Annotated in this window: 43 protein-coding genes; 27 read left to right on the forward strand and 16 right to left on the reverse strand. The window is 47.7% G+C overall.

Annotated elements, in window-relative coordinates:
• A partial coding sequence (locus QZZ36_RS06450) for a SpaA isopeptide-forming pilin-related protein (RefSeq protein WP_295078648.1) occupies nt 1-5954 on the reverse strand: 5954 nt, incomplete at its 3' end.
• Between the two features lie 504 nt (nt 5955-6458).
• Here QZZ36_RS06450 and QZZ36_RS06455 point away from each other — a divergent pair.
• The 14 genes from QZZ36_RS06455 to QZZ36_RS06520 all read left to right on the forward strand — a co-directional run bounded on the left by QZZ36_RS06455 (nt 6459) and on the right by QZZ36_RS06520 (nt 17917).
• Nucleotides 6459-7661, forward strand: coding sequence for an ECF transporter S component (locus QZZ36_RS06455; protein ID WP_295078651.1), 1203 nt, complete (start codon nt 6459-6461; stop codon nt 7659-7661).
• Between the two features lie 328 nt (nt 7662-7989).
• Nucleotides 7990-8907 (forward strand): acyltransferase domain-containing protein, encoded by a 918-nt coding sequence (locus QZZ36_RS06460; RefSeq protein WP_295078654.1) that lies wholly within the window; start codon nt 7990-7992, stop codon nt 8905-8907.
• Between the two features lie 67 nt (nt 8908-8974).
• On the forward strand, nt 8975-9277 hold the full coding sequence (locus QZZ36_RS06465; protein ID WP_295078657.1) for a phosphopantetheine-binding protein: 303 nt from the start codon (nt 8975-8977) through the stop codon (nt 9275-9277).
• A gap of 11 nt (nt 9278-9288) precedes the next feature.
• Nucleotides 9289-10005 (forward strand): enoyl-CoA hydratase/isomerase family protein, encoded by a 717-nt coding sequence (locus tag QZZ36_RS06470; RefSeq protein ID WP_295078660.1) that lies wholly within the window; start codon nt 9289-9291, stop codon nt 10003-10005.
• Entirely contained in the window at nt 10002-10415 is a 414-nt protein-coding gene (locus tag QZZ36_RS06475; protein ID WP_295078663.1) for a thioesterase family protein, read from the forward strand. Before QZZ36_RS06470 ends, QZZ36_RS06475 begins: the two co-directional genes overlap by 4 nt.
• On the forward strand, nt 10399-10818 hold the full coding sequence (locus QZZ36_RS06480; protein WP_295078665.1) for a hypothetical protein: 420 nt from the start codon (nt 10399-10401) through the stop codon (nt 10816-10818). Before QZZ36_RS06475 ends, QZZ36_RS06480 begins: the two co-directional genes overlap by 17 nt.
• Nucleotides 10811-11521 (forward strand): enoyl-CoA hydratase/isomerase family protein, encoded by a 711-nt coding sequence (locus tag QZZ36_RS06485; protein ID WP_295078668.1) that lies wholly within the window; start codon nt 10811-10813, stop codon nt 11519-11521. Before QZZ36_RS06480 ends, QZZ36_RS06485 begins: the two co-directional genes overlap by 8 nt.
• A complete protein-coding gene (locus QZZ36_RS06490) occupies nt 11518-12639 on the forward strand; it encodes a 3-hydroxyacyl-CoA dehydrogenase NAD-binding domain-containing protein (protein ID WP_295078671.1) in 1122 nt (373 codons plus the stop codon). The genes QZZ36_RS06485 and QZZ36_RS06490 overlap by 4 nt, the downstream gene beginning before the upstream one ends.
• Nucleotides 12640-12664: 25 nt before the next feature.
• Entirely contained in the window at nt 12665-13876 is a 1212-nt protein-coding gene (locus QZZ36_RS06495) for a beta-ketoacyl-[acyl-carrier-protein] synthase family protein (RefSeq protein WP_295078674.1), read from the forward strand.
• Nucleotides 13877-13902: 26 nt separating this feature from the next.
• Nucleotides 13903-14259, forward strand: a complete 357-nt coding sequence (locus tag QZZ36_RS06500; protein ID WP_295078677.1) for a hypothetical protein — start codon at nt 13903-13905, stop codon at nt 14257-14259.
• Between the two features lie 24 nt (nt 14260-14283).
• Nucleotides 14284-15405 carry an alpha/beta hydrolase gene (locus QZZ36_RS06505; RefSeq protein ID WP_295078680.1) on the forward strand — a complete coding sequence of 374 codons (1122 nt, stop codon included), beginning with the start codon at nt 14284-14286 and terminating at the stop codon, nt 15403-15405.
• A 1-nt stretch (nt 15406) separates the two neighbouring features.
• On the forward strand, nt 15407-16969 hold the full coding sequence (locus QZZ36_RS06510) for a class I adenylate-forming enzyme family protein (RefSeq protein ID WP_295078683.1): 1563 nt from the start codon (nt 15407-15409) through the stop codon (nt 16967-16969).
• The gene (locus QZZ36_RS06515; protein ID WP_295078686.1) at nt 16966-17217 is read left to right on the forward strand and encodes an acyl carrier protein; all 252 of its coding nucleotides are present in this window, start codon (nt 16966-16968) and stop codon (nt 17215-17217) included. The genes QZZ36_RS06510 and QZZ36_RS06515 overlap by 4 nt, the downstream gene beginning before the upstream one ends.
• A 1-nt stretch (nt 17218) precedes the next feature.
• Nucleotides 17219-17917 carry an alpha/beta fold hydrolase gene (locus tag QZZ36_RS06520; RefSeq protein ID WP_295078689.1) on the forward strand — a complete coding sequence of 233 codons (699 nt, stop codon included), beginning with the start codon at nt 17219-17221 and terminating at the stop codon, nt 17915-17917.
• A 56-nt stretch (nt 17918-17973) separates the two neighbouring features.
• Here QZZ36_RS06520 and QZZ36_RS06525 read toward each other — a convergent pair whose 3' ends face one another.
• From QZZ36_RS06525 to QZZ36_RS06540, 4 genes are all read right to left on the reverse strand, one after another.
• Nucleotides 17974-19158, reverse strand: a complete 1185-nt coding sequence (locus tag QZZ36_RS06525; RefSeq protein WP_295078692.1) for an ABC transporter permease — start codon at nt 19156-19158, stop codon at nt 17974-17976.
• Nucleotides 19145-20278 carry an ABC transporter permease gene (locus tag QZZ36_RS06530; RefSeq protein ID WP_295078695.1) on the reverse strand — a complete coding sequence of 378 codons (1134 nt, stop codon included), beginning with the start codon at nt 20276-20278 and terminating at the stop codon, nt 19145-19147. Before QZZ36_RS06530 ends, QZZ36_RS06525 begins: the two co-directional genes overlap by 14 nt.
• 2 nt (nt 20279-20280) lie before the next feature.
• Complete coding sequence (locus QZZ36_RS06535; protein WP_295078698.1) at nt 20281-21231, reverse strand: ABC transporter ATP-binding protein; 951 nt, start codon at nt 21229-21231, stop codon at nt 20281-20283.
• A 158-nt stretch (nt 21232-21389) separates the two neighbouring features.
• Nucleotides 21390-22565, reverse strand: coding sequence for a hypothetical protein (locus QZZ36_RS06540; RefSeq protein WP_295078701.1), 1176 nt, complete (start codon nt 22563-22565; stop codon nt 21390-21392).
• A 194-nt stretch (nt 22566-22759) separates the two neighbouring features.
• Here QZZ36_RS06540 and QZZ36_RS06545 point away from each other — a divergent pair, with 194 nt between their 5' ends.
• On the forward strand, nt 22760-23635 hold the full coding sequence (locus QZZ36_RS06545) for an alpha/beta hydrolase (RefSeq protein ID WP_295078704.1): 876 nt from the start codon (nt 22760-22762) through the stop codon (nt 23633-23635).
• Between the two features lie 66 nt (nt 23636-23701).
• Here QZZ36_RS06545 and QZZ36_RS06550 read toward each other — a convergent pair whose 3' ends face one another.
• Nucleotides 23702-24517, reverse strand: a complete 816-nt coding sequence (locus QZZ36_RS06550) for a response regulator (protein ID WP_295078707.1) — start codon at nt 24515-24517, stop codon at nt 23702-23704.
• Complete coding sequence (locus tag QZZ36_RS06555; RefSeq protein ID WP_295078711.1) at nt 24498-25814, reverse strand: histidine kinase; 1317 nt, start codon at nt 25812-25814, stop codon at nt 24498-24500. Before QZZ36_RS06555 ends, QZZ36_RS06550 begins: the two co-directional genes overlap by 20 nt.
• Before the next feature lie 687 nt (nt 25815-26501).
• Between QZZ36_RS06555 and QZZ36_RS06560 the strand changes: the two genes are divergently transcribed.
• The 3 genes from QZZ36_RS06560 to QZZ36_RS06570 all read left to right on the forward strand — a co-directional run bounded on the left by QZZ36_RS06560 (nt 26502) and on the right by QZZ36_RS06570 (nt 31215).
• Nucleotides 26502-29324: a dockerin type I domain-containing protein gene (locus tag QZZ36_RS06560; RefSeq protein WP_295078713.1), complete on the forward strand. Its 2823-nt coding sequence runs from the start codon at nt 26502-26504 to the stop codon at nt 29322-29324.
• 171 nt (nt 29325-29495) lie between these two features.
• Nucleotides 29496-30572: a histidine kinase gene (locus tag QZZ36_RS06565; RefSeq protein ID WP_295078715.1), complete on the forward strand. Its 1077-nt coding sequence runs from the start codon at nt 29496-29498 to the stop codon at nt 30570-30572.
• A 16-nt stretch (nt 30573-30588) separates the two neighbouring features.
• On the forward strand, nt 30589-31215 hold the full coding sequence (locus tag QZZ36_RS06570; protein WP_295078717.1) for a response regulator transcription factor: 627 nt from the start codon (nt 30589-30591) through the stop codon (nt 31213-31215).
• A gap of 127 nt (nt 31216-31342) precedes the next feature.
• On the opposite strand, the gene QZZ36_RS06575 is transcribed toward QZZ36_RS06570, so the two are convergent.
• Complete coding sequence (locus tag QZZ36_RS06575) at nt 31343-34732, reverse strand: CotH kinase family protein (protein ID WP_295078719.1); 3390 nt, start codon at nt 34730-34732, stop codon at nt 31343-31345.
• 464 nt (nt 34733-35196) lie between these two features.
• Between QZZ36_RS06575 and QZZ36_RS06580 the strand changes: the two genes are divergently transcribed.
• From QZZ36_RS06580 to QZZ36_RS06590, 3 genes are all read left to right on the forward strand, one after another.
• Entirely contained in the window at nt 35197-35751 is a 555-nt protein-coding gene (locus tag QZZ36_RS06580; protein ID WP_295078722.1) for a sigma-70 family RNA polymerase sigma factor, read from the forward strand.
• The gene (locus QZZ36_RS06585; protein WP_295078725.1) at nt 35738-37204 is read left to right on the forward strand and encodes a hypothetical protein; all 1467 of its coding nucleotides are present in this window, start codon (nt 35738-35740) and stop codon (nt 37202-37204) included. Before QZZ36_RS06580 ends, QZZ36_RS06585 begins: the two co-directional genes overlap by 14 nt.
• Nucleotides 37205-37417: 213 nt before the next feature.
• Nucleotides 37418-37564, forward strand: coding sequence for a hypothetical protein (locus QZZ36_RS06590; protein WP_295078727.1), 147 nt, complete (start codon nt 37418-37420; stop codon nt 37562-37564).
• A gap of 637 nt (nt 37565-38201) precedes the next feature.
• Here QZZ36_RS06590 and QZZ36_RS06595 read toward each other — a convergent pair.
• Both QZZ36_RS06595 and QZZ36_RS06600 read right to left on the reverse strand, forming a co-directional pair.
• Nucleotides 38202-38603, reverse strand: coding sequence for a hypothetical protein (locus tag QZZ36_RS06595; protein WP_295078730.1), 402 nt, complete (start codon nt 38601-38603; stop codon nt 38202-38204).
• A gap of 37 nt (nt 38604-38640) precedes the next feature.
• Nucleotides 38641-40143, reverse strand: a complete 1503-nt coding sequence (locus QZZ36_RS06600; RefSeq protein ID WP_295078733.1) for a DNA methylase — start codon at nt 40141-40143, stop codon at nt 38641-38643.
• 406 nt (nt 40144-40549) lie between these two features.
• On the opposite strand from QZZ36_RS06600, the gene QZZ36_RS06605 reads away from it, so the two are divergent.
• The 5 genes from QZZ36_RS06605 (at nt 40550) to QZZ36_RS06625 (ending at nt 47733) form a co-directional block, all read left to right on the forward strand.
• Nucleotides 40550-42154: a hypothetical protein gene (locus QZZ36_RS06605; RefSeq protein WP_295078736.1), complete on the forward strand. Its 1605-nt coding sequence runs from the start codon at nt 40550-40552 to the stop codon at nt 42152-42154.
• 154 nt (nt 42155-42308) lie between these two features.
• Nucleotides 42309-42908: a response regulator transcription factor gene (locus tag QZZ36_RS06610; RefSeq protein WP_295078739.1), complete on the forward strand. Its 600-nt coding sequence runs from the start codon at nt 42309-42311 to the stop codon at nt 42906-42908.
• The gene (locus tag QZZ36_RS06615; RefSeq protein WP_295078742.1) at nt 42893-44113 is read left to right on the forward strand and encodes a HAMP domain-containing sensor histidine kinase; all 1221 of its coding nucleotides are present in this window, start codon (nt 42893-42895) and stop codon (nt 44111-44113) included. The genes QZZ36_RS06610 and QZZ36_RS06615 overlap by 16 nt, the downstream gene beginning before the upstream one ends.
• 146 nt (nt 44114-44259) lie before the next feature.
• Entirely contained in the window at nt 44260-44934 is a 675-nt protein-coding gene (locus tag QZZ36_RS06620; protein WP_295078745.1) for an ABC transporter ATP-binding protein, read from the forward strand.
• A gap of 12 nt (nt 44935-44946) precedes the next feature.
• On the forward strand, nt 44947-47733 hold the full coding sequence (locus QZZ36_RS06625) for an ABC transporter permease (protein WP_295078748.1): 2787 nt from the start codon (nt 44947-44949) through the stop codon (nt 47731-47733).
• A 304-nt stretch (nt 47734-48037) separates the two neighbouring features.
• On the opposite strand, the gene QZZ36_RS06630 is transcribed toward QZZ36_RS06625, so the two are convergent.
• Nucleotides 48038-48529: a GNAT family N-acetyltransferase gene (locus QZZ36_RS06630; protein WP_295078751.1), complete on the reverse strand. Its 492-nt coding sequence runs from the start codon at nt 48527-48529 to the stop codon at nt 48038-48040.
• Between the two features lie 134 nt (nt 48530-48663).
• Here QZZ36_RS06630 and QZZ36_RS06635 point away from each other — a divergent pair, with 134 nt between their 5' ends.
• Entirely contained in the window at nt 48664-49089 is a 426-nt protein-coding gene (locus QZZ36_RS06635; RefSeq protein ID WP_295078755.1) for a hypothetical protein, read from the forward strand.
• 44 nt (nt 49090-49133) lie between these two features.
• On the opposite strand, the gene QZZ36_RS06640 is transcribed toward QZZ36_RS06635, so the two are convergent.
• From QZZ36_RS06640 to QZZ36_RS06660, 5 genes are all read right to left on the reverse strand, one after another.
• Nucleotides 49134-49970: a class C sortase gene (locus QZZ36_RS06640; protein ID WP_295078758.1), complete on the reverse strand. Its 837-nt coding sequence runs from the start codon at nt 49968-49970 to the stop codon at nt 49134-49136.
• A 96-nt stretch (nt 49971-50066) separates the two neighbouring features.
• Nucleotides 50067-51794: an isopeptide-forming domain-containing fimbrial protein gene (locus QZZ36_RS06645; protein WP_295078761.1), complete on the reverse strand. Its 1728-nt coding sequence runs from the start codon at nt 51792-51794 to the stop codon at nt 50067-50069.
• Nucleotides 51795-51861: 67 nt separating this feature from the next.
• Nucleotides 51862-56346: a carbohydrate binding domain-containing protein gene (locus QZZ36_RS06650; protein ID WP_295078764.1), complete on the reverse strand. Its 4485-nt coding sequence runs from the start codon at nt 56344-56346 to the stop codon at nt 51862-51864.
• Between the two features lie 26 nt (nt 56347-56372).
• Nucleotides 56373-56945: a signal peptidase I gene (gene lepB / locus QZZ36_RS06655; protein ID WP_295078767.1), complete on the reverse strand. Its 573-nt coding sequence runs from the start codon at nt 56943-56945 to the stop codon at nt 56373-56375.
• On the reverse strand, nt 56935-57312 hold the full coding sequence (locus tag QZZ36_RS06660; protein WP_295078770.1) for a DivIVA domain-containing protein: 378 nt from the start codon (nt 57310-57312) through the stop codon (nt 56935-56937). The genes lepB and QZZ36_RS06660 overlap by 11 nt, the downstream gene beginning before the upstream one ends.
• Nucleotides 57313-57671 lie beyond the last annotated feature (359 nt).

Here is a 57671-nt window from a genome sequence, read left to right on the forward strand (position 1 = left end):
GACTTCTTGTCAAGTGTGATAGTATTCTTTGTATCCTCTACTACAAGGTGACCGTCTTCATCAACGTAAGCCTTGCCGTCTGTTACGGTGCTTACATCTGTAACCTTGCCGTCCTTGATAGTAAATGTGAACTTTGTTACTGTTGTGTAGCCGTCGGGAGCGGCAGTTTCTTCGAGACTGTACTTGCCGTCCTTCAAACCTGTAAACTGGTTGCTGTTGCCTGTGAATGTTGTCTTTGTTACCTCACCGAGAGCTGTACCGCCGTCGATCTTTACGCCTGCCAGTGTCTTGCCCTCTTCCTCAACTGCAAGTACGAATGTTGCCTTGCCTGCTGATTCCGGAATAGGCTCTGCACCGAGAGACTTCTTATCGATAACGATACCGGACTGTGCGTCCTCTACAACAAGGTGACCGTCTTCGTCAACGTAAGCCTTGCCGTCTGTTACAGTGCTTACATTCTTGACCTTGCCGTTCTCTACTGTGAATGTGAACTTAGTTACTGTTGTATAGCCTTCGGGAGCTGCAGTTTCTTCAAGACTGTACTTGCCGTCCTTCAGACCCTCGAATTTTGTATTGTTGCCCTTGAACTCAGTCTTTGTGACTGCGCCGAGAGCTGTGCCGCCGTTTACCTTTACGCCTTCAAGTGTCTTGCCCTCTTCCTCAACTGCGAGTACGAAGGAAGCCTTGCCTGCTGATTCCGGTATAGGTGCTGCACCGAGAGACTTCTTGTCAAGTGTGATTGTGGACTTGTTATCCTCTACAACAAGGTGTCCGTCTTCGTCAACGTAAGCCTTGCCGTCTGTTACAGTGCTTACATTCTTGACCTTGCCGTTCTCTACTGTGAATGTGAACTTTGTTACTGTTGTGAAGCCGTCAGGAGCAACAGTCTCTTCGAGACTGTACTTGCCGTCCTTCAGACCTGTGAACTTAGCGCTGTTGCCCTCGAATGTAACAGACTTGTCGTCAGCTGTAAGTGTCTGAGCCTTTGAGCCTTCACCTACAACTACGCCCTCAAGGTTCTTGCCCTCGTCTTCGGCTGCAAGAACGAATGTTGCCTTGCCTGCCGATTCCGGAATTGGCTCTGCGCCAAGCGCCTTCTTGTCGAGAGTTACAACAGTCTGTCTGTCCTCGACTACAAGGTGACCCTTATCGTCAACATAAGCCTTTCCGTCTGTAACAGTGCTTACGTCTGTTACCTTGCCGTCCTTGACTGTGAATGTGAACTTTGTAACTGTAGTATAACCGTCGGGAGCTACTGTCTCTTCGAGGCTGTACTTGCCGTCCTTGAGATATTCAAGCTTAGCGTTGTTGCCGTCGATCTTAACTGACTTTGTGCCCTTTGCTGTAGCGTCACCGCCGTTTACCTTTACTCCTTCAAGAGTATTGTCCTCGTCCTCAGCTGTGAGTACGAATGTTGCCTTGCCGGCTGACTCCGGAACAGGCTCTGCGCCCAGTGCCAGCTTGTCGAGACTGATGATAGGAGCGTCCTTGACTGTGATCTTCTTTCCGTCCTCGGACTTCTCCGTAACGCCGTCAGTAACTGTGCTTACATCAGTTACCAGACCGTTCTTTATTGTGAATGTGAACTCGGAAATAGTCGAGTATCCTGCGGGAGCTGTGTCCTCCTTCAGTGAATACTTACCGTCTCTGAGGTATTCGAGCTTAGTGCTGCTGCCTGCAAATGTAGCAGACTTAACATCGCCGAGTGCTGAACCGCCGTTGATCTTGACGCCGCTGAGTGAACCGTCAGTATCCTTGGCTGTGAGTGTGAACTCTGCCTCGCCGTCTGTTATCATCTTGCCGCCGAGGTCTGTCTTGTCTATTGAGATCGTAGGAGCGTCCTCAACTACTATATGACCGTCCTCGTCGATGTATGTTCTGCCTGTTGTTACAGCAGATACATTTGTTACCTTGCCGCCCTTTACAGTAAATGTAAAGTCGCTCACTACTGAATAGCCGAGAGGAGCTGTATCTTCTCTGAGAGTATAGGTACCGTCCTTCAGACCTGTGAATGTAACTGTATTTCCGTCGAAGGGCTCTGTTGATGTTACAGTGCCGAGAGCTTCTCCGCCGTTTATGCTTACGCCGCTGAGATCAAGATCCTCGTCCTCTGCGGTAAGTGTGAACTTAACCTTTCCTGCGGACTCTGGTATCTCAGTCGCTCCGAGTGCCTTCTTGTCGAGAATGATAGTATTCTGCTTTGTGTTAAGGAGGCTCTCGCTCGTTCTTGTGCTGACTACGTTCTTGTCAGCGTCTGTCTCAACGATAACGCCGTCCTTTATAACAAAGGTCTTTGCAGCTTCCTTTTCGTAGCCCTGAGGAGCCTTTGTTTCTTCGAGGACATACTCACCGTCGTAAAGTCCCTCGAAGGTCTTGGGATTTGCGTCCTTTGAGTTCCACTCTGCCGACTCGCCTTCGCCGAGAGCGTCGCCTGTCTTCTTGGCAGGGATAGTCTTTCCTGAGCCCTTCTTGAATGTGAGCTTCATATCAGCACCTGCTGTTGTGCCTGCAGGAGTTTTGTTGCCCTCAGTGTCAAAGAACTTGGAGATCTCGATCTTGGAGATATCGTCGAGTATTATGAGCTGCTTGCCGTCATCGGAAAGCTTGTACTTGCCTGTTGTCTTTGCATCTGTAACAGTGACCTTGCCGTCCTTAACAGTGAATCCAAACTCGGATTCTACCTTTGTGTATCCGTTTGGTGAAGCTGTTTCCTTGAGGATATAATCGTCATTGTCAAGACCGATGATATCTATGGAGCCGCCTGTGAACTCACAAGCCTTTCCGTCGTTTGTGAGCTTCAGTACCTTTTCGTGTGATACCTCAGGAACGAGTTCTGTCTCATCAACGTCTACAGTGAAGATGTTTCCGTCCTCAAATTCGATCGTATAAGTACCGCTGCTGATTCCCTTGATCTCAAGAGAGGTTCCGGAAACGGTTCCCTTATATTCATATGTGTTCTTGGAAGATGAAGAAGCTGCCTTTCCGTCAACAGTTACATTCTTGAATGTATTGCCGCGGACAGTATACTTCTGACCTGCCTTGAGTTCCTTTATGGTAACTCCGCTTGTATTGTTGAGTGCGTCATGTGACTTGCTTACCTTTGATGAAAGGTCAACACTGTCATCGCCTGTTGTGAGGACTCCGAGAGCAGAACCGTCCTTCTTTGTGAGAACGAACTCCGCATTGTCAACGATAACCGAGCCCATATCGCCCTTGCTTATCTTGACTGTGTCCTTATTGTTTACAAATTCGATAACGTCCTTGTCGGCAGAAAGGATACCGTCTGTTCTCTTTACTGTAAACGTCTTTACAGTATCCTTTACGTAGCCTGCGGGAGCCGTGAGCTCCTCAACCGTATATGTACCCTCGGCAAGACCTGTGAATACGACCTCTGAGCCGATTGAATACCATTCAAATGATTTGCCGTCGGAAGCAAGATTCTCTATCTCGTTTCCCTTGAACTTGTATGGATAGAAGCTGCTTCCGGACTTGCTGCTCCAGCCCTTTCCGTCTGAAGTGAAGTACTGTGAGTCATGAGCCTTTACATTCTTCATGCTCTCACCGGAAGTGCCCTTGAGTCTGAGGTAAGCGCCCTGAACTGCCTTACCGTTTCCGTCTACCTTCTTGACTGAAACCGCGTAAGCCTCATCGGTCATGCTGATCTCCGTGCTCTTGTCGCCTGTTGACTTTGCAACAGCGCCTGTATCTGCTGTTACAACAGAAGCCTTGCCGTCGTCGATCCTGATATCAGTTGCCTTTATGGGCTGGAAGCCTGCCGGAGCGACCTCGGTAAGTGTATAAAGTCCGTTTGGAAGTCCCTCGAACTCTATTGCCTTGTCTGTGCTTGTCCATGTGATGTATGAATCGCTGTACTTTACTTTGCTGTCAGCGTTGCTGTCCTGATCGGACTTGACGCCGCTGTTGAGCTTGGCGCCTTCAGTATCCTTTGCGGTGAGCTTGAACTCAGCGCCTGCAAGGAATTCCTTTGCGTGAGCTGTAGTGACATTTCCGTCCTCGCCCTCGCTGGCGTTTACAACATCGCTGTACTTCAGGAATTTTACCTTTGAAGCAGCGGTGCCGCCTGTATTGAGGATACCGATAACTCTGTTTCCTCCTGAAACTCCGTTGTCGGTATAGGATACCTTGTATCCGTCGGGAACATCATCTTCTATAGCGTAATAGAAATATGTGTGGCCGTCGGGATCGTTCTTGTCAAGGTCATCCCATGTAGCAGTCCAGTCGTTGTCGCTGCTGAGAGTCTTGGTCTCGTATTCCTTATAGCCGAGAGCCGGACCGCTGATATCTGAAATGAAACCGCCGTCTACTGTTATTTCATATTTTGTGTCGTTACCTTTTTTAAATGTATAGGTACCGTCGGGAAGCTTTGAAAGCACTTCATCTGTATCCGCAGTGAAAATAACGGTTTCTTCTCCGAAGCCGAAACGTGAAGTAACAGTCTGTGCGCTCAGGTCGGAATTGACGCTTTTAAGTGCCGAGCCTTCCTGATATGTAAGCGGAGAAGTTGTTTTTCCCGCTTCATTTACAGTTTCAATGAAATCGATGTACTTGTTTAAAGTAGATGCTTCATCCGTTACATAACGGAGTCCTGCCTTTTTGGAACGGTAAAGAATGACATCTATCTCGTCATCCTCGTGCTTGTCCTCGCCGTCGCTCCATGTCTTCTTTGCTGAAACCTTTATCTTCTGGTTTTCGCTTACAGGGTTCATGAAAGGAGCCATATGAGTCTGATTGGTAAGGGTTATCTTATCTGCGATGATAGTACCGCTCATATTGTTGGGTACCACTTCGCAGTCAGGAGCGAGAACGCATCCCCACGGTTCGAGCTTTTCACCGTAATTGTAGAGGATCTTTGTTCCCTCGGAATTTGCGTTGAAGAAGTTGTAGATAATATTGGTTCCGCTGAGAGCGCTCTCTTCGGAATTAACGAGTTTGTATGTCGGATCGTAAGCCGACTCGTAAGTCCATTCCGGAGTCCATACAAGCTCGGACTTGCCCTGAAGGTCAATATTTACTAAAAGGGTCTGGTTTCCGAAGAACTGACCGTCCTTGAAGTTAATGCCTTCGACCTTTATGCGGCTGTAATCCGCAAGCTTGTCAGCGGTAAAGTTGAGCACGTTGGTACCTTCCTCGTTGAGAGTAAGCGTACCTATGTATGGTGCCTGGTTTTCCGGATCGTCTGAATAATCAGGGTTTTCGACGAACTTCAGGTCCGCATATGAATCACTGAACTGAGAATAGTTTTCGGATCTCTTCTCGTAATTTACCTTTTCAGCCTCGAAATCGATAAGGTTCTTGCCCGTATGAGCCAGATAGCAGCTGTCCTTGAACTCGCCGCCCGGCTGGAGCTTAACGAAAAAGTCGTCAGACTGCGGAAGATCGACTCTGACATATGCGTAACCGCTTGCGTTAAGAGGATATTCAAACGTACTTTTGTCGTTTACGATGTAGCCTACGCCGAATATATACTCGCCCTTGCTGACGTAAAGCTCGCAGTTCTCAGGGAAGAAGAAATCGCTCATCTTGCCGAGCGAGAATTCCTTTGAACCCTCCTGCTTGGCTTTTTCTTCGTATCCGCCGCCCTCTTTGAACGTGAACGAATCTCTTACTACGTTAAGGATCCTTCCTGTGCCTTCGGTATTGAGCTGTCCGTGATTTGATCCGACTATGTAGTTTGGTGTAGCGATGTTTCCGTTGATGTGTGAGCTGTCGTTGGTAGTTTCAATGGTATCAAATGCGAACAAATGGAAATCGCCGGCTATACCCAGCGGGTTATTCCTGAACCACTGCGTCTCTTCGTAAGGAGTGTTGATGACAGGAAGCCCGTCAGCGGCGGCGTTAGCCTGCATACCAACAAATGACGGCACAACATATGTCATTGCCAGAACTCCGGAAGTAACGCTGCTTATCAGGCGTTTACCCAAAGATTTCTTCATTATCGATCCATCCTTCCTTTTTTTATTTTTCTACAATTCCCCGTAATGTACCGTTCCGCCTGTGCGCAGGATGATATGTTTACAGTATTTTGCACTTTATATTATAACACGCTCATATACAAATTGCAATATTTTAACTTTAACTAATATTTAAAAATATTTAAGTCGCTTTTGTGCATTTTGTAAGAGATTTCCGCTTTTTTTTGAACTTCAACAGCAAGTTAAACAATGCGCCGCAACTGCCGGTCAACTGGCAGTACCAATTTCGGTTGACTCTCACAAAGACTTCGGCTAAAAACCATTCACGACCGGATTCTACACTTCGTATTATCAGATTTTTGTATGGATATATATAAATCGCATTTATCAATTATGAATGTTTTGAAATGGGTTTGTGTATCAAATTTCGGCAAATATGCTATTTACAATCTACCTAAAACATGATATCATAATGATTGTATTATATCCCCGAAACGGGGAGTAGTAACAAGGAGGAAATTAAATATGAAAGCGAATTCCAAAATTCGTTCGATGGTGCTTCTGGGCCTTCTGACTGCTGTTGTAGCGCTCTTTTCGCTCACGCCAATAGGCTCTATACCTATCGGACCATTGTCCATCACCCTTAATATCATACCCATTGCCATCGCTGCCATCGCCCTCGGACCTGTAGGCGGACTTATCATGGGAACGGTATTCGGACTCTTCAGTTTCATGCAGTGCTTCGGCATCGGAGTCCTCAGCGGAATGGGTGCCGCAACACTTGAAATAAGCCCCCTGCTCACATTCGTACAGCGAGTTATACCGCGTGCGCTTGACGGTCTGCTGGTCGGACTTATCTTCTCTTCACTTTCAAAAATCAATTCAAAAAAAGCTCTTTCCATTATTTCCGGCATCGTTTCCGGTATAGTTCTTATCGGACTTTTCCTTTCAGTCATGCTGCTCATATGCCATGACGAAAACGGCAAATACAAGATGTCGGAAGGTATGTATAACTTCATGACATCGGGACTTCCCGTCGCTCTCACGCTCACCGGAGTATTCGCTGTCGGCTTCGCTGTGATGTTCTGGTTCGTCAGAAAGAAGGATCTCTCGAAGGTGCAGCAGTCATGCGGAATCGCAGGCTTCTCCGCCGCGATACTCAATACCATCTTCTTTATGGGAGCTTTGGTACTGCTCTTCAACCACACTTCATTCGGTCTTGACAGCAAGTACACCTTCAGGGTGAACAACGGTATCGTCACAGAGGTATCCGAGGACAAAGCCCACCCGGTTGAAATATCTACCGACGGCAAGGGCGTAGTCATTGACAACGCGCTCATCTTCTCACTTGACGATCCTGCTTCAGTATCATCAGCAGTTCCTACCGCTGACAAGGTAAAATACAAGTTCATAGCAAACGGTAAGAACGCAAAATTCTCGGAGGTATTCTGCAATGGCGAAAAGCTCAGCGGAAAAAAGTATTCTTTCAGCACTCCGAAGGTCAACTTCAAAGGCATCAGCGACGGAAAATATACGATTAAGGTTTACAAGGAATTCAACTACATCGACAAGCTCAGAAGCGGTAAGAGCATACTGCTCTTCATAATCACAGCTGTCGGAATCAACGCACTGTTCGAAATGGTTATATCAACAATATTCACAACACTTATCGGCACTGCTCTCTTCAAGGCAAAGCTGATAAAGACACCGGAAAATCTCAAGGATTAATGCGCAAAAGCCTTTTCCCCAATCGGAAAAGGCTTTTTTTCTGACCCGGCAGCGGCACGGACGCTCTGTTTACGCCGTTTTGCAGGAGTCCTGCATACTACCAGATACGCCTTTGATTTCATAACAGAATCATAGGAAATTTATCTTACAAAATCACATTTTGTTCATTACAGATAGTATAATAGCTCTAATTTATAAAAAAATATAATTGGATTGATACTTTTTTATCACTTTTTTAGAAATCGCTTTTTATAGCGATTTATCCTATTGACACTGCGCCTGATAGGTGTTAAGATGTATTTATAAACAAAAGCGAGGAGCAAGTTAAATGTGCAAAAAAGCATTCCTTTTCCACGGAATCGGATCAAAGCCTGAAAAGATCATAGCAAATCTCACTCCGGAGTTAAAGGAAAAATACGAGTCATACCTGCAGGAAGCGCTGATACACTGCGGACTTCCGGCAGATACAGGCAACCTCTCAGGTCATGAGGCAAGGGCTGCCGAATGGCTCGTTCCTTTTATATGCGACAGGGTCGTATATGAGTACCTTACAGGAAAAGGAATAATACCTGATATCGGCGCAGGCTACAGTTCAGGTATAGTCAGCGCAAGTGCCTGCTTCGGTTCAATAAAACATACCGACGCTCATGATATCGTTATGACTCATCTCTCCATGTTCCGGAAGCTCGAAGAGAATAACGTGAAGCTCAATATGGGTATCGTCGTGGGCTTCCCCTACGACGAACTGAAAGAACTTCTCAGCCGCAGTTTCAGTCCCGATGACCTTGTTATCGGAAGCGGAAATTCCGGCTTTCATGTTATGATAAGCGGCAAGGCAGATGCTGTTGAAAAAGCGATCGGGGTATGTACCGACGAGGGTGCACTCAAAGCCTTCACCATGAACACCGGCACCGCTTTCCATCATCCGATCATGGAAAAATATTCCGCCGAATACTTAGAACTCTGCAGGGATCTGGACTACAAAAAACCGGAGCATCCCCTGATGTCCGTATTCGATCAGACTGTGCTGAGTACAGCCGATGATATACGCAGGGAAAACCTTTACAATGTCTGCACTCCCATGCGCTGGGATCTGGCACTGAAAAAGCTGGAGGAGCTCGGCGTAAGAGAGTTTTTCGATATAAGCGCTAACGGCGCTATCAAAAAGTTTTCAAGAGTAAGCAGAAAATGCAGTATATATACCCTTGAGGATATACTCAGCGGTAACTGCCCCGCTCTTGCATAATGCCGTCAGAGCCGTATACAACGGCTTTGAAATAAAAAAATATTAAAATTTTGGAGGTTGCTTTTTTATGAGGGAAATAACAGAGGAGATCAGGGAAGAAATCAAGGACATGATCTTTGACTATTACGCCGATGAGTGCGAGATCGACAGGTCAGAGATCACTATGGAATCAAACCCGAATGAGGACTTCGGAAGCGATTCACTTATGTTCGTTGAGCTTATCGAAATGACAGCTGACAAGTACGATCTTGACATCAAGCTTCAGAGCATCGGTAAGTATATGCTCAAGACTCCTATGAACACTATGGCAGACGTTGTTGATATGTTCTGTAAGATATATCAGTACGGCAACGATGTTGTTAATCAGTGAGGCAGCAAACGGTGTATTCTAATTTATCAGAGCTTCATGCCGAAGATAATATCGCCGTTCTCACAATAAACAACGGTCCGAAGAATCTGCTCTCAGAACCCGAATTCATAGACCGCAGAGAGCTCCTTAGCTGGCTGGATAAGAATCCGCAGACAGGAGCTCTTGTCATTAAAGGAGAGGGCAGACATTTCTCACACGGCGCTGACGTTTCACTGTTCGGTACTTCCGAAATCCCGGTACTCTCGGAAAAGCTTGAAAAAGCCCGTGAGCTTCTCAGGACCATCGAGGAGCTTCCCATCGTTACGGCAGCTGCCATCAACGGGGGCTGCTTCGGCGGTGGACTTGAAGTCGCTCTCAGCTGTCAGTTCCGAATCGCTTCGCCGAAGGCTCTCCTCGGACTTACCGAGATAATGCACGGCGTTGTTCCGGGTATGGGCGGTATGGAACGACTTTACAGACTGCTCGGCAGGGAAAAGGCTCTTCAGATGATATTGCAGGGCGAAATGATAAGCGCTTCGGACGCTCTCTCAATGGGACTTGTTACAAAAATAACAGAGCAGAAGGACGCCTTCGAGGAGACCATGAGCTTCGTGAAAGAGCTCATCTCAGGCAAGTCCATGGCTCAGATAAACGGTATAACAGGCACGTTGAACCGTGCTTCACACGGTGAAAACGATCCTTCAAAGGGCTGCTTTGAAGCTGCTCTTGCGGAGGCATTAAAGAAATGAACAAAAGTACATATCACCTTACTGTGCGCGGCTGCGAGCTTGACTCGTTCGGCCACGTCAATAATGCCGTATACCTTCAGTACGCTGAAACGGCAGTATGGAACTTCTTCAGACAGAGCGATCATCTTGACGAGCTGTTTGAAAGCGGACTGTTCCCCGTAATACTTGAAAGCACTCAGCGGTATATACATGAACTGAGGCTTTTCGACGAAGTGAGGATAGAATCCGAATTCCATACATCAGGCGGCATCATAAATTATAAACATAATATATTCAACGAGGGAACAGGTCAGATAGCCTGCAGGATAAGCGGAAAGATCGCATTTGTGGATAAAGACCGCATGATATGCAGCGTCCCCGATGAATTGATGGAATATCTGGAGAATAACAAAGATGATAATAAAAACTGACGAATTCGTCACAGAGGTGAGCGGTATCGCTTCACTCGACGAACTCACTGAAGCAGAGCTGGGCACTCCCTGTTTGCTGATAGTACACGTCAACGGCAGCATCTATGCCGGCAATTTCAATAAAACTTCTGAGTTTTTTGTAAACGCTCCTTTTGTTACCGCTCTTGCGGACAATGAGCCCGACAGCAGTATATCAGGATTTTTTGATATGGTAATACCCGCAGAGAATACCGGTGAATTTACTGCAAAGCTCTTCAAGGACAAGACAAGATTTCAGGCAGAGCAGATCAATACCTGCTTCATAGCTGCAAGAAAGGGCAGTCAGTCTGATATACTCGACTGTGAATCAAAAGCGTTCTACCGCCTTCTTGCAGACAAGACAGGAGGCAGCTCAGATGAATGATACTATCAATATCACGCTCACAGAAGAAAACGGCGTCCTCAGTTTCGTTATGGACGCTCCCAGCAACAATATCATGTCATCGGCATTCCTCGACAAGTACGAAGCCGTTATGGAGGAGGTCGCTGAAAGAGCGGCGGACGGCGGTATAAAGGGCATGATAATCAGAGGCGGCGGACGCCATTTCAGCGTAGGCGCCGACGTGGACGCTCTTTTTGAGCGTTCTCAGAAAGAGAGCTACACCGACGAGGACGGTATCCTTCCTGCCTCTCACGTAAAACAGAAATCGCGCTTCACCTTCCTGCGCAGTCTTCCCTTCCCTGTTGTCAGCGTGGTAACAGGTTTCTGCATCGGCTCCGGCAGCGAGATAGCTGTCAACAGCCACTACAGGGTTATCGAGAAGAACGCAAGGATAGGTCAGCCCGAATCGACCTTCGGCATACTCCCGGCACTTGGCGGCGTCGCACGAAATATCGAGATATGCGGCACTAAAAACGCATACGAACTGGTAATGTCGGGCGAGCTTATCCCCGCCGAAAAAGCCTACGCGATCGGATATGCTGATATATTCGCAGAAAAGAAACAGGGAGTTCCGGAAGCTCTCGCTCTCATTGAATACATCTCAGCAAACTATGATACCTTCTCGCCTGCACGCTTCAGGGAATACATAACTGCCTACAAGCAGAGCAGGGAGGCTAACGCATGAACATTGGCATTATCGGCTACGGAAAAATGGGAAAGGATATCTTCTCCCTTTTTTTTGACAGGCTTCCGGACGCACATTTCACAGTTCTTGACCTGACGGGCGCTGAGGAGAATACAGACGCTCTGCTGAAAACTCTCGGCAAGAGCCTGAAGAGAAAAAAGCTGACCGAAGAACAGTATGAGTTCAAAAAAAGCTCCTTTCTCTTCACAGACAGTATCTCTGATATGAAGGACTGCGATATAATAATAGAGGCTGTATTCGAGGATCTGAAGGTCAAACAGGACATATTCCGTCAGCTTGCGGGAACAGTTTCCGAAAGCTGTCTCCTTCTGACGAATACATCTTCACTGAAAATATCAGACGTTTTCGACGGCGTTCCACACAGGGAACGCTGCTTCGGTCTGCACTTCTTCTATCCCGTAAAGCTCTCAGGCTTTGTGGAGCTCAACGTGATCCCGGATTCCTCTGAGGAAAACATTGCCAAGGCAAAGGCTCTCGTAACCGCGGGAGGTAAGAAACCCATCATATTTGAAGGCAGCTACCACATATACCTCAATCAGCTCCTTTCATGCATGATAGGTCACGCGATCATAATGAAAGAACGCTTGGACGTTTCCGTAAATGAAATGAACAACGCCCTGGCTCCGTTTTTCTCGATCGCAGCGCCGTTCGATATACTTGACAGCGTCGGACTCGGACTTATGGGCAGGGATCCCGAAAGTTTCCGTATCACACGCAGCCGTCCGCTCCATATAAAGAACTACGAGACAATGAAGTCATGGACCGAAAACGGCTGCCCTCAGGCTCCTCTGACATTTCTCGGCTATATGGCTGAAAAAGAGACTGATACCGGAAATGTATGCGAAAACGCTGAACTGGATATGACCGCATTCCTGCTCAATGAAACAGTGAATGCTCTTGAAGAATACAGCGGAGACAAAAATACACTCTTTGAGGCGATCTGCGATACACTCGGTCTCGCGGAAGCGCCCTCGTTCTACTACAAGAAATTCGGCACAGAAATGATCTTCTCCGCACTGGACAAATATGCAGAAGCTACCGGCTTCGCAGCTTACAACCACAAGGATAAATCTGTATGGGACAGATACTTCAAATAATTTTCCGATGAAAGGAAGAAATAATATGAAGAAAGTAGTTATCACAGGTCTTGGCTCGATCACTGCCATAGGTCTGAACACCAACGATTACTGGAATGCTCTCACCAACGGAGAATGCGGTATGGCTAAAATAACTCGCATCTCCTTAAAAGATCACGATACGACCGTTGCCGCTCAGGTAAGCGACGATTTTGAAGCGCTCGTTTCAAAACACTGGAAAAAACGTCAGCTCAATATAACCACAAAAAGTACAAGAATGTGTCTCGCAGCTGCAGGGGAAGCAATCGACGACTGCGGCGCAGACTTCACTGCACTCGATACAACAAGGATAGGAATAATCTTCGGTATAGCCGACAACTCATACAACGACAGCGAAAAAGAGGGACGAACAAATATCATACTCAAGCGTATGCCAAGCGAGATCCCCGCAATGCTTGCTCTTAAATACGGCATTAAGGGACCTTCATTCAATATCAGCACAGCCTGCGCTTCATCCGCTTATGCAGCGACCCTCGGAAAACAGCTCATACAGTCGGGCGCTTACGATATGATAATCACAGGCGGTATGTCAAATGTGGTATCACATATCATACTCAACGGCTTCAACCAGCTCCTTGCTATGTCGGTAAATCCCGACCCTGCTACAGCTTCACGCCCGTTCACCAAGAACCGTGACGGCTTCATCATGGGCGAAGGAAGCGGCGTAATCATACTCGAATCCGAGGAACACGCAAAGGCAAGAGGCGCCAAGATATACTGCGAGCTTGCAGGTGCAAGCATGACCTGTGAGGCATACAACCTGACAGCGCCCAAGACAGACGGCGAAGGTATGGCTGAGGCTATCAGTCTCGCTATCAGGGACGCAGGCATCTCGCCTGACGAGGTGGACTACATCAATGCTCACGGTACGTCCACAAGTCTCAACGATCTCTATGAAACAATGGCTGTAAAGAAGATATTCGGCAAAAAAGCCTATGATATCCCGATGTCATCCATCAAGGCCGCTATCGGACATACCCTTACAGCCTGCGGCGCTCTTGAGGGAATCGCCTGTGTAAAGGCTATCGAGTCAGGTATCCTCCCGCCGACTATCCACTACGATGAGCCGGATCCGGAGCTTGATCTCAACTATATCCCGAACAAGGCTTTAAAGAAAGATGTAAATGTTGCCATATCAAATTCATTCGGTTTCGGCGGACATAACTCAACTCTTGTCTTCAGGAAATATCAGGGCTGAGAAACAGCCGGGAAAGGGAACATGAAATGCCTATAACACAAATGAAGACTAATTACAGATTCAGCTCGCCTGCTCTTCGCACAGCCTTCATCGACGAAGCTGCAAGCGAGCTTTCAGAGATACTCCGAAAGCCGTTGCCGGCAATAATGGTAATGCTCGACGAGTGCTCAATGTACATGAACAGCTCGGAAGACACAGTTTTCTTTGCAGAGTTCAGATATATACTCCCTCAGGAGTATGCTGACAACAAGGCAGCCTTTCTGAAAGAGCTCGCCGACAGAATGCTCAGCATTATACAGAAGCACACCCATGCAGATCCCTACCGCGTTTATATGCAGTTCACAGAGATGACACGTGAGGGCGCATGGAAATATACAGGCTGAAACATGAGAAAGGAATAGATAAATATGAAATGGGCAATCAGAGATTTGCTTAACCCTGTAGTAACACGTTCTCTCCTCTACGGAGCAGATCCTTTTGACCTTGAGGCTATCCTCAAGAAGATCGACAATATAAAGGTCAGAAGCGGAAAGCAGATACAGGAAGTATGGATAAACGAGTGGCACGCCAAGATAGACCGCTATTCAGAGCTCCGCGACAAGGCTGAAAAGGAAGGAAACAGGATCTCTGCAAGAGAGTATGCAAAAATGGTGACACAGTGCCACTACGCCTGCTTTATGATAAACATCGAGGATCTGGAACACAAGACCGAGATATACAACGGACTTGAAGAAAGCTACAAGCGTTATATAAAGCTCTGTAAGAACAAGGTAGAATATGCCGAGATAGACACAAAGGAAGGAAAGCTCCCTGCTTATATACACTATCCGGACTCAGGCAGAAAAACAAATTATCCCGTAGCAGTTACCTACTCCGGTATCGGCAGCTGCAAGGAGGAGCTCGAAATGCTGGCTGCTCCCCTCAACGAAAGAGGTATAGCAGTTATCACTCCCGATATGCCCGGTGCGGGAGGAGCTATAATCCACAGGAACATCAAGTGCGGCGGAAAGCAGTTGGAGGCTGCTTTCAACGGCATAATCAGATTCGTTAAGAGCCATAAGAAGCTCGACGAGAAGAATATGGCTAATTTCGGACTCTGCATGGGCGGCGGCTACGCCTTCCGCGCAACTGTAAAGAATCCCAAGGCAAAGGTTTGCGTAAGTCTCTTCCCACTCCTCATGCACTTCGCAAATCTGGACAGCATCCCTGTATGGATGAAGCGCGGCAAGTGGAGCTCATATCAGTACGCTGATGATTACCTTGAAGGTATGAAGATTCTGGAGGAGGGTACTCACAAGGCAGACTTCCTCATGGTATACAGCAGCGACGACAACTGGATGTCTCCCGAAGCTTCACAGAGGCTGCTCAGCAAGGCAGCCGGCTATAAGGAGAGCATACATATCCAGGATAAGCCCGCATATGTTTCCGAGGAAACTATCATGCACGCTATGCCCGTCGGTGAACAGTACCACTGGGTAAAGCATATTGCAGCAGACTTCATAGCCGCAAGACTTAACGGGGGAAAATAAAATGTCAGAGAAATTTTTCGATTTCTACAGCAGATACGCTCAGGAAACGCCTGAAAAGGTCCTCCTTAGAATTGACGAGAAAGAGCTTACATACGCACAGTTCATGGAAAAGACAGCTGTTTTCGGCTCTGCAATGAAGAAGCTCGGTATCGGCGAGGACGACAAGGTCGGCATATGTATGCCAAACAGCATCGAGTGGTTCATCGTTTACTGGTCGGCAGTAAGAATAGGCGCACAGCCTGTTCCCATGGATCCGCAGAGCGGCTCCTTCGAGCTCTCAAAACTCATACCTGCCACCACATCAAAGATACTGTTCATCACTGAAAAATACAGAAACAACGATATAATCGCTGCGGTCAGCGCACTTGTTCCGTCACAGATAACACTTGACAAGGTAATATGCTTCGCTGACGACAGCGTTATCCCACAGGACAGCTGCTACACCTCCGCTGACAGGTTCACTGCGGAATACGGCAGCAGCGAATGTGAGATATACGAGCCGGACTATCTTCACACCATGTCCCTTGCCTGCACTTCAGGCAGCACCGGCACACCAAAGATACTTTCAGTACCCTCAGGCGGATTTCTCTCCTCACAGAAGGATATGGGCGACTACCTTGAGTTCAGGGCTGATGATGTAATGATGCTTGGCATGACACTCTATCATCAGGGCGGCTTCGGCATGGGACAGCAGATGGTGCTCAAGGGCGGTACAGTTATGTACCAGCCCCAGTTCAATCCGATCACTTTTCTCGAAACTGTTCAGAAATACAGGATAAATGTTATACAGCTCACTTCCACGCTTGCAAAGGTGCTTCTCTCAACTCCCGACTTTGACAAGTACGACCTTTCAAGCGTCCGTATCTGTTATTTCGCAGGAGAGGTACTCCCGAAAGAGATAGCTGATATCTTCGTTGAAAAGCTCCATATCCGCGTTATCAATGTCATCGGCTCTTCCGAGACCTGCACTATGGTGGTATGGGATTCCGCAAGAGACGCAGGCACTGACCCCAGCGACTTCCGCAAGCTCAGCTTCACCGACGTCCGCGTTATCGACGAGAAACACAACGAGGTTCCTGAGGGTGAAGTCGGAGAACTCTGCGTATACACAGACGGAGTTATCACGGACTATTTCGGCAATCCTCAGCTCTCGGCAGAGAAGATACTCACAGATGAGCAGGGACGCCGCTGGTTCTGTACAGGAGACCTTGTAAACAAGCTGCCCGGCGGTATAGTACGTTTCGCAGGAAGAAGCAAGCGCATAATCAAGCGCGGCGGCAATCTCGTTCACGCCGAGGAAGTAGAGGCTTGTCTCCTTACTCACCCGAAGATAGCGGCTGCGGCAGTTACCGACGAGCCCCACCCTGTTATCGGACAGCAGATAGTAGCCTATATCCAGCCCAAGGGCGATGAAAGGATAACACGCGGCGAGCTGGCACGTTATTTTGACGGAAAGCTCTCAGCCTACAAGGTGCCGGACAAGATAGTTCTTGTTGAGGAGATTCCGAAGGATATCGGCAAGATACAGTTCAAATACCTCAGAAAAAAGGAGTACAAACAATGAATAACCTTGATTTTGAAAAATTCACACAGGCTATCTCCGATTACGTCGGAGTTGACGCTTCTGAAATAACAAGAGACACCGACGTTTACGACGATCTTTACCTTGACTCGCTTGGACTTTTCGGTCTGGGCTCAGAGATAACCGAATCCTTCAGGATCAACATTCCCCTTTCACTGGTAGCTTCTATCAGCAAGGTAGGCGAGATATTCGACCTCCTTAATGAAAAGGGCACACCTGTTGAGGAGTAATATGGTTCTTTTCTTTCTTTCCCATGCAGGCGGCTCCGCAAAGAGCTACGCCTCATTCAAACGCTTCCTGCCGAAAGAACTGACTGTAGTCCCTATGGAGCTCTCAGGACGCTTTACACGTATGTCAGAGCCTCTCCTCAACACAATACCCGACTGCGTTGCTGACCTCACAGAGAAGCATTCAGAGCTTCTCAGAGGCGAGTATGCGCTCTTCGGTCACAGCATGGGTACTGTACTTGCTACAGAGCTTGTAAAGCAGGCAAAGGAAAAGGGACTTGCGATGCCTTGTCATGTATTCCTTTCAGGAAAGAATCCTCCCGACGAGGATGTGCACTGCTTTGAACATATCGAGGACGCATCAGACGATGAGATAATATCGTTCTTCACGGATAATTCCCTTTCGTCAGCTGCTCCTGTCCCCGATCAGGCTCTCGTGAAGATGCTCAACCGCATACTCTGCACTGATGTCCGCATGGCGGAGCGCTACAGAGCCACACCTGAGGACGTAAAGTTTCCCTGCGATATCACAGTGCTTTACGGTACAGAGGATCCGCTTATGCAGAGGGTTGATATGCACAGCTGGAACAGGTTCACAGACGGGAAATGCAGCGTATACCCGTTTAGCGGGGATCATTTCTACTATCAGCAGCACAAGGAGGAAGTCTGCTCTGTTATAAAGGAAAAATTGGGCATAGACTAAACAGTCAAGGGCGCACATCTGTGCGCCCTTTTGATATATCAGATCAACGATATCATTTACTGACTTACAGCTTTTTTTACATTGGTGCCTATAGACGCGCTGTTGTATTTTACTCTGCGCACAAGGAGCGTGAGCAGTACAACAGCTGCGGCAAAAGCAAGCTGTATCAGATAGCACTGTACTATCTTACCGAAGCTGTACGGTGTTACATCAGCTATCATTTCATTTGCGCTTACATACCAGTAAGCAGGAAGGAACCTTGCAACGGATAGAACGCCGCTGCTGAGCACCTCCCTTGGTATGAACACACCGCAGAAGAAGCTCATGCCAAGTCCGAGGATCTGGGTCAGCAGGCTCACGATATTGTCTTTGGGTTCAAAGCTTGAAATAAATACCGCTATCGCAGTTATTACAACAGAGAATATGAAGCTGTTGAGCACAGCAAGCCATGCTCTGCCGGTATATATCTCCTCGTTGAGCACAGCGCCGACTATCATAAGTATAATCCATATCGCAAAGACGAATACAAAGCTTCCTGCGAATATCTGCAGCGTATAAGAGGAATTTTTTATGCTGGAGCAATTCGTGCGGTAGCGTATATCCTTCTTGTTCATAGTCACAAGTACAGACGTTATAACGCTTATTATAACGGATATGAGTATATAAGGCATATACTGAAAGTATCCGGCAAAATCAACGCTGAAATGCGAAGCTCCGCCCTTGTCTGTCCTGAGCATATCCACATCGGTCTGCTGTGAGAGCAGCTCCTCCGTGCGGGATATTGCCTCAGTCATGTCCCTGCCAATAGCAAGGTACAGCTTTACAGAACTTGTGTACTCGTCAAGGTACTGTCCCATATACACCGTGGAAAAACGGTCTCCTATGCAATAGGTGTCGAACAGTCCGGCTGTTTCCCCTGCCGTCAGCTTTTCCGCGTAGCCCTTGTTTATATTGAGCACATAATCAGCGCGTTTATAGTACAAAGAGTCGATGATAACGTCCCTGTCGTTCTCTATATCAACTATATCATTGCTTTTTCCTATGAACTCCGCAAGAGCGCGGCTGGCGTAGCTTTCGTCCTCATCGAATATACATATTTTCAGTCTGCTCGCCTCGAATCTGTTGTCCTTTGTCGAAGCCTTTGTGACCATTACCGAGACAGCAACAAACACAATTATGTATACCATCGCTGAGGGCAGCCTTTTTATAATGACCTTCATCATTGCCTTAAATACTTGCATATTTCTTCCTCCTCGAAAAAACGAAACCAAGAAATACGAATATAAATGTTGTCACTGCCATAGTTATCAGCTTTGTTACAAAGCGGTCGTAATCCTCATAGATATTCAGGCAGTAGAAGCAGTCGGAGATAACTGCCGCAGGGTTGATATTATTGAACCACGGCATCTTTTCAACTATAACAGCCTTCATGTCCCCCATCATGAGACCGCTGCAGAAGCAAAGCAGCAACGCAAAGGCAGTGAGTATTGCTGTCTTTGTCTTTTCTCCCACACGGGCTATGGAGCCTACGAAGAAACCGAAGGAAACACCGAGTATTCCGCCCATTATTGCGGCAGGATATACTAAGTACAGCCTGTCTCCAAAGTCCACCTTCAGTACAAAAGCAAGGAATGAGACGCAGAGTATCATACAGAAGGTCTGCATTATGCAGCTGCCTGTGAAACAGGCAAGTATGCTTACTGATTTTCTGGCGGGAGAGCAGTTGTTCCTTGCGCCCAGCGCCGAAAGATCAGCCTGATTCTGTATAGTGATGTGCATTCCGATATTGCAGCCGAAAAGCGCTACCATTGCGATAAGGTTATAGAAATACTGGATATACATATCGGGATTTCCCTGTGTGAGAGGTATCTCCCTGCAAGACGAAACAGTCTCTCCCGTAAGAGCTTCTATGACCTCCTGTGCCTTTTCCGGAGCTGTATTTATCGCGTCCATAGCTATTTTTTCGCGGACCGTATACTGCTCCAGAAATGACTTGAGCATAGTCTCGCGGAGGCCCTTTTCCTTTACCGTAAGGCTCAGCTTACCGTCCGAGACTATTATGCCCTCGACGTCGCCGTTATCCAGCATTTTCTCGGCGCCGTCCATATCCGTGAAGCTGACCTTCAGGAACGGTTCGTCTGACTTTCCGATATTCTCCATTACCTGTCTGAATGCGGTATTATCCGTGTTCTCCACCACTGCAACGGGTATCGCGCTGAACTTTTCCGTTTTCTCATATATACTTCCGAAAGCTATCTTGAAACAGATACCGAGGGCTATCGGGAAGATTATGAGCCAGACGGTTATTTCCTTTACACGAAGGCTGTTTTTCAGCTCATATTTCAGTATATGAAAGAACATAGTCAATCCTCCTTGTCCCTGAGTGCGGTACCTGTAATTTCAAGGAATACGTCGTTCAGTGTAGGCAGCTCTGTGTATACTCTTCCGAAGCCGAGCTCGTTCTTCTGCAGCACGTCCAGCACTCTTATCAGATTATGCTTTCCTCCCGAACAGCAGACAATGAGCTTTTCGTCCTCACGCTTTGTATCGTATACATGAGGCAGTCCTGATATCTCCTTCAGCACACTGTCCGGAAGCTCCAGTATATCTATTGTAATTGTCTCGGTATTCTTTATCATGCGTTTAAGTTCATCCTTTGTGCCCTCAGCTACCTTTCTTCCCTTGTCCATGATAGCTATGCGGGTGCATATATGCTCCACCTCTTCCATGTAGTGAGAGGTATATATAACTGTAGCGCCGTTTTTATTGAGGTCAAGTATACCTTCGAGGATACGGTTCCTGCTCTGCGGGTCTACAGCCACTGTAGGCTCGTCAAGGATGATCAGCTTAGGCTTGTGAGCGATACCGCAGGCAATGTTCAGTCTGCGGAGAAGTCCGCCAGAGAGCTTTCTGGGATAAAATCTGCGGAAATCCTCAAGTCCCACGAACTTTATCGCTTCCTCAACGTACTCCCTGCGCTTTTCCTTGTCTTTTATATAAAGACCGCAGAAATAGTCAATGTTCTCATAGACGGTAAGCTCTTCAAATACCGCCACATTCTGCATTATAACTCCTATCTCCTTTTTGATGTCATAGCTTACAGGTGTCATCTTTTTTCCGAACAGCTCGATATCGCCCTTGTCAAAAGCAAGCAGCGAAAGCAGACAGTTTATAGTCGTAGTCTTTCCCGAACCGTTAGGACCGAGAAGTCCGAATACCTCTCCCTCCTTTATTTCAAGGCTGAAGTGATCCAGTGCGATGAGGTCGCCGTAGCGTTTAACGAGGTCCTTTATCTTAACAACTGTATTTTCCATAGTATTTCCTCCCTTATGATTTTCACTGTCATTATTATACCTCACCTGAAAGCATTTTTGTAGTGTCCCCAGTCAGTTTCTGATATGACAAATGTCATATTCCATACCTGCAAATGTCATAAAAGAGCCCGGAAGCGTTTTGCGCCTCCGGGCTGCGGTCATTCTTCATTATTTATATCAGTCTCGCAGACGCTGTTTTCAAAGCAGTCCGAAAGAGCTTCTTCAAGCTCTCCGAGGGTCCTGTATCCCTCAAACACTGTATCTCCCACCTTGAAGGCATCGCCGTATATTGAGGTGTAAAACTCCGAATAGCTTGGAAATACAGCACATTCCGCCGGAAACGGAGTGCTTTTGTCATTATCCGGCGACACGGTGTTCATAAAGTACGTAAAATAATAGTACCTGATACTCTCATTTTTCTCCTGCTTTTTATCGTTTTTTCTGCCGCTGTCAGCTTTTTCCGCAGTTACCTCATAGATAAGGCAGAAAGCGTTCCTGCCCCACTTTGCTTCTCCCTCCGCAGGCGTGTAGAGATCCGCTCCGAGAAGCTGTATATCAGTACATTTCCAGTCATCGCGTTTATCCGCGAGCTTTCCGAACTCCTCCTGCGCATAGCTGTCCATTCTTTTATAGGAATCGCTGCCTATGTCGCTCAGTCTGGTGACATAATGCTGCAGTCCGCTTACGGTATACTCCTTTTCAAAGCACACAGGGATATACGCCTGATTGAAGCATTTATCCCTTATCTCTTCCTCGCTGCCGCTGCCGAAGCTGACCCTGACTTTGTCGCCGTTCCTTAGTCCGCTGCATCGCTCTGCGCTAAACGGAACGTCCCTTACAGGCAGTCCTTCATAGTCAAGCTCGATCACGCCTTCAGGCTCTGTGCCGCGGAATCCGACGGAAAGATATTCAAACGGGTCGAAGGGCTTTGCCACCTCAAGACCACTGACGGTTATATCCTTATCGCTGACACTGAGTCTTATTTTATACTTTTCCTCCAGCTGCCGAACTCCGTCCCTGCTCCATTCAAAGGTTATGACATCACCGTTGGAGAGCATGGAATCCCTGTCAGGAGCACCGTTCAGGTACTTCCCTAAGTCGTCGGCTGCACGTTCCGCAGCTTCCGCGCTGTTCTTTTCCGTTACGCCGAAATATTCAGAATTATCAGCCACCATCTTCGCGTAATCTATGTCACAGTCCGCTGAAGCGGCTGTATCCAGTCCGCTGAAGCGCACTTCAAGATAATCGTTCGGGTCTATGTCAGCTCTTCCGCAGCTGACAAGCAAAGCCGCCGCAGACAGGAGTGCCGGTAGTTTTATGAAAATCCCTTTCAAAACAGATTCCTCCGTAAAAGTACGAAATGACCGCAGCACCATGCCTGCGGTCCGGAATATTATTATACCACAAGCCGCGGAGTACGTCAACACGTCTTCTTGACACAGAAAAAAAAGCCTGATATAATAAGCGTATATCCGATAACCTCAGTCAGACGGCTGTTCCCAAGTTCGTGCAGGAAAGAAGTGATATCATGTCTCTTAACAGTTTTATTTTCAGAAAAATGTGTACCAAAAGCGATACTGCCCGTGACAGCGGACTCACCACTCCGCCGGAGATACAGCGCTTTGACAATATCAGTTACGGCAGCGACCCGAAATGGAATATCCTTGACGTTTACCGCCCAAAAGCGGCGGCTGCCAGCAAGCTCCCGGTAATAGTAAGCTTTCACGGCGGCGGCTGGGTCTACGGCGACAAGGAGGTATACCAGTTCTACTGCATGGAGCTTGCAAGGCACGGCTTCGCCGTTGTGAACTACACCTACCGGCTCGCTCCCAAGTACCGCTATCCCGCACCGTTCGAGGACACAAACGATGTCTTTTGCTGGTTAATGGACAACGCGGAAAAATACGGCTTTGACACTGAAAATATATTTGCCGTGGGAGACTCCGCAGGCGCTACCGGGATAGCCCTTTATGCCTGCATACTCACCTCTGCGGACTACGCCGCAAAGTTCAGCTTCACCCCGCCGGCTGGCCTTGAAATAAAGGGACTTGCCCTGAACTGCGGTATATATGACACCGAGCATTTCTGCACCGTAAAAACTCTCAGGGACTATCTGCCAAAACACAGCGCCGCGGAAGTCCTCTCCGACCTCACTGTAATAAAGCACGTAACGAAGGACTTCCCACCGAGCTATATAATGACGGCGAACTGCGACGATCTCCGCAGCGAATCTCCGCTGCTGAAAAAGGCGCTCGATGAAAAGGGCGTACACTGTGTATACAAGGAGTACGGTAACGAGAGCTGCAAGCTGTATCACGTGTTCCACTGCAACATAAAGACAGCCGAAGCCGCACAGGCAAACAAGAACGAGTGCGATTTCTTCAGAGGGCTGATGAATAAATAACGGATAAATGCGAAAAACGGGGGCGATGTAAACATCGCCCCCGTTCTGATATGCTTTAAAAATGTCTCAGAACTTATATCCGAGAGACTTTATCCTTTCAGCTGAGTCGCTTATCTCAGCCCATGAATAGTCTATCATGTACTCGCCGTGATACGAGCTGAAAGCGGCTGTATCTCCTGCGAAGAGATCGTACAGATCACAGTCCACAGCCTCCTTGTTAACAAGTATCTGACGGTTCTGCTTGATTATCACATTGTGGAAGCCGGCATTCTCTATATCCTTGATAAGATCTGAAACGTACTGCGATACCTTCTTCGATGTAGGTCTGTCGAAGTCCTCCACCTCAAGGACATCTGCCGCTATCTCCTTGCTTGTGACCGGATAGCCGCACTGGTCTATAAGGTACGCGAATATTTCCTTGGAAATAGTTCTTGAAAATTTTAGCGGGACATCGTCCTTCCCGAAGACGCGGAAGTTTCCGAAGGTACGTATCTTCAGCTTGTCGCTGCTCTTGTCCTCTGGCTGCGGGGAATATCTGAAGTTGTTGAACTCGTTGCGGATATCCTCCTCTGTGTAGGGCTTCATGATATAGCCGCTTGGGCGCATCTGTATAGCCGCAAAGGCGTATTCCGAATAGCTGGTCACAAAAACTATATTGCACATTGGCGAATGCTTTTTCAGTTCGATAGCGACCTGTATGCCCGACATCTGACCGATGCGTATATCGAGGAAAGCTGCGTCGAAGGGCTCCTTATCCTCATACTCCATGAACTGTGAGGGTCTGCGGAAGGAAACTATCTCTGCCTCCGGGCAGACCTTGTGCAGTGTATCTACAAGAAGCTGTAATGCAAATCTTTCGTCGTCAATTGCCAGAATTTTCATAGTGATTCTCCTTTGGGATAAGAATAGTACACTCAGTTCCCTCATTGGGAGCGCTCTTAATTATCAGCTCGCCTCCGCACTCATCAAACAGACGCTTGCGGACGTTTGATATACCTATATGTCCTTCATCAAGGTCATTCAGGGACTCAACTTCAAATCCGCCGCCGTCGTCCTTTATTATGACCTTATGGCATACCTCTGTTTCCTCGGTGGATATGCACACCGTACCGCAGCCGCTTTCGGAGCGGTTTATACCGTGCTTTACAGCGTTCTCAACAAGGGGCTGCACGGAAAGTACAGGCACCATGAAATCGCTGTCCTTTACATCGAATATTATATCGAGATCGTCGCCGAACCTTATCTTTTCAAGTGAAAGATAGACCTTTGTATGTTCAAGCTCCTCCTTAATGGGAACAAGATTCTTGTTTGTCATGGCTTCAAGGTTCTTCCTGAGGAACTTTGAGAAGTCTATCAGAGCTCTTTTTGCCTGTGAAGCGTCCTTATCGCAGAGATAGGTTATGGAGGTGAGCGAATTGTACATGAAATGTGGCTGTATCTGCGAGAGCATGAGCATACGCTTGCTTCGTTCCAGCTCCAGCTCGCTTGTACGGAGCTTTATCTTCATCTCGCTCTGATATATGGCAACAAGGTAGAAGTAATAGATTATAACGTCAAGGGCGACTATCTCGTCCATAACGTCAACTACTATGTAGGCTGCTTCAAGGTAACATTCCGCAAGAGTCAGGAAAACTATGAATATCACGGTAACGCCCTTGCTCATTTCCTTTTCTTTTATAAAGAGTATTGAATACCGCATAAGCAGCAGCAGATATATCATACCCACGAAATAGGGCAGCAGCATGAGAGGACCGTCCTCATATCCAAGATACTTGTTATAGCTGAAGATAATGCCCGGCTTTCCGAGATTTACAGACTCTGCGATCATACAGATCAGCTCAGGCAGGAAGAATACATATTTCTTTTTCAACGGCACGATGAGCAGCAGCTCTATATACGCAATAAGCGGAAAAAGCACGTGCTCCATGGCAGAACGTATATACATCAGCGTCATGGCGCCATCGCCGTTATAGTTGCGCGTATCATCGTAAAGCGTCCACCTGAAAAGGTCATCCGCCGCCTTATTCATAACGATGACTGAGAGTATCACAACGATAACGATAATATGATCCGTACCCTGAGGGCGTTCCTTGCGGTTCTCGACAAGCATTATTATTATTCCAAGTATAAGCGCAAATGATAAAAAGTAACTCTTGATAAGTTCTGAAACTATTTCCACGGAATGCCCCTCCAAAGAAATGATCTGAATATATAAGAACATTATATCACATTCTGCACTGTTTGTAAAGAAAAATGAGACCAATTTTTGTGTGGATTTTCAAATTTTTTTGATCCTCAAAGCTGTTCATTCTGCACAAAAGGCTTAAAATTGATGAAAATCGGTAGTTTTCGGCAGAAAAAATATGTAAATTTTTTGTTGAACCGTGTGGAACAGTATGTGATAGAATAGTGACAGGATATGAGATTAATATATCGTGAATGTAGATAAGGAGCTCAGACGCTGCAGTCGTAGGAACTGGGGGGAAACAGTGATGGTGCGGTCGCCGACCGCCCGAAACGGGCTGTAGTGTCTCCTTCTCTACTTTTTGCAGATCCTCGCCGTCCGCAGAAAGCCGGCGTAAAAAAGAGATAATCTTCAGATGTCATATGTTTCATTGCTCAATACTTTTTTGCGCAGCCGTCATGGCTGCGTATTTTTTGCCTTTTTAAAGCTTGCGCTCAGCCTTAAAGGATTGTTCATTTTTGACTTCTGCAAAATAGTATTCTCATTATGTCCTATAGTGTCATAACCCCTGAAATCCCTTGACACCGTACTTTTGAAATGATAAAATCAAGTTGAAAAACAGGCACGGATAAGATAACGGGAATGGATATTAAAATACACAAACAGAAAGGAAAAATTGCAATGAAAACAATGAAAAAGGCTCTGGCAGGTCTTTGCGCCCTCTCGATCTGCGCCGGCTGCAATTCCGTATCAGGCACAACGGATATCAGCAGGGGTACTGCGTCAGCAGCTTCAGCAAGCATTGCCGACAAAATGGAATGGGGCACCCTCAAAATAGGCGGAGGCGGCTTTGTTTCCGGAATCGTTACAGGCAAAAAGGCTATGTATGCACGTACAGACGTAGGCGGCGCTTACAGATTCAACTATGATACCGACAGCTGGGAGCAGCTCCTCGGTTTTATCAATGAGGACGACCGCGGTCTCCTCAGCGTGGACGCAATGGCTATAGACCCCACAGATGATAATACCGTTTATTTCCTCTGCGGCTGCGCTTACTTTTCGGCAGAAAAGACTGTCATATTCAAGACCACCGACGGCGGTAAGACCTTCGAGGAATACGACGTTACCGATATGATACAGGTCCACGGCAACGGCAACGGCAGACAGACAGGCGAGTCTATAGCTGTAGATCCCGACGATCCAAAGACAATATACTGTGGCGGCGACGTATACGCCGGCGATTCCTGCCTTATCAAGTCCACCGACGGCGGTAAGACATGGAAGGAAGTCAAAGGCTACGGCGATCTCGGTCTCTTCAAGTACGAGATAAAGTGGCCCACATGGGGCTCGAATATGCGCAAGGCTCTTACAGGCGATGAATATTACGCTCAGAACGGCATCGCCTGCATATACATCTACGGCGGAAAGGTATACGTAGGAGCTTCCGCAAAAGGCAAGAACAGCGTGGTCGTTGCAGACGTAAAGGACGACAAGTTCACCGATATCAGCGACAAGCTCGATTCCGCCAACTATCCCGGAAGGATCACCGGCGACGGCAATGGCAATATCTTCTTCGCTTTCCAGGGAGCTGTTCAGGTCGGCAATGGTGGCACCTCAGGCAGCATAAAGAAGCTCAACGCCAAAACAGGCGATATAACCGATATCTCCCCTCTTGCTCACCTCTACAATCCCGGCAAGGACGCTATGGAGGCAGCAGCTCAGGGCGGTTACAGCGGCATAAGCGTTGATCCGGCAAATCCTGATCATATGGTATCATCTACCTGCGGACTTTTCGCAAACGCTCAGCTCTGGGAACCTTGGACAGATGAGCACGGTCCCTGCTGGGGCGACAAGTTCTTCCGTTCAGAGGACGGCGGTAAAACATGGAGAGAGATATCTCCCGGATATTCTCCCAACTGGGGACAGGATCCACTTGCTGACTACCTCTCCACAGGCGGCTATGACTGGATATACGACAAGGCTATACACTGGGTGGGCTCTTATGTTATCGACCCTGTAAATCCCGACAGGACATTCTCCACATCGGGCAACGGCGTATTTGCCTGTGATAATACATGGAGCGATCTCCCGCAGTTCCACTTCCAGCCGGACGGTATCGAGGAAGTTGTTTCCCTTGATTTCGTAAGCACGGCAGACGGACTCGATCTCTCGGCGATCGGCGACTACGACGGCTTCGTTCACACCTCTGTAGACGGTATACCGCCGCAGTATCAGCCGAATATGGGCTCGACCTCCGCTATCGCGGTATGCCCTCAGAATACGGACGTATGGGCAAGAACTGCCAACGGCGACGGCAACAATACCGGCAGCGGCTACTATACCACTGACCGCGGAAAGACATGGAAGTCCTTCAAGCCTGCCTGCACAGGCGGAAAACTCTCTATAACAGAGCTTTCAAAGGGCAAGTACAGAATAATAAATACAAGCACTACCGGCGGAGTTTCCTATACAGACGACTTCGGCGCCACATGGAAGACCAGCGAAGGCATCAAGGCTTCCAAGGGAGTATATACGCTTGTCGATCCTGAAGATCCAAAGATAGTATACGCATCAGGCGCTCAGCACAACGACTACTGGTCATCAGATATGACCAAGTCAGAGCCTACCTATGACGAGTCGCATTACTCATACTTCATAAGCGAGGACTACGGCGCAACATTTACCGAGACACGTATCTGCCCGTACAACTGGGAGCTTACATGGAAATTCGAGCACACAGGCGACCTTGCATACCTCGGAAAAGGCACTGTGGCTCTTGCAGGCGCAAATAAGGGCGTTTACATCATCTCCGACAAGGGCAAGACCGTGGAACACCTTGACAATGTTGTATACGCGAAGTGCATAGGCTACGGCGCTCCCGAAAACGCAGGCGGCGTAAATACGCTCTTCATCTACGGAAAGCCCGCTGAGGACGACAAGGAAGGCATATACCGCTCCACCGACGCAGGAAAGACATGGGTATGTATCAATACAGACCACCTCTACGGCGGTACCGGAAACGGCAACTACCTTGTTGGTGACATGGACGAATTCGGCAAGGTATATATGTCAACAGTCGGCTGCGGAATTGTTTACGGACAGCTCTCCGACGGCAAGCCAAAGACCACAACCACTACCACATCAAAGACGACTACCACCACTACTACCACAAAAACCACAACGACCACTACTGTAACATCAGCTTCCACTACTTCACAGTCGTCAACAACTTCATCAACAAGCTCCGTATTCAACTACGACGCTGATTATAAGGCAGGAGATGTGAACTGTGACGGTACTGTTGACCTTTCCGACGCTGTACTCATCATGCAGGCTCTTGCGAACCCTGACAAGTACGGCGAGAACGGCAAGGATCAAAAGCGTATAACCTCACAGGGCATAAAGAACGCGGACGTTACAGGGAATGACGGAATGACCACAGGCGACGCAGCAGCTATCCAGAGATACCTGCTCCATCTCATTTCAGAGCTTCCCGAAAAATAAAGATATCCCTCTCTCCATTGACAAATAATGAAGCCGCAGCACTTCCGGTATACTACCGGAGGTGCTGCGGCTTTTTATTGACAAAAAAGCCGTGATGTTTTATAATTGTTGTGTACTCAATAACAGCCGATTTACGTGACGGCTGATTTCTGAAAGAAAGTCGGTGTGAGATTGAACAGACTGATCGATAAGCTTGCGATACTTACAATATGCACAATCAGCCTCCTGCTGACAAGCAGTTTCACAGCTCCGGTCATTACCGTACTTACGGCAATAGCCGTATCCTCTGCTGCGCAGCTCTTCACAGGAACTCCTGCCGCATCCGCTATAATTGCCGCAGGCTCTCTGCTGTGCGGCTTTTTCCCGATGTTTTTCTGCACCATACCGCTTATGCTCTATGACGCTCTGTGGGAAAAGAAATGGTGGCTCGTTCTCCCTGCGGCATCTGTCATACTGAAGCTCGGCTCGCTGTCAGCAAGACAGCTGATAATAACCGCCGCGGCAGCCGCTGTAGCATATATAATATATACCCGTATCTCAGGACTTGAAAAGACCGTGGAAAAGCTCACACAGCTCCGTGATGAGGTCGCCGGCAAGAACCGTCAGCTCTCAGAGCAAAATATTCGGCTTGCCCATGCTCAGGACAGCGAGATACGCCTTGCCACCATGAAGGAGCGTAACCGTATCGCCCGTGAGATTCACGACAATGTCGGACATATGCTGACCCGTTCCATTCTGCAGTCCGGTGCTCTTATAGTTATAAACAAGGACGAACAGCTGCGCGAACCTCTTGAAAGCCTGCGCTCCACTCTTGACAGCGCTATGACCAGTATCCGTGAGAGCGTTCACGATCTCCACGATGACTCCATCGACCTGAAAAAAGTCATTGAGGACAGCATAAGCAGCGTTGACAGCAGGTTCACTGTTGACCTTGACTGCGATGTAAGCGCCGCCATGCCCGGCAGCGTAAAGCTCTGCATAATAGGCATAGTCAAGGAGGGGCTCTCAAACGCTGTAAAGCATTCAAACGGCGACAGGATAAGTATCATAGTCCGCGAGCACCCTGCCTTTTATCAGCTTATGCTCGAAGATAACGGCAGCTGCACGGAAATAAACGAAAGCGGCATAGGTCTGAAGAATATGACAGACCGTGCAGAGGCTCTGAACGGAAGGATAACCTTTACTCCATCGCCTCAGGGCTTCAGGATATTCCTCTCCCTGCCAAAGAACGATAACGCAGTAACATAATATGACGGAGGTTTATATGAACATCATTGTTATAGACGACGACAAGCTCGTAGCTCTGTCGCTGAAAACCATTCTTGAAAGCTCAGGCACAGTTACCGTTGCCGCCATGGGTTCAAGCGGAAATGAAGCCATAGAGCTGTACCGCAGCCATACTCCGGATGTAATGCTCATGGATATTCGCATGGACGGCATGACCGGTCTTGAAGCGGGAGAAGCTATACTGAAGGAGTTCCCCGACGCGCGTATCCTTTACCTTACTACCTTCTCAGACGATGAATACATTGTAAAAGCACTGAATATGGGTGCTAAGGGGTATATACTGAAACAGGACTTTGACAGTATAGTTCCCGCTCTTGAAGCCGTCATGCGCGGTCAAAGCGTTTTCGGCGAGAAGGTGATAACAAAGCTCCCGGAGCTTATGGTGCCTAAGGGACAGTACGATTTCAGCGCTCACGGCATAAGCGACAAGGAGCGTGAAATAATGGAGCTCGTCGCAAAGGGGCTCAGCAACAAGGAAATAGCAGGACAGCTCTTTCTCGGTGAGGGAACTGTAAGAAATTATATAAGCAGTCTGCTTGACAAGCTATGCCTGCGCGACAGGACTCAGCTCGCGGTATACTACTATACCGAGGTAAGAGGCTGAAATACATATAAAAATTAAAACAGCGAAGAGTGGTGTTCCTCTTCGCTGTTTTTTTGAAGGTGGTTATTTAAAGGAAGATTTCTAATGAACCGTGAATGTCTTCTTAACATGGCTTCCCTCAGGTCAGTTATGACCTGTCGGGAAGTGTCTTTATAAGACCGAGCAGATGCTTCTGGATAGCAGCCGCGTCACCTGTTGTAACGCCGTCGTTATTGCCTGAGCAGTCTGCGTTTGCAAGGCCCTGCTTGGTGATATGGCGGCTGTCGCTGCCATTCTCACCGTACTTGTTGGGATTAGCAAGGCTCTGCATGATAAGAACTGCGTCTGAGAGGTCGACCTGACCGTCGCAGTTTACGTCACCGTACTTGGTAACGCCTGTACCGGGATTTGTACCGGAGGAAGTGGTAGTGGTGGTAGTGGTAGTTGTTGTGGTAGTAGTTGTCTTTGATGTGGTAGTTGTTGTTCTGATCTCGCTGGGATCGCCTGCTGCGTAAACAGCCTTGATAGTAACGCCCTCGCTTACAGGAACTGTTATCTCATCTGATGTGGTATTGGAAACTGTTGCTCCTGATACCTCCCAGTGATCGAATCTGTAGCCTTCCTTAGCTGTAGCCTTTACAGTTACAGGGTAGTCTGTGAAGTACTTGCCGCTCCATGTGCTCATGGAATCGTCAAACTTGATGGTGTTGAGCTTAAGTGTTCCCTTGCTGCCGTCGTTGCTTACGGATACGCTTGCAAGACTGCCTGTGAGACCCATAAAGTTCTTCATCTGGCTTGTAACGTTGCTGTATCTTGTGTTGTAGAATGTTTCGAGGAGCTGATAATCCTGATCGAATGTAGACTCATTGTGAATGTTCTTGGATGACGGGAAGCGCTTGTATGTATCAAGGATCTGCTGCTTGAAGCCCTTGTAGTAGTTTATAGCAGCTGTAGTCTTGTTTGTGTCAAAGTTGTAGTTTGCCATATCCATGAAGCTGAGCTCGAACTGCTTCTTGAATTCTGCGTTCTTCATGAGATTTGTGAAAGCTCCGCTGATGGAGCCGCCGCCTCCCATGAAGCCGCCCCAGCCTCCCATACCGCCGCCGCCGAACTGGCTGAAGCTGTTGTATGTAGGACCTACTTCATTTACCTTGTCTGCAAGGTTTGCGGAATACTCTGTATCAAAGAGAACCATACGCCACTTGCCGTCTGCATAAGGATTAGACTCGTCTACTGTATCTGCGCGCCATACACCTGTGTTGTTGTTTGGCCAGTCGTGGTTAGCCCAGTATATCTGAGCTGCAAAGTAGTCGATAAAGCTCTGGATATCAAGCTTCTGAGCTATCTGCTGGTATGCAGCGTCGCTTGTCATATCTGCACTTGCGATCTGGCTGAGAAGGCTGTTCCAGTCGGAGAGATCCTGATCCTTACCGTCTTCAAGAGTACCGTTCTTGATGAAAGCAACGTCGTTCTTCTTGATACCGTAGTGTGACTTGAAGTAGTCTGAGTTATACTTCTCCATGAGCTGATAAATGCCCCAGAATTCGCCGTCGATGAAGAGTATGCACTCGCTTGTAGCCTGAGTGGTCATATCTCTGTCGCCAACAAGAGACTGGTTTACTGAGTCACGGAAGAAGCCTGCCATATTGTCGTTTCCGCCGTTTCTTATAGTGAAGCCGTCGAATGTGTCGATGACCTTGTTATTCTTTTCCTTTGTGGACTTGCCTTCAAAGAGATCGTACTCGACCTCGCCCTTGCCGTAGTCCATACGTGCGAAGATGTTGAAGCTCTTCTGAGCCCATGCACGTGAAGCAGCACCCTTTGTTCTGATGCCTACGTCCTGTGATACAACGCTCTCGCCGTTATCGAAGATCTCGATATTTGCGGGACGCTCCCATGCTTCGCCCTTCTGATTGTAGTTAGCCTGAGCCATGAATGCCATGTCGCCCATGTTGAAGCCGCCCATTCCGCCGCCGCCGAATCCGCCACCAGCTGCTGCGCCGCCCTGAGCTGCGTCACCGCCTGCCTGCTGACCGCCAAAGCCGCCCCACTGCTGAGCACCGCCCTGAGCTGCGTCACCGCCTGCCTGCTGACCGCCGAAGCCGCCCCACTGCTGGGCACCGCCCTGAGCTGCGTCACCACCTGCCTGCTGACCGCCGAAGCCGCCCCACTGCTGGGCACCGCCCTGAGCTGCGTCACCGCCTGCTGCGCCGCCGAACTGACTAAAGTCGAAACCGCCTGCGCCGCCCTGCTGACCGCCGAAGCCGCCCCACTGCTGAGCGCCGCCCTGCTGAACGTCCTCGTCAGCGTTTACTGCGGGACCGCCTGCGCCGCCGAGCTGAACGTCGCCCCAGTTGCCCTGAGCTGCATTGCCGTTCTGACCGCCCATGTTCCAGTTGCCCATATTGAAGCCGCCCTGAGCTGCGTCACCATTCTGACCGCCCATATTGAAGTTGCCCATGTTGAAGCCGCCTGCGCCGCCGTTAGCGTCGCCGCCCATGTTCCAGTTACCGCCGCCGAAGTTCATGCCGCCGAAGCCGCCCATGCCTCCGCCGCCTTCTTCGTATACCTTACCTGTTACATAGATACCTTTTTCGTAATCGAAGAGGTTGTCGGGATCGGTAACGAGTGAGATGACCTTCATGTTCCTGTATTTGTCAACATTGGCTGAGCCTACGAAATAAGTCTTTGTAACTACAGCACTTGTTCTGCCCTGAGAGTCAACGGCTACCGCACGTACAACGGCTGCCTTGAGCACGCCCTCATCTGGAGCGAGGATATCGGTATAAGCCGAGATGTCAGTTCTTGCGCTGAGCTTGTTGGGCTGGCTGGTCATATCCTGTACTGTGATAGGACCTGTGTATCTCTCGGAAGCAGATGTGGGATCGCTTCCGTCCAGTGTATAGTAAACTGTTGTGCCCTGTGGAGCTTCAAGAGTGAGGGAGAAGCTGTTGTTGTAGAAGCCGCTCTCTGCGGAGAATCCGGGGGTCCTTACTGCGTTTGAGCCTTCAGGAGCGCTGTTTGCAGCGTCGGGAGTAGTTGAGAGAACATAGAACTCTCCGCTGCCGTCGGGATACTGACCGTAGGAGGTATCCTTAGCCATATCCTCAAAGGTCACCTGTGAAGCTACGTTTCCGGAAGCGTCGGTAAGAATGAGGGTCTCGCCGCTTGTTGAAAGTCCGAAAGGAGCTATTGCGCTGTTTGTCTCACCTGCTGTGCCGTCGCAGAAAACTACCTTTCTTCCGCCTGCCTGAATGGTAGTGCCTGCGGGGAATGTGAAGCGGTAAGGTGTTTCAGCCTTGTCGCTTATACCCCAGCCGCTGATATCTACTGCGCTGCTGGAGCTGTTGTAGAGCTCTATCCAGTCGTAAGTGCCGCCGTCAGGAGCTGTGTAGGTAGAATTCTTCGGACATACTTCATTGATAGTCACCGAGCTTGCTGCGGATACCTGAGCAGCCGGGAATGTACTTGCGGTTCCGAGGAGCATTGCAAGGCTCATTATACCTGAAACCGTTCTTCTTGCTGATTTCTTGAACATAATAATTCCCTCCATTATGATTTTTCATGTTATTCTGATTCAGGGTTCACAGAACCCTCTTTCATTTTTCACCTTGTGTACATGATACAAAAGCAATCTTAAAATAATCTTAAACTTGTCTTAAACATAAAAAATCCGGATTTTCGGGCTAAAAAGCCGGCTTTTTCAAGCTATTCCGTGATTTCAGTGTATCATCTTTCACAAACGGTGTCAACGAAGAGAGCAAAAAATGCACATTTTCAGCAAAGATAGCAAGAATTGAACGATTTGCCATTGTATTTCCCGTCTTTTATTTAACTTTTTTCACCTGCGGCGGATATAAAAATAACATATCAGCACTTGACTGATGACAAAATTCATTGTATTATGTATATATATTTATTTTTAAAATATTATGAGAGAATCTCCGTTCTCATACGTCTAATATGTGAGAAGGGAGCATCTCTTCTGAAAGGGGGACGCTCATGGATCAGGGTGCAACACTCTACCGCAGTTATATCGGCGGAGATGACGAAGCCATGGTGGAACTGATACGTGTCTACAAGGACGGCCTGATGCTTTATCTGAAGGGTATAACCAATGACCTGGGTCTTGCCGAAGAGTTCATGGAAGACACCTTTTTCAAGCTCGCAGCCAAAAGGCCCAAGTATTCGGGGAAAAGCTCTTTCAAAACATGGCTGTACGCCATAGGCCGCAACGCTGCGCTCGACAGTCTCCGCAAACGGAAATTCATTTCCGACACCCCTGTGGAAGAACGCTACGATATTTCCGATGAGCGTGATCTCGAACAGGAATATCTGCGTGAGGAACAGAAGATCGCCCTTCATCACGCCATGGAAACTCTCAATTCGGATTACAGACAGGTACTTTATCTCACCTTTTTTGAGGAAATGAGCAATGCCGAAACTGCTGCGGTAATGAAAAAAAGCAGACGGCAGATCGAGAATCTCCTGTACAGAGCCAAGCTTGCTCTGAAAACTACGCTGGAAAAGGAGGGCTTTGAGTATGAAGGACTATAAAGACATAGCAAACAGTGTTTTCCGGCGCAGAGAGGAATACGAAAAGGAAAGATCAAGGAAAAAGGCTGTATTCATAAAGCGCACGTCCATCGCCCTCAGCTGCTGCATAATGCTCACCGTGTGCTTCGGTATATGGCGCATGGATCTGCTGAAGTCATTTTTCAATTCCGGCGTCAGGGACCAGATCAATATGACAGAACCTCCCACAACAGTTAATACCGACATTGCTGTCACCACCGGAAGCAACACGTCCGCGGTGCAGGCTTCAACAGCTTCGACATCGTCCGCCGCTCCTGTAACTTCAGTAACATCTGCTTCAGCCACAGCGGCAGGCACTTCGTCTGCAACGTCATTCCATGCTGCAAACACTACTTCGTCAGGTTTAAGGACTACTGCTCCGCATACTGCACTGACACAGCTCACTGCTTCTTCCGCTCTGACCTCCGGGACCACAGCGTCAACAACTCCCGACGTGGTCGCTACACATACAGGCTCGCCCAGAACGACTACCACAAGACATACCGACCGTTCCACAACCGCAAGGACAACGCAGCGCACTACGACCACACCGGCTGCCACGCGGACTACCGCACGGACAACTTCCACGCGGGCCACATCAAGTACCGGAGCATTCAGGACAACGACCACAACAACAAGAACTACCAGGTATACAACAAACACATATTATGTTACAACGCATACTACGACAACGATAAGGACTACCAACACCGGCGTTTATCATACAACTACAACAGCGTCTCCTCATACCACCTATGTGTCGAGCACTGTGCCTCCTCAGACCGAAACGCTGACCGGCTTCCGCTACAGGGGCTCATTATACAGGATCTCGGACAGATATGACAGCCGCCCCTATTACTCAGGCGACCCTGTCCTCTACAGCGGAAATATGAAGCTCAACGGCGATGACATATCCTACAGCGTCTATGTGTTCGACGGCATTACCGAGGAGTTTATATGCTCAGTATCGACAGAGCCGGGCACTCAGAGGTATATCTGCGCGAATACCCGGTTCATTCCCGCAGATGCCAAAAGATGCCTGAACGCAATGGGCATCTGCGACTATATGGAGCTGACAAGCATATACAGCTCAGAAAAGCGGTTATACCGTTCAGCCGGAGAAAACGAAAAGACCGAGCTGATAAGCATATTGAAGGAGCTTGAAGGACCGCTGACATCATATTCGCAGTCCGACAACTATCTGCGCAAACAGGCAGCCGAGGCAGGAGGTTCATATCCGGATACTGACCTTTCACAGTACAGCGTCGCGTTCATGTTCGGGATGCCTGAACTAATCGCTCCGAACAAGTATTTCAGCAGCGGATATATCGCTTTCACCGACTCCGGAGAAATGATCTTTGAGCTGCTCGATTACAAATACACCTTCGACATCGGAGAGGAAGCAGCCGAAAGGATAATAAACAGCTTCAGCTAACATTTAAAAATCCCCGTTCTGACCGCAATAATTGGGCAGTTCGGGGATTTTTCCGGTCAAGTTCTTCATTTTGTCCACCTAATATTTATTTTATCGGTTGTTATCAATTCACATATTATTTATAATAAAGATAAAGCAATAAGGGATTGCTTACATCGCATCCGCGATCAGAGCGGGCAAGCGCAAGGGATATTTAAATTTGGAGTGATAAAATTGAATAATGTCACATATGACAGACTTCTCCGCAGCTTCAGGGCGCTTGCCCGGCTGCCTGCGGCAAGTCTGTATTCAAGCAGATCAACTCTTGAGGGCGGAAGTGGGAATGTTCGGCTTTGCGGAACTGTTACCCCCTCCCATTAACACAGATCCCGTAAAAACGGCCGGTGTTTCCACACTCCTTTGAGAGCTGTATTTTTATTGCCGCAAACTCCGCTTTTTCAGCGGCAGTTACCTGCTCTCACGCAGCTCCTGTGTGAGATTATACAAGTTTACCCTCAGAAGCTTTCACGCACGCTTTCAGGAATGGGAGCGTAAGGCTTCATTCACGGCGAGGCATTTGCACAAAGGCAGGCGGCCCCTCTCCCGTCTGTCTTTGTCCTCGGCGTAAAAAATGTTACAGAGACACAGTTAAACCGCAGCCGTTATCCTGCGGCTGAATATATAAGCGGCTTATTCCGTGATTCGCCGCGTATTTTCCTGCCAGTTCCGAAACGGCAGGAGCAAACACAAGTCAACAGACCCGGCGGCGGGGAGCCTCTGCACAATAACTCCCATTGCCTGCAAACGGGTTTGCTGTTCCGCAGAACCTGACAGGATAGCTCAGGGCCGGGCGGAAAATACAGTATCACTAAGAGATCGTGCCAGACACTTTACAAAGACTATAGGCGGTCTTTGTGATATATTGCTGTTAATTCCTTTTCTGCTATCCTTCCATTTTGTAAGAGGGCAAATCAGAACAGTCTTATCTCCATAGGCGGAGGTAGGGCTGTTGCTCTTTTTACAGGCATATTTTCACTATATCGTCGATAGGTATGCGTAAACCGCCGCAGAATACCAGCTGCCGCGTCGCCTCCTCTATGAATCTTACGTTTCCGGACACCTCAGCGTAGCTTCCGCCGCTCTTGTGCCTGTCGGGAACGAAATACGTCACCCTGCAGTAAGGCTCTGAGGCGATACGTGCGCCGATGAGCCTTATTTTTTCGTTCAGCTCAGCCGCGTCGTCATCGCAAAGCTCCGCTTTGCTGTCAGTGCGGCGCGAAGATTCGTCCAGAGCGTCCTCATAACCGGCAAGAGCTGCAAACGCCGCAAACTGCGCCGCACGATGACGACGCGGCATCTGCGGTCTGTTCCTCGAAACATGATGAGGCATATTGATTATATCGTTATACTGCTCCGGCATGGCGAAGCCTCCTTTCCGAACCAGCCCGACTGCTTTCTCAGGCTCTGTGTCCGCCTATCTGCTGATTGCGCGAACGGGCGGTAGCTCCCTCGCATAGATTTGTTCCGCGAAGCACAGCGTTTTTGCCGTAGCGCTCCTTCATTCTCAGCATTGCAAGCTGCAGGCTGTTCTCACGCTGAAGCTCCTCTTTCTCCGCAGTGCGGCGGCGTTCTTCCTCCTCAAAATCGGTAAAGAAGTCCAGCTGCTGCAGCTCCTCGCGGACAGCTCCGGCAGGCACTACTCTGCCGGCACATATGGTTATCCTGCGTATAAGCAGCATACTGTCCGTGATACGGTCGAAGAGCTCCGCAGCCGCCTGAGTTATCAGTCTTGACGAGGACACTGGAGCAGCAAGATTTACCGTACCATGAGCGTGTACGGGCACAGGTCTGCCGTAATAGTCGTCTGTCACCTTTCCGGCATAGTGCTCAGATATATCTTCCCTGCGGAGATTTTCCACGTCATAACCTATGGTAAGAGTTATCTGATCGGTAACAAGCCCCTTTCTCACAAGGTCAAGAGACAGCGTATCAGCCATTTCCCATGTGATGAGACGGGCAGTATGATTCGGCGTAGCCCCCTGCAGGACCTGTCCCGAACTTATGCTGCTGTTTTCCGGTCGGTAGCTCTTGATATCCGCTATTGTGCAGGGCTCCCAGCCCCAGGCATGGTCTATGAGCAGCTCTGCATTCACTCCGAACATTTTGTAAAGCGTCTTTTCGCCGAACTCCGACGCAGACATACGGGCTATATCTCCCATTGTGAAAACGCCGCAGCGCTCCAGTTTTTTTGCGTAGCCACGTCCGACACGCCAGAAATCAGTGAGAGGGCGGTGCTCCCACATGAGACGGCGGTAGGACATTTCGTCCAGCTCCGCGATACGCACTCCGTTCCTGTCGGCAGGCATTTTCTTGGCGACTATATCCATAGCTATCTTGCACAGATACAGGTTCGTGCCTATGCCTGCCGTAGCGGTTATACCGGTATTTTCCAGCACATCGTTTATCATGCTGACAGCAAGCTCACGTGCGGTCACTCCATAGGTATCAAGGTAGGACGTAACATCTATGAACACCTCGTCTATGGAATATACGTGGATATCCTCCGGAGCAACATATTTCAGGTATATCTGGTATATTCTCGTACTGTATTCGATATATCGCGCCATTCTCGGCGCCGCAACGACATAGGACAGCTTCAGTGACGGATCCGCTGTCAGCTCGCTTCCCTTGCAGGACTCCCCCCTGAACTGCCTGCCGGGAGCTCTGTATCTGCGCTCCGCATTTACCTCGGCAGTCTTTGCTATCACCTCAAAAAGCCGCGGTCTCCCAGGTATGCCGTAAGATTTCAGGGACGGCGACACCGCAAGGCATATAGTTTTTTCTGTGCGGCTCGCATCTGCGACCACAAGGTTAGTATCAAGAGGGTCAGCTCCCATATCCACACATTCCACAGAAGCGTAAAATGACTTCAGATCAATTGCGATATACTTTTTTTCCATAAGCGTCCCCCTATCGAATGTATGTTCTGTTTTTATTATACTACTGCTCAGCATGAATGTCAATACCCTGCAGAAAAGAAAATATGTTTCTTTTTCTGATGTGTTCAGAATGCATCATTTTGCCTTTATTACCGCCTGTAGCGTATCATGCGTCAGCACGTGAACGATTGGATATTATTTACAAAAAAAGCCCGATTAGTGCTTTTAATAACTTGCATAAGATTAATTGACAGTTCCCATGGCAGATGTTATAATTTTAATATAGGACTGAATATGATCGAATATATCAAAAGATCGTTATCACACGTAAAAAAAGAAATATACCAGAAAACGCCGCGATTGCTTATACACAGAACTGACATCATACAGTGTATAGTCCTGACTAATTTTAGGGAGATGTGTAAACATGAATCAGGATTCGATATCCTTCGACCTTGGCTGTAACTTTGATTACAAGCTCTTCGATTTCATCGATCAGTATGACAAGAAACACGCCATAACAAGCTTTTTCGGAAAGCTCAAGCACGACGGTCTTCCGGGAGGCCGTACAGCTTCGATCATTCCCGATTTTACAATGGATCAGCTTGCTGACTATGTAAAGGAATGTCAGAAGCGCGATATAACCTTCAATTATCTTATCAACCCTCTTTCAATGGATCAGAACGAACTTGATCCTGTTATGGGAAAAAAGATACGTACATTCATCCACACCATGTACGATATGGGCATAAAAGCATTCACCCTCAATTCTCCTATACTCATCAAGTACGTAAAGAGAGAATTCAAGGACGCTTTCGTAACTCTCGGCCTTTATGCTTATCCTACAACTATACAGCATATTGAATACTGGCGCAACTGGGGCGTTGACGAGATCACTCTCGATCACGGCTTCAACAGGAGATTCGATCTTCTCAGGCAGCTCCTCACACAGTATAAGGATACAGACCTTCACCTCCGTGTCATCGCCAACAACCTCTGTCTCAGGGAATGTCCCTTCCGCCTTGCGCACGGCTGCTTCGTAGGTCATTCCGATCCTGATAAGTATTCAATGGACTATTCTCTTATAAACTGCGCTTACAAGAAGGTAACTCACCCCGCAGCTATACTTACAGCTGAATTTATCCGTCCTGAGGACGTTCACTACTACAGGGAGCTCGCTGAAGAGACAGGTAACAAGCACTTCTCTATCAAGCTCATCGACAGAACAAGAACGACCGACTTCCTCCACAATGTAATCAAGGGCTACATGGAAGAGTCATACGACGGAAATCTCCTTGATATCGTAAACTGGCCTCGTGCAAAGACTATCGTAACACGTCCGGATCAGGCAGGTGCTGAGGGTGCTCCCGCAGGCGCTCCTGCAGGTGCTCTTGTTGGTGCAGGCGGTCCTCCAGCCGGTATGCCCGCAGGCGGTCCTCCTCCGTGGGTAATGGAGGGCAGACCTCCAAGACCCGGCGAGCCTGAGGAATGGGCAAAGTCACACGGTATCACAGCGCCTCCCGCCGGTATGCCTCCATTCGGTGCAGGCGGTCCCCCAGCCGGTATGCCCGCAGGCGGTCCTCCTCCGTGGGTAATGGAGGGCAGACCTCCAAGACCCGGCGAGCCTGAGGAATGGGCAAAGTCACACGGTATCACAGCACCTCCCGCCGGTATGTCCCCGTTCGGTGCAGGCGGTCCTCCTCCCGGAGTTCCGGCTATGAGATGGATGGAATACCTCAAGCCTGAGGCAATGATGAATTACGGAAGAACTATGCACCTTCCAAAGTTATTCGTTGACAACAAGAAGCTTGACGGCTTCCTTGAACACTTCATCAATAACAACAACTGCGCAAATTCACTCTGCGTGAACGATATCCTCGAAGACGGCGAGACAGCTCCCAATGCCTGCGCACACTGCAGCACATGGGCAAAGAAGGTCATCTCCTACGACGAGGCTGAAGTAGCGCAGTGGAAGGAGCTTTGTGCAAGCGTTCTTCAGAACATAGAAGACGGCGCTATATTCAAAGACTGATATTGTACATACGGATAAAAGCTGTACCGCATTTCCCTGCGGTGCAGCTTTTTATTTATACACTCCGGCAGCGGCAGCATACCTGATGAGCGTCCTTGATTTTTCACGGATTATATGTTAAAATAAAAAAAACTCCTATGACCGAGGTGACACTATGAATACGCTGCTTCTCGTTGAGGACGACGAGACACTCAACGCCAATATAAAGCTTGCTCTTGAGACCGAAGGCTACAGCGTCATCGCTGTACGCACCGTCGCTGCTGCTGAAGCCGCAGTCCCCGACGCCGACCTTATCATACTTGATGTTACCCTGCCCGACGGCAACGGTATAGATCTGTGCAGACGGCTGCGGAAAAGCATTCAGACTCCTGTGATATTCCTTACCTCCTGCGACGATGAAGCAGACATCATACGCGGACTGGACAGCGGCGGTGATGATTATATCACCAAGCCTTTCCGCCTGAAAGAGCTTTTTTCGCGTATACGCGCAAATCTGCGCCGCATACCCGATATCCCCGAAATGGAGCTCACCGCTGTTGAGCAGAAGCTTCTCAGCTACCTCATGCTCAACCGCGAACATTATCTTACCCGTGAACAGATACTCGAATACCTCTGGGACTCAAAGGGGATATTTGTGAACGACAATACCCTTTCCGTCAATATAAGCCGCCTGCGTGACAAGCTGAGCAGATCGGCAGGCTGCGGCAGGATAGTGACCAAGAGAGGAATGGGCTATAAATGGACAGATTCATAAATAACCGTGCCCCGCGCAGACTGGTGCTCATATTCATCATCATGCTCGGTATTTCAGCAGCTGCCGCTTATATAGCATCAGGAAAATGCGCGGATATTATCGTTACTGCGCAGATTGAATCAGAGCTCTCAGCTGTGGGCGGCGGCTCATTCACCGGCTCTCCCGACGAAAGCGCTGTCAGCGCCGGCGAAGATATACTCAGAAAATACAGTATAAGAAAAAATATGCCGCCTGAACTCATGCACAGCTATCCCCATGTAAGACACACTGCCTTTAACGCATTATTCGGACTTATGACAGCTGTATCCGCAATATGGCTGATAATATCCATGCGTGAGGCGATGTCGCTATTCAGGGATCTCGAAAAGCTTCGCAGCGACTGCATCGAAGCGGCTTATGACACCCACGCGTCAATAAAGATGTACGGCGAAGAGCTGGGCACAGTTCACAGAGTCTGCGAAAGCGCGGAGATACTCGTTGACCGCATGAGAAATACAAGCAGCAGACTTACCAATGAACAGGAGTTTCTGCGCACCTTCCTCACCGACCTCTCTCATCAGATAAAAACATCCCTCGCAGTGGTGCGCCTTAACACGGATATGCTCAGCGAGCTGAACGACCTTTCCGTTGAGCGCAGGGAAAAGCTCTCGGACGAGATACAGCTCAATCTCGACGGTATGGAGCATCTTGTTATCGAGGCTATAAAGCTGGCAAAGCTCAACGCTGATGCCGTTGAGTACGATATGAAGCCCTACAGCGTATCCGAGCTGTTCGTTAACGCTGTAAAAAAGCTGTCGCCCCTGCTCAGACAAAAGGACATTGTGATAAACACCGCACTGCCTGACGATATAAAGCTGACCTGCGACAAGGGCTGGCTCTGCGAGGCTATAGAGAATATAATAAAGAACTCCGCCGACCATTCGGAATGTACGGAGATATCTGCCGAGCTGACTCAGAACCCGGTCCTTACGACCCTTTCCATAACAGATAACGGAAAGGGTATACCTCAGGATGAGATACCTAAGCTGTTCGACCGTTTTTCATCAAAATCCCAGGACAGGACCATGTACAGCTCAGGACTTGGTATGTCCATAGCGCAGAAAATAGTCCGCGCCAACAACGGAGAGATATTCGTCTATTCCGAACCCGGAAAGGGTACACGTTTCGAGTTCGTATTTCTTACTCTCTCAAAAAACAAGCTGTAAATATTTTCAGCTCCCGGTCCGCATTAAGGCCTGTATTGTAAAAACACAATACAGGCTTTGCTTTTTTCAAAAAAAATTTGTTTTGTAATTTTACTGTAAGATTAATGGGTTAGAATATAGTAAACTAAGGAACGGAGGTCTGTTTTATGGACAATAATATAATCATCAAAACCGAAAAACTCGTCAAGCAGTACGGAGAAGGCGAAAATATGATATACGCCCTCAATAATGTCGACCTTGAAGTACACAGCGGAGAATTCGTTGCAGTCACCGGTGAGAGCGGAAGCGGCAAAACTACCCTGCTCAACTGTCTCGGCTCTCTCGACACCCCGACAAGCGGCAGGATAATATCCTGCGACAAGGAGATAACGAATCTCGATGACAAGGGGCTTTCCGCTTACAGGCGCAAGAATATCGGCTTTATCTTCCAGTCCTACAACCTCATACCCGTACTGAATGTTGAGGAGAATATCGTACTTCCCCTGAATCTTGACAATACCAATCCGGATATGGAGTTCCTGAATGAGCTCCTTGAGCTCACAGGTCTTGACAAGAAGCGTCAGAACTTCCCTCACGAGCTCTCAGGCGGTCAGCAGCAGCGTGTTGCCTTTGCACGCGCACTCATACACAAGCCAAAGATAATACTCGCCGATGAGCCTACAGGCAATCTTGACAGCAAGAACAGCCGCGAGATAATCTCCATACTCAAAAGCTCCATTAAAAAGTACGCCCAGACTCTCGTACTCATAACCCACGACGGCAGCATTGCTTCACAGGCTGACCGTATCCTCCGCATATCTGACGGCGTGCTTTCCGAATAAGGAGGTGCGGACATGAAACATATCATATCTCTTTCGCTGAAATACATACGCCGGCAGAAGCTCCGCACATTCCTTACATTTATGTGTGTCATGCTCTCGGCGTTCATTCTCGCTACTGTCTGCACCTACGGCAGCAGCGGTTATACCACCCTTTACAATGAGACCCTGAAGGAAGACGGTACATGGGAGCTGGAAATAAACTCATGGATACAAAGGGCAGCAGACCCGGAAAAGGCTCTTGATATAGCCATACACCATGCCGTCACAGCGGATTACTTCACATACAGTTCGGACATCGCCTCATACTCAGGTTCTTATAACGACAACTCCGGCAGGATATCGCTGTTCGAGGTGTCTGACGGCAGCAGTACACACTTGGTCAGGGCTGTAACCGCTGTAAAGGAGGACGGAAATCAGAAGCTGGTAAGGTACTACAGAAACGTGGACATTCCCGATAGCGACATTACAAAGGACGGCGTTTATGTTCCGGAGTTCCTCAAAGAAATGGGCTATTCCACAGGCGATACCGTCACTCTGACCATACGTCCCATGACAGCGGGTTACGACGAGGATTCAGAGGCAATGAAGACTCTCCGTGCAAATCTTCTTGAAAAATACGGCACACAATACACCTCCAGTGACCCGGAATTTCAAAATCTCTCAAAGGAAACGCAGAAAAAGGCGACCAGAGCCTCTATCGCTTCACTTCTGGAAAAGCAGAACATAGGGCTTCAGGATTCTCCCTACACTGATAAGCAGTACGGCACCGCAAAGAAGGTCACCTTCACTATCGCAGGTTTCAACCGTTATTCAAAGAGTGACAATTTCGTGCTCACGAACGGAAAGGGCTTCAATATCTCACTGGAGGATCTTATCGACACTAAGACAGAGGGAGTGGAAACCCACGGTAATTCATCGGTATATCTGCGGCTGACAGACACCTGCGATTACGATGATGCACTGAAAATGCTTTTCACAGACCTCGGTCATAACTATGAGAATGATTTCTATAACAGCTCTGAATACGGCTACCGGACAAACGATCTTCTTCTCGGTCTTGAGATGAAGAGCCCTTACGCCATGTACAAGGAATTCGGAAGTATAGCTGCGCCTGCGCTGGTAGTGCTCCTTATAGCATGGTTCATATCGCGTTTCGTTATCGACTGCACCTTTGAAATGGCTGTGCATGAAAGAAGCAGCCACTTCGCGGCACTGCGTATCATAGGAGCTTCAAAGGGACAGATAGCGGCACTGGTATTCATAGAAGCGATATTCTACTGCTTTACGGCTGTGCCCCTCGGAATAGGGTTGGCTATATTCCTTTGCCGCGGCTCAATAAACGCCCTGTACAAGTCAGGCATTGATGTCTTCGAGTTCTCGGCAAAGCCGGTATTCATCGCTATCGGAGCCTTCCTGACCATAATCGCTATATTCATATCCGCCTATACCTCGGCTATGTGGGCTGCAAGAAAGCTGTCTCCGGCAGAGGCTCTGAACTTCGGCAAGCCAAGGAGCAATAAAAAGAGGAAAAAGCACAGTAAGAAGTCAAAGCTCAACCTCAGCGCGAAAAAATTCATAAGGCGTTACACTAAGAAAAATATCAAATCCGCAAAGAGCCGCTTCGTTATCTCAACAATAACTATGGCTCTCGGTGTACTGATGTTCACATTCTCGGCTATCGCTCTCATATTTGCTTACGGCGAGATCAAGGAAGGTCTGATAGTATCAGAGCTTTATGACGAGACCTACGATTTCTATATAGACGGCTATTACAGCGGCGATCCCAAAAACATTACCGGAGATATCGACAAGTATTTCGGAGATAAGGAAATATTCTCCGAGTGCAGTGTTACAGGCTATTACCTATGCCCCTTCTCCGACAGGGACGGCTCTGTCAGGATCGTGAAGGAAAAACTGTTGCGAAGTCAGACTATTTACGGAATCGGCGCTGTCCATATTATCAATGAAAAAATATACAACAAATACGAGCTTGACGTCATTTCGGGAATGAGCTATCAGGAATTCGTAAGCAAAAAGGCTGCACTGTTCAACAACAGCATTTACGGCAGCTACGAAGAAAGGGATACTGACGACGACGGCAAGCTTATCGAGAAATACGAGACATCCTACTATGACCTGAAGGACGGCTACAAGCTCACAACTACCTACGGCGACAGGATAAAGGTAATAGGAAAGATATCCAGCAGATCTACAATAAACGGTCTTATCGTACCTCTGGAAAACTCTGCCGAGTTTAATATGACTTACAGCATAGGACTGACCGTGAACGGCAGTAAGCACTACAGGGAGGCAGTTAAGCTCTTCAATGAATTCGTGGAAAAAAACAATCTGGAAATGGCTGAGAATCTGTACTCAATGAATACAGGTCTGCACGAATTCATTTTCGCCATAGTAAAGATAGTGCTCATATTCCTTGTATCAATATGGCTCGTAGGAATACTCTCCATGATAAATTCCGTAAACACAAGCGTGCTCAACAGGAGCCGTGAGCTGATGATGCTCAGGAGCGTCGGCATGACAAAGAAGCAGCTCCGCAGGAGCATTATGCTGGAAACTCTCATATTCTCGGCTACCGCCGCCATTTCCGGCACTCTGATAGGAGTAATAGCAGCAAGACTTGTAGGGGGCAGGTTCAATATGCATGAGCTGACCGCATATGTATTACCTGTGGTCATAATATCACTGACATTGAATATAGTAATAGCTCTGCTCGCATCTATACCTGCAATACGCAGTCTCGGAAAGGTAGAATCAATAGCTCAGGCTTCAAATGAATAACAAAAAAGCGCAGCTCATAAGAGCTGCGCTTTTTCTTGCAAGCAAAGGAAAGCAATATAGTTTATGGGGGGATAGGTTGGTTTATGTTTGTTATAACCGGTCGGTTTAAGAAAAACGTAAATAAAAACTATATTGCCACCTTCTAAGCTGCCTGTTCAAGCAACCGACTAAATTTTAACATGGTGTTCAAAAAATAGCAATAGTTTATTCTTGAAATGCATTTTTTCAGCGTGAAGTGCATAATTTGTTAACAATTTGTTCATATTAACTTTCTTTTAATGCAAATAATCTAACGCACCGGTCGTCACAGATAAAGGATATACATTACCTCTCTCAGCTCTCTGCCGCCGATGCTGTCCGACATGACCTCACTGGTTGCTGTAAAGCCGTGCTTCTCGTAAAAAAGCCTCGCGCGGACATTTTCCTCCAGCACCCACAATATGATGCTGCGGAAGCCCTCCCATTCCAGCTCCTCCATGCATTTTTCCAGCAGACCGGCTCCGATGCCCCTGCCGATATACTCAGGCAGCAGATATATGGAAACTATCTCTCCGCTCTCCGGGAATTTCTTCCAACGGGAGGTGCAGAAGCTCGCAGTGCCCACTATCCTGTCACCCTCAAAGGCTCCTATATCCGTCCTGCCGTTTGCGTTTATGCCATTGACCCACCTGCCCTCAGGTATGCTGTCAAGGTAGTCCTGCGGTATTATACCTTTGTATGCGTAACGCCAGCTCTGCTCATAGATATCGCTCACCGCCGCGTAGTCATCGTTTTCCGTAATAAGTCTTATTATCACGGGATCACCTTCCGTCTCAGAATAATGTTCCTCATTATATCACATAAAACATGGCAAGTCAACACCTTATACTTGATTTTTTAATATATTTATGATAGTATGATGTTAAGGACTATGCGAAAGGAGCGGTGAACATGGGAACGTCCTACAGATACAGATGCGAGGAATGCGGGTACGAAGAGGAATTCTTCGTCGGCGGCAGCTATATGTCAAGGACATACACAAGACGGGTCGAAGAAGCGGAAGAAGAACTCAGAAGCGCCGCTCTCTATGGAAAATTCGGAGAAACTATCCAGCACATGATGAGATATGAGCGTGAAAAGGTCTATATCAACTGCGATACCGAGCTCTATCAGTGCATGGACTGCCGCAACTTTTCGGTACAGATGGCAAAGGAGCTCTCACTTAATAACAGCGACTTCACGCTTTCCGTGGAATTCAGGCATGAATGTCCTTCCTGCCGCTCCACGCTTCTGCGCAAAAGCCGCGGTTCAATAACCTTCTGCCCCGGCTGCAAGAGGTTCACGGCACAGCTCGTAAGCATGGGAAAATTTGAATAACCGGGTTATCAGCATAAAAAAGCCATAAGGAAGCTGCTGCTTCTTTATGGCTTTTTTCGTTTGTCTCCTTTCTGCTTCCTGCCGCTGTTTACCATAAGCAGTATGAGCAGTACAAACAGTATCGGCGCTGCAATGGCAGGCGCTACGATAAACGGCGACACTATAAAAACATCGTTCGCAATGTATATCTTGTACTCTTCCTTTGTCTCAACCCTTTCACCCCTGACAAGCAGTCTGTGTGAGTTGATACCGTATGGAGTACAGGTAAACAGAGTACAGTAATCCTTGCCGGGTTCAATGCTCAGATCATCTATCTCATAAGGCTTGACGATCTTTACCTGATCCACCTGATATGTAAATACGTCTGACATAACGGTAATATAGAATATATCGCCGGGCTCCAGCTTGTCAAGGTCTGTGAACAGCCTTGCACTGGGAAGTCCGCGGTGTCCCGACATTACCGAGTGAGTACCTTCTCCGCCTACCGGCAGGCTGGTTCCCGGAAGGTGTCCGGCTGCTACCTGCAGTACGTTGTCGTTTACACTGTGATAGACCGGCAGCTCTACCTTTATCTTTTCTATTGTAAGATATCCCATGATACCTGTACCCGTAATATCAAGTGTATTGTAGTATCCCGGTATCTTTTCCGGCTCAAGTATCGGGTTCTCCTCGGTGAGAAGTTTTCTGTTGTATTCCTTTGCCGCTTCTATCATCTTGTCATGCTCTTCACTGCTCATGGAGGCGGTTATCTCGTTATACGCCTGTATCGCTTTTGACTGGTGCATAGCGTTTATATGCTCGCTGACAGTCGGATACAAAAGCAGGAATACTCCTATGAACAGTGCCGCAAACGGCAGCGACCTGATAATGATACGCTTCATCAAAAGCTCCTTGCATTAAACTTCGTGCAGCGGAGGTGTGTCCCCCGCTGCACGAATAATTCAGATATTTGCTGTGTTTTACAGTTTTTCTCAGTCTTACTTAACGCTCATTCTCTTCTTTGTTACGAGGAGAACTACTGAACCCGCTACCAGCAGACTGCCTATGATATAGAACAGCTTTGTACCGATACCACCGGTCGAAGGAAGAGTAGTACCGACATTATTTACAACATCAAATTCAACTGCCGCAGAGCTTGCAGCTTCATTTACAGCAATTGGTGCGCCGTCCTTTGTTGCTGACCATTGAGGTGCGCTGAATACTGTATTGGTGTCATCAATAACAATTGTTATAGGCTCAACTGTGTTATAGCCATCAGGAGTTTTGATCTCGGTGATAGTATATGTACCTGCGCCCAGACCGCCGAATTCCAGTGTACCGTCAGCCTTTACATAAGCCTCTTTACAGATGTTGGTCTTAACTGTGGAAGAAGTAACATTTGTCACCTTGTTATACTTCTTTGAGCTGTCATCAATATCATCTGCAGCCGGTGAAGAAGAAACTAAAGCAAATGTACCGTTTTTCAGTCTGTAATATGTTCCTGAAGCTGCTTCCTCAAATGCCTCTTCGTTTATAAGCACTACCTTGTCAGATACGCCGCTGATCTGGAATTTTGCACCGGTAAGCACTGCCTTGGGAGTTGTTGTTGAAGCTCCGTCGCGCTTTGTAAGCTTGATATTTGCGGTATAGGTCTTTGTCTGCTGATCAGGAGTTGTTCCGAAAGAATCGCCCGGATTGCCGCCTTCAGGCTTTTTAGGCTCATCAGAATTTGTAGGAGATTCACCCACAGCAGCAACATTCGGATTGTTTGAATATGTAAGGTTTGCAGTATTAACATTTCCGGTCGTTCCGCGGTTAGCGTTCTCGTTAAGTGTAGCGGAATATGTAACTGTTATAGTCTCTCCTGAATGTGTTTTCCAGTTGCCGTAGAAATCCTTGAAGACTATCTGGAATGAATGTCCGTCTGTATCAGCAGCATCAGTCTGTACCACATAATGAGTACCTGCCGTTAAGGTAGTTGCACCTATGGTAACAGCAACGTCATTATTGAATGTAAGACCTGCGGCCAAGTCATCGTTGACAACGAAGAAATACTTTGAATAGCCTGTCATATCAGGAACTGCAGATGTTAATGTGTAGCTGACAGCATCTCCTATGCACACATCATTTGCCTTGCCTGAATCCTTGGGATTAGGATTAGATATTACCTTTGTAAGAGATGGTGAAGGTCTCTTGGGAGTTACGTCTGTAGGTCCTGCAACTTTAAGCAGATATCTTGATGTTATTGCTCCTGTGGGTACGCTTGCCTCTTCAATGAGGTAATAACCTGCTTCTGTTGCAGGGATAGTATATACTCCACCGCTCAGTCCGCCTGATGCCACGGAAGCTGTTGTTCCCTTATTTGCGTAAGCAAGTTTTGCAAACTGAGCAAGCTTTTCACTGTTGCCGCTGAGGTCAGGGAGTTTTGCCGCTATTGAAGCTGCATCGGTAACTGTTGCAAAATCTGATCCCAAAAGCGTATCACCCTTTAAGTCAAGGAGCATCTGAGCACCGTCAAAGCCTGTAGCCCATGTAACATTTGAAAGTACAGTACCGCTCAGAGTACCTGCAAATATTTTATAAGCGTTGTATGTATATCCATCAGTTTCATTGTTTACTGTGATATCATAATCTGCCGCAAACGCTGTAAATCCGGTAGCTGCCATAGGGGTTACTGCTAACAATCCTGCAGTCAGTATAGCTAAAGTTTTCTTATTGGTTTTCATATAATTTACCTCCGTTTTCAATAAATTTATTCGTGTTGATCCGCCGTTTCATTCTCAGGAAGCCATTTCAAATTCGCCTCCTTTTGCGCCTGTACAAGGCGGATCCGCTTATTATTCCTATCGCTGTCAGCAGAGTTCCGAAGAAATATATCCTTCCTCTGCCTCCGCCGCCTGTTTCGGGCAGCCTGTAGCGAATACTCCTGTTATTTACGATTATCGGATTATCCTCATCGTTGGTCTCTACCATATTTCCGCTGTAGCTTACGATAAATCCTTCATCACTTGACTTCCAGATATTTTCCGTACTGTCGTAGCCCACCGTATTTGAACTGTCACCGATCCACTGTTCTTCGATGTAGTAACGGTAGCGGTAGCCGGAAGCTTCCTGGATATCATCTGCTCCGTCGCCTTTTGTCCAGTGATACTTCCAGTTGTCAGCCTCACTCAGCGTTACCGGTCTGGAGAAAGATGTGTCTTCCGTAAAAGCTGAAGTAAGGTTTAACGGATTTGTTGCGGAATCGGAATCGAGAACCAGTCCGTACTGAGAATAATTTGAAGTGTATGTACCGCCCGAAAGGGTATATCCAGCTTTATCAAGGTCTGTGTTTTCAATCGCTTCATACAACCTTGAGCTCCACACCTCAAAATCCTCTGTTCCCGTCGTGTTATAGTATATAACTATGTCCTTCGATGTATCTACATCAGTCGGGAGATCAAATACAGCATCTATCGTTCCCCATTGATTGCCTTTTGTATCGACAGAACCAAGAAGAATATACTGAGACTTGTTATTAGTATCGGTATATGTCAGAGTTGCTCTGATAGTATGTGGTGTAGTAGAGTCGTTGCCGTTGTGATGACCTGCTACCTGAGCAATATGGTGATATTTCTGACCGGGTGTAAGATTAAGATTTTTAAGGTTTTTAGAAACACCCTGCCAGTCATCAGTTCTGCCTGATACTACAACAGCATAATTGGACTGATAATTCTTTTGCGATAGACTTGTGCTGCCAAAAGGTCCCCAGCCATTGCTGCTGTAATTCTGCATTGTATTATATTCATACACCGCAGTTCCGTTAGCAGCTGCTGTATATTCACCGCTTCCGACAGTTAACTTTCCTGTCGTTTCTTCAACATTGATCGCATGATTGCCTTCGATAGCAGCGAATTCGTCCATTCTGAATTGACCTGGACCGATAAAAGGCTGACCGGGCGGATCAAAGGATTCAACTATAATATACATTCCGTAAGGGTTGATATCCGGCGGCAGAGTGACCGTTCCCATAAGATGAGTCCATTCGCCTGAATAAACCTTTGTCTGCTCTATAACACTATAGCTGGCATCGCCGTTTTCAAGTCCGTCGTACAGTGTGAATTTGAAAATAACATATTTTTTAGTCACACCGCCAACCGTTTCCTCAACACCCACATCTTCATCGTATCTTACATAGGTACTGAATGTATAAGTATGATTTACCTTGAATATCTGAGGATCAAGATCGTACCTTGCACCCTGATTTGAAGCCGTTCTGTCTGTATTACCCGGACCTCTTATAAGCATTCCGTCGCCCTTTGCATAAGCGTTGTAGGAACTCGTCAGTATCTCTGAACCACCGTTTGGTATCCAGCCGTCAGTCCATTGTGAAAACGAGTGGTGCAGGAGCAGCAGAGAGTCTTCTGCCTCGTCGGTATATATCTTGATATCGACTTCATTTGCAATAACCGACGGATCGGTCTCAGGTGCGAGATTTGATATTTCAAACGTCCTGTCGCTTATCTGGTCTACTTCCACCGTATTCGGAACGCATTTCGGATACGCAGAATCCATTGGATAATACTCAACGCCGTTTGGCGCAGTGAATGCAAATTCTACGCTGCCTCCGGCATATATCTTATCCTCGTCCGAGCCGACTTCATATGTCGAAAGCAGATTGCCCGCCGCGTCACGAAGATTTATCCTCAGGCTTGTAGCCTGACTCGGTGCATACGGGGCGCGTTCTCTTTTAAGTACCAGTCGTATATTCGTTTTGTCTGCGGTTGCGGTATTTATCCAGTTCTTCTGAACGTGGATATCAACATTTGTGACGTCCTTGTTGGTTATTGTAGGATTGCCGTACTGGTCTGTTCCGTATGAAGCCACATAGCCATCCGGCACGTTGAGCTCCTCAACAGAATAGGTATAGAAATGATCACCGTATCTTGTCGGAAGCATTACCGGCGAGCTCCATGACCAGCCCGGCGAGCTCAGAGTAAACGTCATCTTTCCGCCTATCTCCACCGGCTGCGGTTCTCCGCCGTTATCAGAACGGAACAGCTTGAACTTTACCGGATGACCGGTCGGACCCGCAACAACAGTTCCCGACGGATTCAGCCACGTCTTTGTTACGTTAAGTGTAGTTTCTTCCTGACGTACAATGTTAGTGAAGTTGTAGCTGTCCGTAACATTCAGCGCCGCAGGTGTACCGCTGACTGCACTGCCGCTTTCTATCGGCCGCGCCGCAGCATTGACCAGTACACTTGAATATATATTCGGATCTATACCGTTTTCGACAACGTAATATTTTCTTGTCTCATCGGCTAAATAGAAATCCTTTCGTTCTCCGTCCTTCAGCCGGAACGGATTAGGCTCTCCGAGATCAGCAAGCACATAGGTTCCTGAATCCACAGGATCTTCGACATATACCGCAAACTGATATGTCGGACAGTTCGCATCATCTGTCCTGTCATAATCATTTGAATAATGATTGCGGAAATCAACGTCCTTTATAACAGTCAGAGGTCTTACTGTGGGGAGGTTCATATCTATGGCAAGGTTTGAATAACAGCCGCCTCGTTCGAGATAGAACATCTCGATAGTATGAGCCTTGTTGTCCCTTGCGTCACAGCTCTTGCCTTCAATGCCTGCAAATTTGCTTGCCAGAGTCTCTACCTTCCACTTTGATTCCGATGCGCCGTCGGTATTCACACCGTTGTCAGGCTTCGGGATATCAGCGTATACAGGCAGCCCCGGATTGCTGCTCCTTAAATTGTTATATGCGGTCTCGGCAACGCTGCCGAGTGCGTTATCCTGCGTCCACACAAGACCGTTGGTAAAATCTATCATACCAGCGGCAGGCTCGTGGATACCGCCTATATCAAGAACAAGAACATCATCAACGAATACCCACATATCGTCATCACCGCTGTACTTTAATACTATCGGTTCCGTCGGAGCACCGAGATTTTTGAACCTGGCGTCCATTTTCATTCCGAAATGGTGATTGAAGCCGTTACCGTTGAAGTTAGGGTCTCTTCTTGTCAGATCGTACTGATCGAAGGGGAAGAATCCTATCTTGAACTCACCGCCGTTAGCTCCGTCATATTCAACATCAGTGAGGTTGTTATAGTCCTTGTCTCTGTGATGATCCCTGTTTATGATATGATATGTACTTTCATAAACAGTAAAATCATGGGTATCCTCATTATAATAAGCGTAATTGTTATTGCTGTTATAAACAAGGTGCCCGTTAATATCCTGCAGAAAATGATTTACACCGGTATAGACTGTCTTATAAGCGCTCGGTGTTTCACTAAAAAGATAATCTAGGCTGTGTGCCGCGGTATTGTTCATCACGGGATAACCGGCAGCCGACAGCTGATTCTTTACTATTCCCTGTATTGGTCTGTTGCCCGACAGCTGAGAGGAATACAGGCTATTTGTGTTATAATCACCTGAGTAGTTGTTCTTGCTTATCAGCTCTGTTTGTGTACGTGTGTAAACATTATAATAATAATCACCATAATGATAATCATCGTCATTGTCGGCATTTGTACCAATAAAATCAGGCGTACCATAAGAGAAGAACATGATATCATCTGTGGGATTTCTTCCATTGTTAACACCGGCATACTTTATATGATTATGCACCCATTTATGACTGTCGCTGTCCCATGAGATATCATAGTTGTTCAGCTTTGATTCAAGCTCGTTCTCGGTATCATGATAATCAAACAGCGTGATATTGATACCTCGTGCGATATTATCTATGGTAGATACTCCTGAAGGTGATTCAAGCTCTGTGGGATCATTCGCAAGAGAAGCCCTCATCGCCTTTCCTAACCTGAACTCTGCCGCCGCTGCCGGATCAAGCTGTTCAAGGAGCATTTCCTCATCTTCCTCCTCAGGAAGATCTATGGAAACGATATTGCTCTCCTCATTATCCGACTTATCACTGCTTCCGGGAAGCTCCTCGCCGGTATAGCAGAGCGTTGTGTGCAAATGCTCTTCATTACCGCATACAAGGACCTTCTCATAGCACTCCTCGGTATGAGTATGCTCCTCGTTCTCATCAAGTCCGCATACAAGACGGTATTCATAACATTCATCGGTATGCTCATGCTCCGCTATGGCGCACAGTGGTTCATTCACCATTGTGATGACAGTATCGTGAAGTTCCCAGAGGACTCCCGATGAAACAAATACTGATAAAACAAGCAGCAGCGAGACCATTCGCCGTCGCTTAACGCTGTTTTTATGAATTATCTCATAAAAACTGTCGAAATAGTTTTTCATCTATTTCACCGTTCCCCTTTCTGGCATTATTTTTTGGACCATATCCTGAAAAGCACCCTGCCGACTATCTGATCCTTTCCTACGCAGCCTATCGCTGAACTTCTGCTGTCCACAGAAGAACCGCGCTGGTCGCCGAGTATGAATATCCTGTCCTCAGGCACCTCATACGGGAATTCTATCTCACATCTTCCCAGCTCCTTTTCCTCTACATAAGGCTCGTCAAGAAGCTCTCCGTTGACATAGACGTTCCCGTCGCCGTCCATGTCTATCATGTCCCCTGAAAGACCTATAACGCGCTTCAGCAGCGATTTGTTCTGCCATGAAACGCAGCAAAGCTCTCCGTGTTTTACCTTGTCCGACTTGACAAGGACGAGGATATCCCCCTCCTTCAAGGTCGGCTCCATGCTGCTTCCGGCTACCTGTACCACCGGAAATAACAGAGTTGATACAAGCACTGCCACAGCCGCCACAACTATAAGGATAGATATTGTGCTGAACAGCGTGCTTCTGAATTTTTTCCTGTATTTTATGTTTTTGAGCTCCGTTTCTACCTGCTCAACAGACGGCAGGGTTTCCGGAGCCTTTTTCTTAGCTGACATAATCCACTATTTCCTTATTAATCATTTTTTCCGCAAGTCCCGATTCTGCTTCGGAAATGATCCTGCGTGCCTTTTCCTCGGCGTCCCTGATTATAGCTTCCGCCTTCTTTTCAGCTTCAGCGGAAGCAGCGCCGTGAAGCTGGCTGATATAGTCGTCCGCTGTCTGCTGAGCTGCTTCAAACAGTCCGTTCAGCTTTGCAGCCACATCCGCGAGGGAACCCGCATTGCTTATTTTAAGTTCCTTTTCCTTCAGTTTTTCACGGAGCTCCTCATTTTCCTTTATGAGCTCCTCCTGTTTTTTCTGGTATTCATAGATTATATATATCAGGTCACTTCTTTTCAAGTGCTTGAATTCCTTATCAGTCATAATATTTCTCCATAAAAAGCTGATTTTTTTCTCTGTTTCTATCAGGTATTTACATTATACCACTAGTTATGAAACGGCGCAACCGTTTTCACAGTTTATTAACATAATATTTTATTTTTTGTGGTAAACCACCAATACAGAAGAGGCATTTTGTGCGATTTAAACACAGCGAGGCTCAACCATTTATCTATACGCTCGGAATATTATGTATAAATTTATACTACAAGGACAACTTTAACACATTGTTAATCACCTGTTTCAAATTTGGAAATCTTTTGTTGCTTTTGTCAAAAGAATGACCTCTGTATTGTGAGCAACGCCAAAATTCCGCATCATTTCACGAATTTTCACATTTTAAG

The sequence above is a fragment of the Ruminococcus sp. genome (assembly GCF_016287535.1).
Classification (GTDB): domain Bacteria; phylum Bacillota; class Clostridia; order Oscillospirales; family Ruminococcaceae; genus Ruminococcus.

What these genes read in the sequence shown, in the direction of transcription:
- QZZ36_RS06455 (WP_295078651.1), top strand. Translation starts at nt 6,459, where the DNA reads ATGAAAGCGAATTCCAAAATTCGTTCGATGGTGCTTCTGGGCCTTCTG.
- QZZ36_RS06460 (WP_295078654.1), top strand. Translation starts at nt 7,990, where the DNA reads ATGTGCAAAAAAGCATTCCTTTTCCACGGAATCGGATCAAAGCCTGAA.
- QZZ36_RS06465 (WP_295078657.1), top strand. Translation starts at nt 8,975, where the DNA reads ATGAGGGAAATAACAGAGGAGATCAGGGAAGAAATCAAGGACATGATC.
- QZZ36_RS06475 (WP_295078663.1), top strand. Translation starts at nt 10,002, where the DNA reads ATGAACAAAAGTACATATCACCTTACTGTGCGCGGCTGCGAGCTTGAC.
- QZZ36_RS06480 (WP_295078665.1), top strand. Translation starts at nt 10,399, where the DNA reads ATGATAATAAAAACTGACGAATTCGTCACAGAGGTGAGCGGTATCGCT.
- QZZ36_RS06485 (WP_295078668.1), top strand. Translation starts at nt 10,811, where the DNA reads ATGAATGATACTATCAATATCACGCTCACAGAAGAAAACGGCGTCCTC.
- QZZ36_RS06490 (WP_295078671.1), top strand. Translation starts at nt 11,518, where the DNA reads ATGAACATTGGCATTATCGGCTACGGAAAAATGGGAAAGGATATCTTC.
- QZZ36_RS06495 (WP_295078674.1), top strand. Translation starts at nt 12,665, where the DNA reads ATGAAGAAAGTAGTTATCACAGGTCTTGGCTCGATCACTGCCATAGGT.
- QZZ36_RS06500 (WP_295078677.1), top strand. Translation starts at nt 13,903, where the DNA reads ATGCCTATAACACAAATGAAGACTAATTACAGATTCAGCTCGCCTGCT.
- QZZ36_RS06505 (WP_295078680.1), top strand. Translation starts at nt 14,284, where the DNA reads ATGAAATGGGCAATCAGAGATTTGCTTAACCCTGTAGTAACACGTTCT.
- QZZ36_RS06510 (WP_295078683.1), top strand. Translation starts at nt 15,407, where the DNA reads ATGTCAGAGAAATTTTTCGATTTCTACAGCAGATACGCTCAGGAAACG.
- QZZ36_RS06515 (WP_295078686.1), top strand. Translation starts at nt 16,966, where the DNA reads ATGAATAACCTTGATTTTGAAAAATTCACACAGGCTATCTCCGATTAC.
- QZZ36_RS06520 (WP_295078689.1), top strand. Translation starts at nt 17,219, where the DNA reads ATGGTTCTTTTCTTTCTTTCCCATGCAGGCGGCTCCGCAAAGAGCTAC.
- QZZ36_RS06525 (WP_295078692.1), bottom strand. Translation starts at nt 19,158, where the DNA reads ATGCAAGTATTTAAGGCAATGATGAAGGTCATTATAAAAAGGCTGCCC.
- QZZ36_RS06530 (WP_295078695.1), bottom strand. Translation starts at nt 20,278, where the DNA reads ATGTTCTTTCATATACTGAAATATGAGCTGAAAAACAGCCTTCGTGTA.
- QZZ36_RS06535 (WP_295078698.1), bottom strand. Translation starts at nt 21,231, where the DNA reads ATGGAAAATACAGTTGTTAAGATAAAGGACCTCGTTAAACGCTACGGC.
- QZZ36_RS06545 (WP_295078704.1), top strand. Translation starts at nt 22,760, where the DNA reads ATGTCTCTTAACAGTTTTATTTTCAGAAAAATGTGTACCAAAAGCGAT.
- QZZ36_RS06550 (WP_295078707.1), bottom strand. Translation starts at nt 24,517, where the DNA reads ATGAAAATTCTGGCAATTGACGACGAAAGATTTGCATTACAGCTTCTT.
- QZZ36_RS06560 (WP_295078713.1), top strand. Translation starts at nt 26,502, where the DNA reads ATGAAAACAATGAAAAAGGCTCTGGCAGGTCTTTGCGCCCTCTCGATC.
- QZZ36_RS06570 (WP_295078717.1), top strand. Translation starts at nt 30,589, where the DNA reads ATGAACATCATTGTTATAGACGACGACAAGCTCGTAGCTCTGTCGCTG.
- QZZ36_RS06575 (WP_295078719.1), bottom strand. Translation starts at nt 34,732, where the DNA reads ATGTTCAAGAAATCAGCAAGAAGAACGGTTTCAGGTATAATGAGCCTT.
- QZZ36_RS06580 (WP_295078722.1), top strand. Translation starts at nt 35,197, where the DNA reads ATGGATCAGGGTGCAACACTCTACCGCAGTTATATCGGCGGAGATGAC.
- QZZ36_RS06585 (WP_295078725.1), top strand. Translation starts at nt 35,738, where the DNA reads ATGAAGGACTATAAAGACATAGCAAACAGTGTTTTCCGGCGCAGAGAG.
- QZZ36_RS06595 (WP_295078730.1), bottom strand. Translation starts at nt 38,603, where the DNA reads ATGCCGGAGCAGTATAACGATATAATCAATATGCCTCATCATGTTTCG.
- QZZ36_RS06600 (WP_295078733.1), bottom strand. Translation starts at nt 40,143, where the DNA reads ATGGAAAAAAAGTATATCGCAATTGATCTGAAGTCATTTTACGCTTCT.
- QZZ36_RS06605 (WP_295078736.1), top strand. Translation starts at nt 40,550, where the DNA reads ATGAATCAGGATTCGATATCCTTCGACCTTGGCTGTAACTTTGATTAC.
- QZZ36_RS06610 (WP_295078739.1), top strand. Translation starts at nt 42,309, where the DNA reads ATGAATACGCTGCTTCTCGTTGAGGACGACGAGACACTCAACGCCAAT.
- QZZ36_RS06615 (WP_295078742.1), top strand. Translation starts at nt 42,893, where the DNA reads ATGGACAGATTCATAAATAACCGTGCCCCGCGCAGACTGGTGCTCATA.
- QZZ36_RS06620 (WP_295078745.1), top strand. Translation starts at nt 44,260, where the DNA reads ATGGACAATAATATAATCATCAAAACCGAAAAACTCGTCAAGCAGTAC.
- QZZ36_RS06625 (WP_295078748.1), top strand. Translation starts at nt 44,947, where the DNA reads ATGAAACATATCATATCTCTTTCGCTGAAATACATACGCCGGCAGAAG.
- QZZ36_RS06635 (WP_295078755.1), top strand. Translation starts at nt 48,664, where the DNA reads ATGGGAACGTCCTACAGATACAGATGCGAGGAATGCGGGTACGAAGAG.
- QZZ36_RS06640 (WP_295078758.1), bottom strand. Translation starts at nt 49,970, where the DNA reads ATGAAGCGTATCATTATCAGGTCGCTGCCGTTTGCGGCACTGTTCATA.
- QZZ36_RS06645 (WP_295078761.1), bottom strand. Translation starts at nt 51,794, where the DNA reads ATGAAAACCAATAAGAAAACTTTAGCTATACTGACTGCAGGATTGTTA.
- QZZ36_RS06650 (WP_295078764.1), bottom strand. Translation starts at nt 56,346, where the DNA reads ATGAAAAACTATTTCGACAGTTTTTATGAGATAATTCATAAAAACAGC.
- lepB (WP_295078767.1), bottom strand. Translation starts at nt 56,945, where the DNA reads ATGTCAGCTAAGAAAAAGGCTCCGGAAACCCTGCCGTCTGTTGAGCAG.
- QZZ36_RS06660 (WP_295078770.1), bottom strand. Translation starts at nt 57,312, where the DNA reads ATGACTGATAAGGAATTCAAGCACTTGAAAAGAAGTGACCTGATATAT.